Raw genomic sequence first — 54,599 nt, 5'->3', positions numbered from 1 at the left:
GCATTGTATGGATCGCTTCTCCAAGGCTTCACCGAAGGGAAGCCGGGCTAGCTCTGGGATTGAGCTAGGGACGCAGTGAAAAAACCGTGTTGAGGGTAGAGCGCTTCCTGCAGCCATCACCTAACAGAAGGTAAACCGTGCTCCTGGTTTCGAACATGCATGGTTGGCTGTGCGAGATCCCGAAGTTGCTACGCACCCAATGCCCAGGGGCGAATCGATTGCGACTGTCGAGGACTACTTCATGTGCAAAGAGCACCAAAGGCAGTACCGCCTCAGATTTCAATCGTTCCAGCTCTGCCTGTGAGAGTTGCAGATCGGCAACGATCCACTTACGCACCAAGCAATACGGCTTACCTGGGTGATACGCGTCAGCGAGCTCTATCAGCGCGCCATCGTCACCCTCCCATCCCGAGACAACCTTCCCTTGCCCGTAGAAAAACTCACTCACCTCTTCCAGCGTGACAGCCATGGTCAGACCTCGTCGCTGCTGAAAACACGACCTGTATCTGTAACGAACTCATAGATAGGAGACCTCTCGCTGCCGCCGCGGATTCGGATCTCAGACAGCGGCTCCATGTAGCAACCGGTCTTACGCAGGGCTAGTGGCGGAATCACGTACACCCTGTGCACGCTTAGGAGCTCCGGTGATCCGTTTTCCCACAGCGACTTGATCCTTGATACGTCACACACAAGCTGTGATGTAGCGCCAAGGGCGCCTGCATCGAAACCTACCCCTTCGACTAAAAACACGTAGGTGCAGCGGCTTAGGTTGATCGATTTCCAGAATAGGACTTCTGAGTCCTCAATCCTGAACCTCCCTTGGAGCTCATCGCTCTTCGTCAAAAACACATTTCTTCCTAGCATTGCTGGTCACATGAAAGGCACTCCCTACGACGGGATAGCCCACACGCAACGGTCACTGAAGGCCATACTTCCGACCATGATCGTCATTTTTTGCCATTCGTTGGCTGGAGGCCGCTAGCGCTAGCCTTAGACTCCACGCGGGTTGCGAGACCCAAGGTGGCCATCCTATGCACGCCATGAACTATATGTCATGGCGTGCATATGATCAATATGGCCTTATCCTCACTTTTGAGGATTCGACATGGTATCGAGGGAAGCCCTCGCAGCAGTGCTGCGTCTCGCGCGCGCCAGCCGCGGGATGTCTCGTGATCAGCTGTATGCAAAGATCAAGACCAAGATCGAGCCTCGCCACCTACAGCGTCTGGAAAACGCCAAAACTGGCGTTACATTGGAGATGTTAGGCAACATCGCTGAAGCGCTGTGCTTCGATCCGATGGCTTTGTTAATGGTGGCCTCAAGCTATGATGGGCGGTTGTCCATCGGGGAGCGTCGTGCGGATCTGAAAAAGGAAATTCAAAAGCTTGATGCTCTGGGGATCGTTGCAGACATGCCAAAGCACTTCTCAGATGGCAAGCTAGTGAAGGAAAAAGCAGGATGGAGCCTTCCTGATAGCATCATCCAGGAAGCGTTGAAACTTCGGGATAAGGGTTTCAGTCAAAGTGAAACTGCTAGAGAGTTAGGAATTCATCAGACGACTGTTGGTAGAATTTGGCGTAAGGCTCAATGACTGGTAGGCGCTGCAATAAAAACACGACCGCGATGACTATTAATCAAAAAAAACAAAATTTGTTCCATCTATAAATCAAGCCGGAGATTGTTATTGGCGCCGCAATAGTGCAGAGCGCAGAGAATGTTTTTATTTTTACTCAACACAGAGTAATCCCAACGTTGAAGGCGCACTTGCAAAGGTTGCCTGCGGCGGGAAACGCAGTCTGGGATACTCTCTGCGAGCGCAACATCTGGATTCTCCATGAACATGAGTGCATCCCAGTAAATATAATCCCGGTGTCGCCGCGTACTTTCGTATATCTTCGGCGCAATATAGCTAGGGTGATCGCCATCATTCCTATAATTCAAGACCAATGTGCGACAATTGATCTCCTTGAAATGACGTAATACACTCCATATCCGATAGAAATCACCAATCAACTTATACATTCCCACCTGAGCTTCGCATACGAGCGTCTCGCCCCGTCCGTAAAACCTTTCATTAAATGATCTCGAATGGCTATTTTTTTCATGCAGCAAATCCCAGGGCGAAACACCCCACTGCCTAGAAAAGGTAATTAAATAAGCCATTACACAAGGGCAGGCACCTTCAAGATCTAATGTATACCAAGCACTTGTGGTTGCACGAGCGAGTCGCGCGAAGCATTTCTTATGATACTTTATATAGCGACGAAAAATGTAACGCCTTATAGATTTAGCTGTCGCAATCACATCAAGAATATCAGCGTGCGGCTGCATCGCCCGTATGGCGTCCCGGATCATAGTCCGTATTCCGGGAAATCGAAGAAAATCATGAAAGCGCTTTTCCCAGACGAGCTTCGATCGAGGAATTATGAGTATTGTAAATGGCGGGTCTATACGCGGCGAAGAACCACCCAACAGACAACCGCCTGCCAAATAATTAAATACTGCTTCTTCATCTTGCAACTGTGACGGTATTGCGACCACAATTTCATAAGCTCCCTGCCCAATCAATTTCACCGCATGCTTTACCCAGCCTCTAAATCCTTCGCACCATTCCTCCATTTCAACCATATGATTTTTTTGAAGCCTCTCCGGCGATACAATATCAAGGACTATTTTCATGTGCTCGCACGCTTCTGCTGCGCCTGCAAATCCTTTCTTAACCGGCCATCTTCTGTGCAAAAAATCTGAACAATTCTGACAATACTGCAGAGGTAAATGATGCCATGGACAGTGAGAAATGTGCTCAAAGTAGAACACTACAGAATGATATCCGTATTTAATACATTCCGGGCAATGTCTAATCCTAGGTCGCGGCCTCATTTCTAATGTTTCCCGCTCCCACGTCCGTGGCAAGGGGAACCAACCATCAATATACGAGTATTTAAGTTCATCGCTCCCAAGCCCACATGCTTTTTCTACCGCCCAATGAGGAACATGTTCACCATCCCACCAGCGATTCGTGTCGGTGACCAAGCCCCCAGGCAAACCTATTAGATCGCGAACGTCTTCAAACGCAAATATATGATTCCATTTCATCAAGTGAACAAACACAAGCCAGGACGACTGATATTTGAAGGAAGGCCGGAGATATGTTAAGCGCAATGAATTTGTAGGGCTCATAGGACACCAAGATTATTTAGGATATCTACGTAGCTTTTTAGCTTTGACTCCTTCACCGCGGACTCTATGTTTTCCCGTGACAATATGAAGCTTTCAGAATCTCGATCACTAGAACGAATCAAGACTAGCCTACACACTTCGAATATAAATTCAGTAGGCAATAAAGGAAGACGGAGTGTTTTGGAAGACTCCAACATCACTTTGTAAATATCTGGAGCCACGGCAGCCAGACGAAAACCAGAAGCATAGGCTTGAGGTAAAAAAAACTGAGTATAGCTACAATCACTTCCTGGCGGGTAAGTAAAATCATTATCATACCCTTTAAGAGTTTGACATATCCAGCCATGATCAGTGCAACAAGGCAAATCCCATACCTCATTGAGAAACCGAACAATCAACTCCGCACGCTTTTGCAGTTCCAGCAAAGTTATTTTATGATCAATTTGCGTTTGGCTGAAGCCGATAAGCGTTGTGTCGACATTATGCAGCGCAAGCTCATTCTGGAGGTATTGCAGGTGTTCGAAATCTTCAATGCTGAGTGTTTGAAGCTCATCTATAATCAGGATCCAGTGCCTACCCGACTTATTACGCAGCTGACTTTCGATTTCATGTAATACTTTTGTTCTCACTGACGCGATCACCGGCCTGGCAGGCATAGGGAGCCTTAAAAACTTTGCAAGGCTGATGACGATACTTTCCCGGTGCTTCAGTTCCCCATTGGTATCCGCGGAAACCAGGCTAATGGGTCTATCCTTAAAGGCAGGATGACGATCCAGTGCACTAACCACGAATTTGCATATCGTAGTTTTGCCCATTCGAGGAAACGCCTTAAAAACAAGGCTTTTTTTATGAAGCGCGATAGAGTCCATGACCACCTCAAGCACTTGAGGCATACTCGGCGTCAATGCAACATAGTTTTTCGTCACTAATGGATGATTCCAAAAGAGATTTCGTTGCTGCTGAGCGTCAAGTGGATCATAGGTATTCATGATGTCCCCTCAAAGCTTTTTCACCAAATCAAGGAGATCTAGGTCACTGGGCGGCACAAGATATTCGCGCTTAGGTATTGGCGTAGCGACCGCTGAGGGAGAAGACATGGGTAATTCCTGTGTTTCGCGTTCAACCAGAGACTCATTATCAAGCGAGCTCTGAGACTGTTCAAATCGTACTCTGTCGAGTGTAGTTCCCGATTTTTTATCTTGTCTCTTACGCGCTGCAGCATTATCTAGATTTGCTTCAAGATGGCGGGTATACACTGTAACGATACACACGCCCTTAACTCGAAAGATAATCTTTCTAGCAATGAGCGAATTTATCTCTTTTCGAGTTCTTAGGCTGTGCGGCACTTCTGCCCAGTCGCCCTGCACGGTGAGTGGGCCTATAGGTGATCCATTCTCTAGATATGCATTAACGACGCGCAAATCCGAGTCCTGGACTTCAATTATGAGTTTTTTCCCTATGAGCTCAGGACTATCAATCAGTCGATCGGAGGTATATCTGGCTTTATGAATAGTGACATAAGGGCGATGGCCATCTTTTACCCCTCCTTTTACCTCACGAGAAATCGTTACAGTGACCACTCCTAACGTCTTCCTCACATCATTTGGCGGAAGCCTCGGTAAGTAATGATCTTTTTTGACCAGTTGTGAAACGGCTTCCAGTGGAGACAAGAAACGCAAACCTTCGGAGGGCTCCGCATTGAGGTTCGCGAAAAAGGTATATACCAACTGATCCAAGTCATCACTGGCGATCCGGAATTTGCAAGCTGCTAGTTCAGGATCATCCGCTCTACCATTATTAGGGCCGGAGCCAGTAGTGCTTGGAAAACGCTGGATCAAGTCTTCCGCTAGTCGTTTGAACGCATGCTCTATATGTGGACGTCTTTCTGGTCGACCAGGCACGCCGAATTCGAGGATGCATCCAGTTTGCTTCCTCATCTCAGTGCTCACTTTACGACCGAGATGCGCAAGCGCATTATCCATTTTAATAATTAATGGCAAAACTTGCACCATTTCCGGGAACAATTCTGCGGGATACCCTGCGCCCTCGAACAACTTTAGATTCTTGATAGTGAATTCAGGTTTCGGAAGTTGAGCGCTCAGCATTTGCCGCATTAGCGCCAAAACATCTTCAGCACACACATCGTTTCCATGCACAACATAATACCAAAGTACCGCAGTAGTCAAAGACTCGACCGCCACAAGCACATGCAACCTTTTCAATACATGATAGGTTTCCAGGCCATGTTCGTGCTCACGAATCAAAACAAACATGGCATCAAATGTATATGAATCAATTTCTATCATATCCATCAGGCCTGCCGACCTGGTCAGTGAGCGATGGCCAGTTCCTACAGGAACATGCGCAATCGCGCCACTATCTCCAGTAAGGTGCACGACACGCTCATAATGCGCTTCTCGCACCTCGTTGAAAAACTTAGTCAAGGGTTTGATTCCCTTATGCGTTGTATTAAATGGCCACTCTGTTATCGGATGCCCTTTCTCCTTGAGTATTTCTATAAAGTCCAGATGAATATCTATCGCTCTTTTCGAAAACTCATGTACTACCTTGCTCTTGTCGTTTTGCTTTAGCTTTGGCTTTAGTTTTTTTTTCAAAATAAGCGCTGTGAGTCTTGATTCAAGGTCTGGGTACCGCGCAAAAGTAGATCCCAACATTCCGGCGAAGCCTGCACCCGATTGCCACAGCGACGCATCGACAAGCTTTGTCCGCCTGTAAACCTTGATGGCCGTATTGGGCAGCAGCGCACTATATCCGTAGACAAAACCGTTTGGAGCCACAGTCAAACATCGCTTGATCATTTTTTTCAGATAGCTACCGTCTACTGTGGTCTGGTGCATTATGTCTGATATCGTGCACCCCTCCATATACATCTCTAGCGCTTTTTTCCGATGCTTAAAAACTGCCGCAGTTTCTGGAGACAATGATTGCTCAGACACACTTTCCCAAGGCATTGATGCCTGTATAAGGGTCACAATTTCCGAACGCGACCGTCTAATCATGGTTGGTGCCACACTGTGTCATAACCAAATCCATTTTTTTCCGCTTCAACTCCAATACTTCCTGAGATTATTAGTCTACAAATGACCCCTAGTGCGATAGCCTGATCTGAAAAAGACAGCTCAGCAAGGAGAGACCGGATAGTGCCCTCCTTCATTAACTGGACTTGAGTTCCAACAAGTTTTATTTCATGGTCGAGCACATAGCCCCTGACCTGTGATGCCATGGTAATTACTTTAAGCCAGAATCCAAGCTTGTGGGCTTCCAAGGCTAGACGGGCATAAGAAATTGAAACGAGATGTCCGTGCCGAATGACCTGATCTATAAGACAGTATCTAATCGGGATGGTTTTTCGGTCAGGTACTAGCCTCTCACTGGGGTCGATTTGGTGGAGTGCAATCGAGCCATCCTTGTGCTCAACCCATATGCCTCTGACTTTCTTGAAATTCTCTACCCCTTCCGCATCCACGCTTACCTTAACGTCTTCATCGAACCGGTACGTCAGCACGTCGCAAGAAGTCTCAAGCTCCGTAGCCCAATGGATGATCTCTAGATCACCCAGGATGATGAGGTCAGCATCCATTTTGGGGCTGTACGTCATCCATAAGCTTCGGTTGTGAGCACTCGTCTTTCTGCTAGCTGCCAGCTGCTTGCGGCGGTGCCCTTTGAGTGATGGCATTTTGGATAGGTCTCAGTGGATACGAAGGTACGAAATTGCTTCCTGAACTTTAGTATGACGAATGGAGCCGTTTAGGACTGATTTGCTACTTCCGAAGCCGCTTAAAGACCAGTAAGCTATAAAAACTCTCATCCACAAGGCTTTTTTAACAAAAACTATGAGATAGTCATTCCACTCAGTGAATCCTAATGACGAGTGATGCCGTAGGGTCAAATTTACCTCTTAACGGTGCGATGAGGTCGAAGTTACTTCTTAATACTGGAAGTAATTTTTACCAACTGACTCACTGAATAGCGGGATGAAAATTTCCAACTCACTGATTTGTCTGGTTAAATTAGCTACCGGGGATGGGGTTATCGTTTCTTCCGTGTACTTGAACTGCCGTGTTTTTCCTCCGAGTTCAAAATTTACTTCTTACCTGCGGGCCGTTCGTGTGACCGTCGCTCACGTGCTGGCGATTTTCCCTCCTGTTTCATGAGTTAGTTCCTGTTGCCGCTGTGTCCACCATCTGCTGTCCAAGCCGGCACGAAGCTGAACCGCGTCCGCACATGCCAAAATTCACTATCCACGACGACGTTCGTACCACTAGTAATCAAGGTCGCCAGTGCTTTGGTCTTTTGAGGTCACAAGCAGATGCCTAGCGCGTCGGGGATGCTACGGAATGTGGAAGCATGCTTTTGCCTGGATGTGAGGCTTTAAGCATGTCTTCACCGCAGCGGGATCTCATGAGCGTTTGATTTGATGACGGACAGGTGTGTTAGTTGGCGTCAGAGCATGGTGCTCTCCGATGGGCGCGTTTCACAGTGAAATGCCGGTTTGAAGGCCTATCTATGGGGGTTGTAAACCACTTTTTTTACGTGTAAACCACTGTAGTTAACACGTAAAAAAGTGGTTTACAGGGTGTATTTATACGTCGCTGTGGCGACCAGGTACTTGTTCTCGTACGGGTTGTATTTTCAACAGTGCAGTATGGTGTGCTAACGTAGCTCTGGAGATTAGCCCCCACGCCTCGTGGCAGATTCTGTAGGTCTGTACTGCGCACCAGGGGGTTAGTTATCAAGTACTTCGCGAAGATGACCGATCGTTTGAGTGAGCTAACCTCCTCCAGCCTCGTTTTCTCCTTATGTGGTTATAACTCCACTAAATGACTATTTAGTTTAGTTATTTAAAAGTCATCTTGGTAATGCAGTTGTGCCCTGCTTTCTATATTGCCTTATCGCCCATGGGCGGATTGATTGATCCAGATTAAGGATCACCCACCTAACCTCCCCCAGACTATGAGCTCCGCACCCTCACTGGGGGATTAGGCATGACGATTATCGTGACCGGCGCCGCCGGTTTCATTGGCAGCAATCTGGTCAAGGCGCTCAACCGCCGCAATGAAACCCAGATCATCGCCGTCGACGACCTGACCGATGGCGACAAGTTTCGCAACCTGGCCGACTGTGACATCGCTGATTACCTGGACAAGGACGACTTCCTCGACCGCTTGCGCCAGGGCCAGTTCTTCAAGGTTCGCGCGGTGTTGCACCAGGGCGCCTGCTCCAGCACCGTCGAAGGTGACGGGCGTTTCATGATGGAAAACAACTACCGCTACAGTTGCGATCTGCTTGGCACTGCTCAAGCGCAGCAGATTCCGCTGCTGTACGCCTCTTCGGCTGCGGTCTATGGCGCGGGGCATAACTTCCGTGAACAACGCGAACACGAGCAGCCGCTGAACGTCTACGGCTATTCCAAGTTCCTGTTCGATCAATATGTGCGGCGGCAACTGCCGGGTGCACGCAGCCAGATCGTCGGGCTGCGCTACTTCAACGTCTACGGCCCTCGCGAACAGCACAAAGGCGCGATGGCATCGGTAGCCCTGCACTGCTTCAACCAGTACCAGGCCCACGGCAAGGTCAGCCTGTTCGGCCGTTATGGCGAATACCCAAGCGGTGGCCACCTGCGCGACTTCGTGTCGGTGGATGACGTGGTCAAGGTCAACCTGTTCTTCCTCGATCACCCGCACCAGAGCGGCATCTTCAATGTCGGCAGCGGGCGCGCCCAGCCGTTCAACGATGTGGCCCTGGCCGTCATCAATCGTTTGCGGGGCCAGCAAGGTCGCACGCCGTTGTCGCTGCAGGCGGCGTTGCGTGACGGTGTGCTGGAATACAGCGAGTTTCCCGAGCACCTGCGTGGCAAGTACCAGTGCTACACCTGCGCCGACCTGCAGCATCTGCGCAACGCGGGCTTCAAGGACGCCACAGCGACCGTTGAACAAGGCGTTGCGCGGTACTGCGACTGGTTGCTAGGCAAGCAACAGCCCCTGCAGATGCCATTCACTCAAGTGGGCGCTGCTTGACAGCGTCCTCAGACCAAGCCGCCGAAACGCTTGTAGAAGCTCTCGTTGACATCCGGCAAGGGGCCGTCCGCCGTTTCCAGCGCAGCATTGAGCAGCTCCTCGCTCTTGGCGAAGATCAGCCGATACAGGTTACGGCACAGCTGCCGCGCGGCCCTGCCCTCCCAGTCACCTGGCAGTAGTTCGTCCGGCAACTGGGGATCGCGCAGCAGCAACCTGCGATATTCGTGAATGAGCAAGGTGCGCGCCAGGAAGCAATCCTGGGCATTGAGCTCGGCCTGCTCTTTCAGGCTCTGCCACAGGGGGCGGAACAGCTGGATGAACTCGCTGTACTGCTGCCCCAGCTCGTCGATACGCCAGCTTTCCCGTACCTGCGCGCGCATGGCCTTGGACGCCAGCACCTCCTGGGTGTGGGTTTCGAAGACGATGCTGTCGTCGCTCGCCTCCAGCTCGCGCAGGGTGGCCGCCAGGTCGCCGCGATCGGCCCGTGGGCAACCCAGCACGTTCGGCGCCATCACGCCAAAGCCCTGCCACTCCAGCTCTTCACGCACGGCCTTGCGCTTGCTTGCGTCGAGCTGGGACAGCAGCACCAGGGTCCAGGCGCCATCCCAGGCCGGCTGGCTGGGGCTGTAGACCCGCTTGAAGGCCTTTTCAAAGCGGCGCCGGCCGGTGCCGGTCAGGCTGTAGTAGCTGCGTCGGCCGACTTTTTCGGCGGTCAGCCAGCCTTCCTTGGTCAGGCGAAAGATCGAGGTGCGGATCAGCCGTTCATTGATGCCGATCGGCTCCAGCAGGTTGATCAGGCTGCCAAGCCAGACCGTGCCGCCATGGGGTTCGATGGCATCGCCGTACAGGGTGATGATCAGCGAACTGGCGCGGATCGGCGTCTGCTCCTGGAAGCGGGTGATCAGGGTGTTCAGCGGGGCGAGGTTGCTCATGGAGGAACTGTGCGCGGAGAAAGCACCGACTATACCTGTGCGGCGGGCTGCCTGGCCATGGCGCTGCGCAGGAAGGTTCATGCACCCGCCTCGCCTTTGGGCCGCAAGCCATTGTCACCCATGCGCGGGCGCTGCGCCTCGGCCTCGGTCAGCGGTGGGCATTCGACCATGCTGGCCATGCAGCGTTGGCTCAGCCGCTGGTACTCGGCGGTGCCCCGCTGTTTCCAGGCCAGTTCCTGTTCGGTCAGCGGGCGCTTGACTTGCGCCGGCGCGCCCATCACCAGGCTCTGTTCGGGGCAGGCGAAGCCGGCCTTGACGAATGCCGTGGCCGCAACGATGCAGCGCGGCGCTACGTGGGCGCCATCCATGACCACGGCATTCATGCCGATCAACGCGTCCTCGCCCACCCGGCAGCCGTGCAACACCGCGCCATGGCCAACGTGGCCGTTGCGCTCGATGACCGTGTCGCCGCCTGGGAAGCCATGCATGACGCAGGTGTCCTGCAGGTTGGCACCCTCCTCCAGGACGATACGGCCGAAATCACCGCGCAGGGATGCCAATGGCCCTACGTAGCAACGCGGGCCCACGATCACGTCACCGATCAGCACGGCACTGGGGTGGACATAGGCAGTCGGGTCGATCACTGGGGTCAAGCCATCGAGGCGGTAGCAAGGCATGTCGTTTATCCTGAAATGATTCGCAACGTTTGCAGATCTTGTATCGTAAATTGGTTTTTCGTCAAACCCTATTCACCCGGCTTGATTCGCAGGATTCAAAGAATCCACTGAAGACTGGCGAGCACACATAAGATACACAAACGACAGCATGCTATTGCATTCATGTATCGCATAGTGCTTATACTGGTTCCACCTGGGCACGGTCAGCCGTCGCCCCTGCAGACAATTCCAAGAAACGCCGGCCATTCGATGCGCCGTGCGAGCAGCCTGAGGAACCCCACATGCCGCGTTATCTCCATGTGCAAGCGCCTGAACACGGCGTGCGCCTGGTCACCCTGCAACGGCCAGAGGCACTCAATGCCTTGTGCACCGAACTGCTGGCCGAGCTCGCCAGCGAACTGGACAGCGCCGAACGCGACGAGCAGACCCGCGCCGTGGTCATCACCGGCAGCCGCAAGGCCTTCGCCGCCGGTGCCGACATTGGCGAAATGGCCGAACGCGACCTGGTCGGCATCCTCAACGACCCGCGCGTTGGCCACTGGCAACGCATCGCCGCGTTTTCCAAACCACTGATCGCCGCCGTCAACGGCTACGCCCTGGGCGGCGGCTGCGAACTGGTGATGTGCGCCGACATCGTCATCGCAGGCGAAGATGCCCGTTTCGGCCAGCCGGAAATCAACCTTGGCATCATGCCCGGCGCAGGCGGCACCCAGCGCCTGCTGCGCGCAGTCGGCAAACCCCTGGCGATGCAAATGGTGCTGACCGGCGAAGCCATTACGGCCCGGCACGCCCTGCAGGCCGGCCTGGTCAGCGAGATCACCCAGCCTGAACTGGCCGTCGAACGTGCCCTGCAGGTGGCCCGCAGCATCGCCGCCAAGGCGCCGCTGGCGGTACGCCTGGCCAAGGAAGCGCTGCTCAAGGCGGGCGACACTGACCTTGCCAGCGGCCTGCGTTTCGAACGCCACGCCTTCACCCTGCTGGCCGGCACCGCCGACCGCGACGAGGGCATCCGCGCCTTCCAGGAAAAACGCCCGGCCCAGTTCAAAGGCCGATGACCTGCCCTTTTCACCGCCTGACGGAGCGAGTCTGAGATGACTTTCGAGCACATCCTGTTTTCCATCGAGGACGGCGTCGCCCTCCTCTCGCTGAACCGGCCCGAGCAGCTGAACAGCTTCAATACGCAAATGCACCTGGAGGTGCGCGAGGCCCTCAAGCAGGTACGCCAGAGCGACCAGGCCCGGGTGCTGCTGCTGACCGGCGAAGGCCGCGGCTTCTGCGCAGGCCAGGACCTGTCCGACCGCAATGTCGCGCCGGGCGCGGCGATGCCCGACCTGGGCGAGTCCATCGAGCGCTTCTACAACCCGATGGTGCGCACCCTGCGCGATCTGCCGCTGCCGGTGATCTGCGCCGTCAACGGTGTGGCCGCAGGCGCCGGGGCGAACATCCCGCTGGCCTGCGACCTGGTGCTGGCAGCACGTTCGGCCAGCTTTATCCAGGCCTTCTGCAAGATCGGCCTGGTGCCGGACTCCGGCGGCACCTGGTTGCTGCCGCGACTGGTCGGCATGGCTCGGGCCAAAGCGCTGGCCATGCTGGGTGAGCGCCTGAGCGCCGAACAGGCCGAGCGCTGGGGATTGATTCACCGCGTGGTCGACGATGCCGATCTGCGCGACGAAGCCCTGGCCCTGGCGCGCCATCTGGCCAGCCAGCCAACCTACGGCCTGGCGTTGATCAAGCGCAGCCTCAATGCCAGCTTCGACAACAGCTTCGACCAGCAGCTGGAAATGGAACGCGACCTGCAGCGCCTGGCCGGGCGCAGCGAGGACTACCGCGAAGGCGTCAGCGCCTTCATGAACAAGCGCACACCTGCATTCAAGGGCCGCTGAACATGAACGCATTGGACACTAGCGCCCTGGTGGCAGTGATCGGTGCCGGCGCCATGGGTGCAGGCATCGCCCAGGTCGCAGCCCAGGCCGGGCACCCGGTAAAACTCTACGACAACCGCCCCGGTGCGGCGGCCCAGGCCGTGGCTGGCATCGACCAGCAGCTCGGGCGCCTGGTGGAAAAAGGCAAGCTGCAGGCCGATGCCCGACAGGCCATCATCGACCGCCTGCAGCCGGTGGAGGCCATCGAAACCCTGGCCGATGCCCGGCTGGTGATCGAGGCCATCGTCGAGAACCTGCAGGTCAAGCAAGGCCTGCTGCGTCAGCTCGAAGCGCTGTGCGCGGACGATTGCATCCTTGCCAGCAATACCTCGTCGCTGTCCATTACCAGTCTGGCCGCAGGCCTTAAGCGGCCACAGCAAGTCATTGGCATGCACTTCTTCAACCCGGCGCCATTGATGGCCCTGGTTGAAATCGTCTCTGGCCTTGCCACCGAGCCCACCCTGGCTGCCTGCCTTTATGAAACGGCCAAGGCCTGGGGCAAACAACCGGTACATGCCCGCTCCACCCCGGGCTTCATCGTCAACCGCGTCGCCCGTCCCTTCTATGCCGAAAGCCTGCGCCTGCTCCAGGAAGGCTCGGCGGATTGCGCCACCCTGGATGCCCTGCTGCGTGACGCCGGCGGTTTCCGCATGGGCGCCTTCGAGCTCACCGACCTGATCGGCCACGACGTCAACTACGCCGTCACCTGCTCGGTGTTCGATGCCTTTTATGGCGACTTCCGCTTCCAGCCCTCGCTAGTGCAGAAGGAGCTGGTCGATGCCGGGCGCCTGGGGCGCAAGAGCGGCCATGGCTTCTACAGCTACGCCGAAGGCGCGCAACGCCCGCAAGCCGCTGCCCTGCACAGCCCGCTGACAGTCGAGCACTGCGTGGTCGAGGGTGACCTGGGCGTGATGCAACCGCTGGTCGAACGCTTGCGTGACAACGGGCTGGACATCGCCCAGCGCGATGGTCGCGGCCTGATCCAGGTCGGCGATGCGACCCTGGCGTTGTCCGATGGCCGCCTGGCCAGTCAGCGGGCCCGCGAAGAAGGCCTGCGCAACCTGGTGCTGGTCGACCTGGCGCTGGATTACCGCAGCGCCTCGCGCATCGCCATCAGTTGGTCGGCCGATACCACCACCGAAGCCCGCGATCAGGCCGTGGCGCTGCTGCAGCGTGCCGGCCTGCAAGTCGCGGCCGTGGCCGACCTGCCTGGCCTGGTGGTGCTGCGTACCGTGGCCATGCTCGCCAACGAAGCGGCGGACGCCGTGTTGCAGGGCGTCGGCAGTGCGGCCGACATCGACCTGGCCATGCGCGCGGGGGTCAATTACCCACGCGGCCCGCTGGCCTGGGCCGAGCAGATCGGCATCGGCTACACCCTGCGCGTGCTCGACAACCTGCAGCGCAGCTACGGCGAAAGCCGCTACCGCCCTTCCCTGTTGCTGCGCCGCAAAGCGGCCCAAGGAGCTCCCCTGCATGACTGACCTGCGCACCCCTGACGAACTGGCCCAGGCCTGCGCCGATGCCATGTTTTCCCGCGACCAGGCTACCCAGGCGCTAGGCATCAACCTGCTGGACGCCGGTGCTGGCCGCGCGCGCCTGAGCATGCCGGTACGTGCCGACATGATCCAGGGCCACGGCACCTGCCACGGCGGCTTCCTGTTCGCCCTGGCCGACTCGGCGTTCGCCTTCGCCTGCAACAGCTATGACGAAGCCACCGTCGCCCTGGGCTGCAGCATCGACTATGTCGCCCCGGCGCTGTGCGGCGACCTGCTCACTGCCACCGCCAGCGAACAGAGCCGCAAGGGCCGCACCGGCCTGTACGACGTGCGCATCGAAAACCAGCGTGGCGAGCTGATCGCCCTGTTCCATGGCAAATCCTACAAAGTGCGCGGCACCGTGCTCGCGCAGGAGAAGCAAGATGACTGAACACACCCTTTCCGAGGCGCTGATCATCGATGCCGTGCGCACGCCAATCGGCCGCTACGGCGGCGCCCTGAGCAGTGTGCGGGCCGACGACCTGGCTGCAGTGCCGATCAAGGCGCTGGTCGCACGTCACCCGGAACTGGACTGGCAGGCCATCGACGACGTGATCCTTGGCTGCGCCAACCAGGCCGGTGAAGACAACCGCAACGTCGCGCACATGGCCACGCTGCTGGCCGGGCTGCCGATCGACGTGCCGGGCACCACGATCAACCGCCTGTGCGGCTCGGGCATGGATGCCATCGGCAATGCCGCCCGCGCCCTGCGCTGCGGTGAAGCTGGCCTGATGCTGGCCGGCGGGGTCGAGTCGATGTCGCGGGCGCCGTTCGTCATGGGCAAGTCCGAGCAGGCCTTTGGCCGCAGCGCCGAACTGTACGACACCACCATCGGCTGGCGTTTCGTCAACAAGCTGATGCAGGCCGAATACGGCATCGACTCGATGCCGGAAACCGCGGAAAACGTCGCCGAACAATTTGCCATTTCCCGCGCCGACCAGGATGCCTTCGCCCTGCGCAGCCAGCACAAGGCCGCTGCCGCCCAGGCGCGCGGTCGCCTGGCGCGGGAGATCGTGCCGGTGGAGATCGCCCAGCGCAAAGGCCCGGCCCTGCGTGTCGAGCACGACGAACACCCACGCGCAGACACCACCCTCGAACAGCTTGCCAAGCTCGGCACGCCGTTCCGCCAGGGCGGCAGCGTTACCGCCGGCAACGCCTCGGGTGTCAACGACGGTGCCTGCGCACTGCTGCTGGCCAGCAGCGAAGCGGCCCATCGCCATGGCCTGAAGGCACGCGGGCGCATCGTCGGCATGGCGGTGGCCGGGGTCGAGCCGCGCCTCATGGGCATCGGCCCGGTGCCGGCGACCCGCAAGGTGCTGGCCCTGACCGGCCTGTCCCTGGACGACATGGATGTGATCGAACTCAACGAGGCCTTCGCCGCCCAGGGCCTGGCCGTATTGCGTGAGCTGGGCCTGCAGGACGACGACCCACGGGTCAACCCCAACGGCGGCGCCATCGCCCTTGGCCACCCGCTGGGCATGAGCGGCGCACGCCTGGTCACCACCGCCCTGCACCAACTGGAAGAAACCGCCGGACGCTACGCCCTGTGCACCATGTGCATCGGCGTCGGCCAAGGCATCGCCATGGTCATTGAACGCCTCTGACCAATGGCGTGTTACTGAACGCGACGCCGCCGGTTATGCTGCGTCCATGACACTCACGGCCCTGCTGTTCGCTCGGCAGGACCGGTCTACAAGAACAATTCGAGTGATGCCATGAATATGTACCATAAAGCCGATCGTGCCCTGCTGGACCCGATGGAAACCGCCAGTGTCGATGAGCTGCGTCAACACCAGCTGGAACGGTTGCGCTGGAGCCTCAAGCACGCCTACGACAACGTGCCGCTGTACCGCAAGCGCTTCGACGAATGCGGCGCCCACCCTGATGACCTGAATTCACTCGACGACCTGGCGAAGTTCCCCTTCACCGGCAAGAACGACCTGCGCGACAACTACCCCTACGGCATGTTCGCCGTGCCCCAGCAGGAAGTGGTGCGCCTGCACGCTTCCAGCGGCACCACCGGCAAGCCGACCGTGGTGGGCTACACCCAGAACGACATCGACACCTGGGCCAACGTGGTCGCCCGTTCCATTCGCGCCGCCGGTGGCCGCAAAGGCGACAAGGTGCATGTGTCCTACGGCTATGGCCTGTTCACCGGCGGCCTGGGTGCCCACTACGGCGCCGAGCGCCTGGGTTGCACGGTGATCCCCATGTCCGGCGGCCAGACCGAGAAGCAGGTGCAGCTGATTCGTGACTTCCAGCCCGACATCATCATGGTCACGCCGTCCTACATGCTCAACCTGGCCGACGAGATCGAGCGCCAGGGCATCGACCCCAACGACCTCAAGCTGCGCCTGGGCATCTTCGGTGCCGAGCCGTGGACCGACGAGTTGCGCCGCTCCATCGAACAGCGCCTGGGCATCGATGCCCTGGACATCTACGGCCTGTCGGAAATCATGGGCCCGGGCGTGGCCATGGAGTGCATCGAGACCAAGGACGGCCCGACCATCTGGGAAGACCACTTCTACCCCGAGATCATCGACCCGGTTACCGGCGCGGTGCTGCCCGACGGCCAGCTCGGCGAGCTGGTGTTCACCTCGCTGAGCAAGGAGGCGTTGCCGATGGTGCGCTACCGCACCCGTGACCTGACCCGCCTGTTGCCGGGCACGGCGCGGCCGATGCGGCGTATCGGCAAGATCACCGGGCGCAGCGATGACATGCTGATCATTCGTGGGGTCAACGTGTTCCCGACACAGATCGAGGAGCAGGTGCTTAAAATAAAACAGCTTTCTGAGCTTTATGAGATCCATCTGTATCGCAATGGCAACCTGGACAGTGTCGAGGTGCATGTGGAACTGCGTGCGGAATGCCAGAATCTGGACGAAGGCCAGCGCAAGCTGATCGCATCTGAATTGACCAAGCAGATCAAGACCTACATCGGCATCAGCAGCCTGGTGCGGCTGCAGCCCTGCGGGACGCTGAAGCGCTCCGAAGGCAAGGCGTGCCATGTGTTCGACAAACGGTTGGCCAGCTGATTCATCAGCTGCCTTTTGCGCCCCGGCTCAGTCCGGGGCTTTTTTTTGCCTGGGAGAAAGCTGGGGGCGCGTTGCGCCCCTTTCGCGACGCAAGGCCGCTCCTACAAGGCCTGCGCGCCCCCCCCCTGTAGGAGCGGCCTTGTGTCGCGAAAGGGCTGCGCAGCAGCCCCAAGTCCAGCAAAGCGATACACAAATCATATTTGATACACATAAAACTGTTTGACGTTATGTTTTGTATCGCTTACAAATGACTCATGCCTTAGCAGGAGTCGGAACATGTACGCACAGCTAGTGGAAACCGGAGTCAAACGCGTCAAGTCGCTGGAGGAGATGTCGCCCGAAGAGCGCAACTTCCAGGAAAAGATCGACGCCGAAATCAAGATCGAAGCCAAGAACTGGATGCCCGAGGCCTACCGCCAGACCCTGATCCGGCAGATCTCCCAGCACGCCCATTCGGAAATCGTCGGCATGCTGCCCGAAGGCAACTGGGTCACCCGTGCCCCGAGCCTCAAGCGCAAGCTGCAGCTGATGGCCAAGATCCAGGACGAAGCCGGCCACGGCCTGTACCTGTACAGCGCGATGGAAACCCTCGGCGCCGACCGCGACGAAGAGATCGCCAAGCTGCACAGCGGCAAGGCCAAGTATTCGAGCATCTTCAACTACCCGACCCTGAGCTGGGCCGACATGGGCGCCGTGGGCTGGCTGGTCGACGGCGCCGCCATCGTCAACCAGGTGGTGCTGCAGCGCACCTCGTACGGCCCCTACTCCCGCGCCATGATCCGCATCTGCAAGGAAGAGAGCTTCCACCAGCGCCAGGGCTACGAGCTGCTGCTGACCATGATGCGCGAGGGCACCCAGGCGCAGAAGGACATGGTCCAGGACGCCATCAACCGCCTGTGGTGGCCGGCCCTGATGATGTTCGGCCCAAGCGACGAACATTCGCCCAACAGCGCCCAGTCCATGGCCTGGAAGATCAAGCGCCAGACCAACGATGAACTGCGCCAGCGCTTCATCGACCAGACCGTGCCGCAGCTCGAACTGCTCGGCTGCACCGCCCCCGATCCAGACCTCAAATGGAACGAAGCCCGCGGCCACTACGACTTCGGCGAAATCCAGTGGGACGAGTTCTACGAAGTCATCAAGGGCAACGGCCCCTGCAACCTGGAGCGCGTCGCCACCCGGCGCAAGGCCATCGAGGATGGTGCCTGGGTCCGTGAAGCGGCCGTGGCCTACGCACGCAAACAACAGAACAAGAATGCCGCCTGACGGCGATTGATGCGGAGATTGAAAATGTCTGTCTGGACCCTCTACGAAGTGTTCGTGCGCAGCAAGCACGGCCTGAACCACAAGCATGTCGGCAGCGTGCATGCCGCCGACGCCGCCATGGCCATCGAGAATGCCCGCGAGCTGTACACCCGCCGCAGCGAAGGCGTGAGCCTGTGGGTCGTGCCTTCGGCGCTGATCACCGCCTCTTCGCCTGACGAAAAAGACCCGCTGTTCGTGCCCTCGGACGACAAGGTCTACCGCCACGCCAGCTTCTACGAACTGCCCGACGAAGTCGGACACATGTGAGGTTGGCCATGCACAAGCAAGCACTTATCCCCTACTTGTTGCTGCTCGGCGACAGCGCCCTGATCCAGGGCCAGCGCCTGTGCCAATGGTGCGGTCACGCACCGGCACTGGAAGAAGAACTGGCCCTGATGAACGTCGGCCTGGACCTGGTTGGCCAGGCCCGCAACTGGCTGGAATACGCCGCCGAACTGCTCGATGACGGCCGCGACGCCGACGCCCTGGCGTTTCGCCGCGACGAGCGGGCGTACCGCAACCTGCTGCTGGTCGAACAGCCCAACGGCGATTTCGCCGTGACCATGGCCAAGCAGTTCTTCTATGACGCCTGGCACCATGCCGTGCTGCAGCGCCTGGCCGACTCCAGCGACGAACGTATCGCGGGCATCGCCGCCAAGGCGCTCAAGGAAGTCACCTACCACCTGCGCCGCTCCGCCGAGTGGGTGCAGCGCCTGGGTGGCGGCACCGACGAAAGCCGCCGCCGCATGCTCGAAGCGATTCCTGCCCTGTGGCGTTTCACCGTGGAGCTTGCGGCGGGCAGCGACAGCGAAGTGGCCCTGGCCGAAGCCGGTATCGCTGCCGACCCTGCCCAGGTCGGCGCGGCCTGGCTGCAGCAGATAAGCACCCTGTTCGCCACGGTCGACCTGCCCCTGCCCAAGGCGGCCAGCCACTTCTACCTCAGTGGTCGACAAGGCCTGCACACCGAGCACCTGGGCCTGTTGCTGGCCGAAATGCAGTTCCTGCCAAGGGCCTACCCCGATGCAACCTGGTGAGCTGATCGTCGGTGACCGTGGCGCTCGCGCGCCACGCGGCGACGACCTGGCCCGCGCCTGGGAGGTGCTGGGCCAGGTCATGGACCCGGAAGTGCCGGTGGTCAGCGTGGTGGACCTTGGGATTGTCCGCGACCTCGACTGGCGCGCCGGGCACCTGCACCTGGTGGTCACGCCGACCTACTCCGGCTGCCCCGCCACCGAGGTGATCGAGGGCGATATCCGCCAGGCGCTGGAACAGGCCGGGTTTGCCGCACCAGACCTCGAGCGCCGGCTGACCCCGGCCTGGAGCACCGACTGGATCAGCGACCTTGGCCGCGAACGCCTGCGGGTCTATGGCATCGCCCCGCCGCAAGGCAGCGCCAGCAAGCGCAGCCTGCTCGGCGAAACGCCCCAGGTGTGCTGCCCGCAGTGCGCCAGCGACAACACCGAGCTGCTCAGCCAGTTCGGCTCCACGGCCTGCAAGGCGCTGTATCGCTGCCGCGAGTGCCTGGAGCCGTTCGACTATTTCAAATGCATTTGAGCCGTGGAGAACACCATGAGCCAGTTTCACAGCCTGACCATCAAGCAAGTGCGTCCCGAGACCCGCGACGCGGTATCGATTGCCTTCGACGTGCCGGCGCACCTGCAGGACGCCTTCCGTTTCACCCAGGGCCAGTACCTGGTCATGCGCACCCAATTGGACGACGAAGAAGTCCGCCGCTCCTACTCCATCTGCAGCGCCGTGCAGGATGGCGAGTTGCGCGTGGCGGTAAAGCGCGTGCCGGGCGGACGTTTTTCGGCCTTTGCCAACGAAGTGCTCAAGGCCGGCCAACAACTGGAAGTGATGCCGCCGTCCGGCAGTTTCTTCGTGCCGCTGGACCCGGCGCGCCAGGGTAACTACCTGGGCGTGGCGGCCGGCAGTGGCATCACGCCGATCCTGTCGATCATCGCCACCACCCTGGCCAGTGAGCCGCACAGCCGCTTTACCCTGTTGTACGGCAACCGTTCGAGCTCCGGCGCATTGTTCCGCGACAAGCTCGAAGACCTGAAAAACCGCTACCTCGACCGCCTGAACCTGATCTTCGTGTTCAGCCGCGAGCAGCAGGACGTCGACCTGTACAACGGCCGCATCGACGCCGACAAGTGCGGCCAGCTGTTCTCCCGCTGGATGGACGTGGCCAGCCTCGACGCAGCGTTCATCTGCGGCCCGCAGGCCATGACCGAAACCGTGCGTGACAGCCTGCAGGCCAACGGCCTGGCCAAGGAGCGCATCCACTTCGAACTGTTCGCCGCCGCCGGCAGCGAAGCCCGCCGTGAAGCCCGCGAGGCCGCGCGCCAGGTGGATTCCGCGCTGAGCCACATCACCGTGATCAGCGACGGCCGTGCGCTGAGCTTCGACCTGCCGCGCAATACCCAGAACGTACTGGATGCCGGCAATGCCATCGGCGCCGAGTTGCCCTATTCGTGCAAGGCCGGCGTGTGCTCGACCTGCAAGTGCCGGGTGATCGAAGGCGAGGTGGAGATGGACAGCAACCATGCGCTGGAGGACTACGAAGTGGCGGCCGGGTATGTGCTGTCGTGCCAGACCTACCCGGTGAGCGACAAGGTGGTGCTCGACTTCGATCAGCTCTGACTGTAGGAGCGGCCTTGTGTCGCGAAAGGGTCGCGCAGCGGCCCCAGGATTTGTGCAGCGATGAAGATTTTGGGGCTGCTGCGCAGCCCTTTCGCGACACAAGGCCGCTCCTACAACGATCCCAGCAACACCTGCGTGACCTCAAAAACAATTACAAAACCCAGAGATCGCTTGCCATGACCCCCGAACACATCGAAAGCATCAGCAATCACCCCGACTTCCAGCACCTGGTCCGGCGCAAGCGCCGTCTCAACGGCACCCTGACCCTGGCCATGCTGGTGATCTACTACGGCTTCGTCCTGCTGGTGGCGTTCTCCCCCAGCACCCTCGGCCAATCCCTGAACGGCGGCGTGACCACCGTCGGCATGCTGGTCGGTGTGCTCATGGTGCTGCTGTCGTTCGCCCTCACCGGCATCTACGTGCACCGCGCCAACAACGTGCTCGACCCGCTCAACGACAAGGTCAAGCAGGAGTGCGCGCAATGAACTGGACCGCCATCTCGATGTTCATGGTGTTTGTCTGCTTCACCCTGCTGGTGACCCGCTGGGCCGCCCTGCGTACCCGCTCGGCCAGCGACTTCTACACCGCAGGCGGCGGCCTGACCGGCATGCAGAACGGCCTGGCGATCGCCGGTGACATGATCAGCGCCGCGTCCTTCCTGGGCATTTCCGCGATGATGTTCATGAACGGCTACGACGGCCTGCTGTATGCCCTGGGCGTGCTGGCCGGCTGGCCGATCATCCTGTTCCTGATCGCCGAGCGCCTGCGCAACCTGGGCAAGTACACCTTCGCCGACGTGGTCTCGTACCGCCTGGCGCAAACCCCGGTACGCCTGAGCTCGGCGTTCGGCACCCTGGCCGTGGCGCTGATGTACCTGGTGGCGCAGATGGTCGGCGCCGGCAAGCTGATCGAACTGCTGTTCGGCATCGACTACCTGTACGCAGTGATGCTGGTCGGTGTGCTGATGGTCGCCTACGTCACCTTCGGTGGCATGCTGGCCACCACCTGGGTGCAGATCATCAAGGCGGTCATGCTGCTGTCGGGCACCACCTTCATGGCCTTCATGGTGCTCAAGCACTTCGGCTTCAGCACCGAGGCGATGTTCGCCAGTGCCGTGGCCGTGCATGCCAAGGGCCAGGCGATCATGGCGCCGGGCGGTTTGCTGTCGAACCCGGTGGATGCGATTTCGCTGGGGCTGGGCATGATGTTCGGCACGGCGGGCCTGCCGCATATCCTGATGCGCTTCTTCACCGTCAGCGATGCCAAGGAAGCGCGCAAGAGCGTGTTCTACGCCACCGGCTTCATCGGCTACTTCTACCTGCTGCTGATCGTCATCGGCTTCGGCGCCATCGTCATGGTCGGCACCGAGCCTGCCTACCGCGATGCCGCCGGCGCGATCATCGGCGGCGGCAACATGGTCGCTGTGCACCTGGCACAAGCCGTGGGCGGCAACCTGTTCCTCGGTTTCATTTCCGCCGTGGCGTTCGCCACCATTCTTGCCGTGGTCGCGGGCCTTGCGCTTTCCGGCGCTTCGGCGGTGTCCCACGACCTGTATGCCTGCGTGGTGCGCAAAGGCCAGGCCACGGAACAGCAAGAAATGCGCGTGTCGCGTATCGCCACCCTGGTGATCGGCATGCTGGCGGTGGTGCTGGGCCTGGTGTTCGAGTCGCAGAACATCGCCTTCCTCTCTGGCCTGGTGCTGGCTGTGGCGGCGTCGGTCAACTTCCCGGTGTTGCTGCTCTCGATGTTCTGGAAAGGCCTGACCACCCGTGGCGCGGTCATCGGCAGCATGGCCGGCCTGGTATCGGCAATCGTGCTGGTGGTGCTGGGCCCGGCAGTGTGGGTCAACGTGCTGCACAACCCGCAGGCGCTGTTCCCCTACAGCAACCCTGCACTGTTCTCGATGAGCCTGGCGTTCCTCAGTGCCTGGGCGTTCTCGGTGACGGACAGCTCCGAACGTGCCCGTGAAGAGCGTGGGCGCTACCTGGGCCAGTTCATCCGTTCCATGACCGGAATCGGCGCCGCCGGCGCCAGCAAGCACTGATCGTTGACTATGTCGGGTATAACAACAATGAACCGCATGCACCTGAAATCCGCCGCCTGGCTGGCCACCCTCGCCCTGCCCCTGCCGGCCCTGGCCGACTTCATCGGCGACAGCCACGCGCGGCTGGACCTGCGCAACCACTACATCAACCGCGACTTTCGCCAGGACAATGCGCCCCAGGCCAAGGCAGAAGAATGGGGCCAAGGCTTCACCGCGCGCTTCGAGTCCGGTTTCACCGACGGCCCGGTTGGCGTCGGCCTGGATGCCATGGGCCAGTTGGGCGTGAAGCTCGACTCCAGCCCTGACCGGCGCAACACCGGGCTGCTACCGTTCGGCCCGAACAGCCATGAGCCGGTAGACAACTACAGCGAACTGGGCCTGACCGGCAAGGTACGCGTGTCCAAGAGCACCCTGCGCATGGGCACCCTGCAGCCGATGCTGCCGGTGGTGATGTACAACGACACGCGCCTCTTGTCCTCGACCTTCCAGGGCGGTCAGCTGACCAGCCAGGACATCGGCAACCTGACGCTCAACGCCGGGCGCCTGGACAAGGTCAACCTGCGCGATTCGTCCGGGCGCGATGACATGGGCCTGGGCGCTGCCACCAGCGACCACCTGGATTTTGCCGGCGGCAGCTACGCGATCACCCCGCAGACCAGCGTCAGCTACTACTACGCCAAGCTCGAAGACATCTACCGCCAGCAGTTCGTCGGCCTGGTCGACACCCGCCCGCTGGGTGAAGGCTTGAGCCTGCGCAGCGACCTGCGCTACTTCGACAGCCGCAACGACGGCGCCGAGCGCGCTGGCAACATCGACAACCGCAACTTCAACGCCATGTTCACCCTGGGCGTGAGGGCCCACAAGTTCACCGCCGCTTGGCAACAGATGTCCGGTGACAGCGCCTTCCCGTTCGTCAATGGCGGCGACCCGTTCACCGTCAACCTGGTGACCTTCAACACCTTCACCCGCGCCGGGCTCGACTCCTGGCAGCTGCGCTACGACTACGACTTCGTCGCGCTGGGCATCCCCGGCCTGAGCTTCATGACCCGCTACACCGACGGCCGCCACGCCGAAACCGCCACGGTCAGCAATGGCCGTGAGCGCGAGCGTGACACCGACCTGACCTACGTCATCCAGAGCGGCCCGTTCAAGGACGTGAGCCTGCGCTGGCGCAACGTCACCTTCCGTTCCGGCAATGGCCTGACCAACGCCGTGGACGAAAACCGCCTGATCATCGGCTACACCCTGGCGCTGTGGTAACAGCGCCCCCCCTATTCGAGAATGGAGAACAGCATGTCTGACGCCCCAACCCTGCAGAGCTTCATCGCCGGTCGCTGGATCGGCCAACACGGCGCCCAGGCCCTGCGCAGCGCCCTCGACGGCCACGTCCTGGCCTACAGCCACGAAGAGCGCCCGGATTTTGCCGAAGCCGTGGACTTCGCCCGCGTTCGCGGCCTGGCCGCGCTCATGGCCATGGACTTCCAGCAGCGCGCCGCGCGCCTCAAAGCGCTGGCCCTGTACCTGGCCGAGCGCAAGGAGCAGCTCTACGCGCTGTCCCACCACAGCGGCGCCACCCGTGCCGACAGCTGGATCGACATCGAAGGCGGCAACTCCACCTTGTTCGCCTACGCGGGCATCGGCAGCCGCGAGCTGCCCTCGGGCAACCTGGTGCACGAAGGCCCGGCGATCCCGCTGGGCAAGCAAGGTCATTTCGCCGGTAGCCACATCCTGGTGCCGCGTGCGGGCGTTGCCGTGCACATCAATGCCTTCAACTTCCCGATCTGGGGCATGTTGGAAAAGTTCGCCCCGACCTTCCTGGCCGGCATGCCTTGCATCGTCAAGCCCGCGACCTCCACCAGCTACCTCACCGAAGCCGTGGTGCGCCTGATGAATGCCTCGGGCCTGCTGCCCGAGGGCAGCCTGCAACTGGTGATCGGCAGCACGGGCGACCTGCTCGACCGCCTGCAGGGCCAGGACGTGGTGACCTTCACCGGTTCCGCCGATACCGCCGCCAAGCTGCGCGTCACGCCGAACCTGATCCGCCACTCGGTGCCGTTCACCGCCGAGGCCGATTCGCTCAACTGCGCCATCCTCGGCCCCGATGTCACCCCGGACAGCGAAGAGTTCGAGCTGTACATCAAGGAAGTGGTTCGCGAAATGACCACCAAGGCCGGGCAGAAATGCACCGCCATTCGCCGCGCCATCGTGCCGGCCAAGCACCTGGATGCCGTCGCCACGCGCCTGCGTGAGCGCCTGAGCAAGGTGGTGGTCGGCGATCCGTCGGTGGAAGGCGTGCGTATGGGCGCGCTGGCTTCCCATGATCAGCAGCGTGACGTTGGTGAACGCGTGCAGAGCCTGCTGCAGAGCTGCGATCAGCTGTTCGGCGCCAGCGACGGCTTCAACCCACGTGGCGAAGGGGTTGCCGAAGGTGCGTTCTTCGCCCCCACCTTGCTGCAGGCCCGCGATCCGCATGCCGAGGGCGGTGCCCATGATATCGAGGCGTTCGGCCCGGTCAGTACGCTGATGGCCTATGACGACCTGGACGAAGCCTTGGCCCTGGCCGCGCGCGGCAAAGGCAGCCTGGTCGCCTCGCTGGTAACCGCCGACCGCGCCGTGGCCGCCAAGGCCATCCCGGTCGCCGCCGCCTGGCACGGTCGCCTGCTGGTGCTGGACAGCGAAGCTGCGAAGGAATCCACCGGCCACGGCTCGCCGCTGCCACAGCTCAAGCACGGCGGCCCCGGCCGCGCCGGTGGTGGCGAAGAGCTGGGCGGCCTGCGCGCGGTCAAGCATTACCTGCAGCGTGCCGCCGTACAGGGCTCGCCAAGCATGCTCAGCGCCGTGACCGGTGAGTATGTGCGCGGTGCCGAGGTGATCGAGACCGAAGTGCATCCGTTCCGTCGCTACTTCGACGAGCTGCGCATCGGCGAGTCGCTGCTGACCCACCGCCGTACCGTGACCGAAGCGGACCTGGTCAACTTCGGTTGCCTGTCGGGCGATCACTTCTACATGCACTTCGACGAGATCGCGGCCAAGGAATCGCAATTCGGCAAACGCATCGCCCATGGTTACTTCGTGCTGTCGGCGGCGGCCGGGCTGTTCGTGTCGCCGGGTGCAGGGCCGGTGCTGGCCAACTACGGGCTGGATACCCTGCGGTTCATCAACCCGGTCGGTATCGGCGACACCATCCAGGCGCGCCTGACCTGCAAACGCAAGATCGACCAGGGCAAGACCAGCCCGCTGGGGCAGCCGCAGGGTGTGGTGGCGTGGGATGTGGAGGTGACCAACCAGCTGGGTGAGCTGGTGGCCAGCTATGACATTCTGACCTTGGTGTTGAAGCGGGAGGGTTGAGAGGCAATTCGGTAGAAGTTTACCGCCCTTGAAATCGAGCGCCGCCTTCGCGGCGCTTCCTACCATTGGTCGGGGTCAGTCCCACATAAAGCGATCATCCTCTGCAAGTTATTACTCCAACGTGCATCAACCACCGCGGAGACTGTCATGAACGATCTACTGCAAATGGGCGGCGGCAACGCCCAGGATGACTGGCCCGAACTGGACCCGGAACGCAACGACCGGGCCGACGACCCGGATGCCGACCCCAACGTCGCCGACGATGATCAGGATCAGCCCGGCGTACCGGCCAGCGACCCCGAATCGGGCGCTTGATGGGGCGACTGGGGTTTGTCCCCCGACACCCGCCAACGCACTTCGGTAATTCCGTACCGTTCCGCCATGGGCCTGCTGACCTTCTTGATCTTCTCCCGTCCGAACTTGGGAATGATGCCGATCCCCGCATCGCAGCTCGCCCAATGCCAGGCCTCGGCGTTGTCCAGCCGGTCCAGGCGAATGATGAAGCTGCGCGGCTCAGCGTGCAGTTGGTAGTCGATGATGTACAGCTGGGGATTAGGCATCACGCGGCCCTCCTGTTCTCCATGGATGACACTTCATGGAGTGATGCCGCTTGGTAAAGATTCAAAAAAATTGTCGAACAATCTGAAGCGAGGCCCGCAGGCCCCGCTTATCCGCTGTTCAATGGGGCTGACGCCCGCCGCCGTGGCTGTTCTGCCCACCCTTGCGGCCTGCCTCCGCCGCCCGCTCACGGTCGTTGGCAAAATTGCCGCCAGAAGCCTGGCCGCCCTTGTGGCCTGCGCGAGACGCCCGTTGGCGATCATTGGCGAAGTTGCCGGGGTTGGTTTCCTTGGTGCCACCACGTTGTCCGGTCCGCTCTTGGTCACGAGCCATGTCGTATCTCCTTGCACTGCAATTGGAATGGACGCATGAATCTTTGCCATGCTTCTTTTCCGAGCGATTGAGGTACGCGTCTGCTCAATCGGATTGCCCGCGGCTGACCGGTGGCACGAAACACCGTCAAGGCAAATGCTTGTGTCCCGGCCATCAAGCCTTTACGCATGCACGCTCCACTGGGCAACCTCGGCCTCCATGGGCATTTCATCGATGGCCTGGATCATTCCGCTGTCCAGCGCCTCCTGAGGCCCCAGGATGCGCGGATAGGCCATCAGGTAGCGCGTTGTGTCCAGCACCTCGCTGGCGCCCTCGGTACGTTCGGCGACGATCTGCGCATAGAGCCGCAAGTCATAATCCAGGCTCATCGCATACTCGGCCATGCGCGCATGGTCCACCGACCCGTGCAGCGTCCAGTGGAACGGGTGGAACAGGAACTTGCTGCAGGCACAGGCGGTGCGGTGGTCGCCGGCAAGGAACAGGATATTGCCCATCGACTCGACGGTGCCCAGGTTATGGGTATGCAAGGGCACCGGCAGGCCGCGCAGGAAGTTGTACAGGGTGAAGCCGTAGCTGCACTCCCCGCCCATGGTGGCGATATTCAACTGCACCACGTCAGCGCCCTGTTGAAGGGCCTTGCCACAGGTGTTGATCAGGTTGCCGCAAGTCGATGAATTGATCGGTCCGGTGAAGTGGATGATGTGTCTGGCCATGCTTGCCTCCAAAGGTTGGCGGGTCATTCCAGTGAAACGGACAGACCTTCAGTCGCGTGCGTCTTCGTCGGTCGTTTGCCCATCGTCACTGCGCTCGCCCATCCGTTGATACTGCTTGCGCAGGGCATGCAACTGGGCGGGGTCCATGTCCTCCAGGTCCAGAAGCGCCTTGTGCGCACGGCGGGTGTTGCGCAGCAGTTCGTCGATCTTGATGTGCAGTTCGTCGTTGTCGCGGTTCTGGGTGTTCTGGATCAGGAACACCATCAGGAAGGTGATGATGGTGGTCGAGGTGTTGATCACCAGTTGCCAGGTGTCGTTGAAGTCGAACAGCGGCCCGCTGACGCCCCACACCAGGATCAGCATCAAGGCGACCCCGAAGGACCACGGGCGTCCGGTCCAATTGGCCAGCCATTGCGCGAAACGGTCGAATTTCATTCCAACGCTCCCAAGCAGGCTTTGTCCTTTGGTGGAAACGTCCACCACGGCAAAGTTCCCGCGCCTCGGACTGCCGGCCTTTGATCAGACCACGCTGAACCGTTGCCCCTTCTGGTGGGTCGCAATTCCAGACGCCCTGATACGGAAGTGCCTTGCAATGGAGACAGCCATGAGCGATAGCTGCGCCAGACTGCCCGAGGTGGCCCCGTGAACGAGATCCTGCCGACGCCCGGCAGCAGCATCGACCGGGCCGCTACGGTTCACCGGCTGAATGTGCTGACGATCAATGTGCACAAGGGTTTTACCCCGCTGAACCGCCGTTTCATCCTGCCCGAACTGCGCGAAGCGGTGCGCGCCAGCGGTGCCGACCTGGTGTTCCTCCAGGAAGTACATGGCAGCCATGAGCAGCATGCCCAGCGCCATCCGGCATGGCCGCAGACGCCCCAGTACGAATTTCTGGCCGACAGCATGTGGCCGCAGTTCGCCTATGGGCGCAACGCGGTCTACCCGCACGGCGACCATGGCAATGCCCTCTTGTCGAAATTCCCCATCGTCGAGCACCGCAACCTCGATGTTTCGATCCACGGCAACGAGGAGCGCGGGCTGTTGCACTGTCGCCTGGACGTGCCCGGCCATGACCAGGTGCATGCGGTCTGCGTGCACCTGGGCTTGCGTGAAGCCCACCGGCAAAGCCAGGTAAGGCTGTTGCTCGACCTGCTGGACAGCTTGCCGGCCAGCGCGCCGGTAATCATCGCGGGCGATTTCAACGATTGGCGCCTGAAAGCCGATGCTGTGCTCTCGCAGCGCCTGGTAGAAGCCTTCGGCGAACGTTTCGGCAGCCCGGCGCGCAGCTTCCCGGCGCGTCTGCCACTGCTGCGCCTGGACCGCATCTACCTGCGCAATGCCATGCCGTGCAAGGCCCAGGTGCTGTCCAAATACCCATGGTCGCACCTGTCCGACCATGCCCCGTTGGCTGCGGAGATCAACCTGTGAACAGACCTTGGGTGGAGGGCAACAGCGTCGAGCTGTTGGTCAATGGCGAGGGGTATTACCCCCGCGTGTTCGAGGCCATGGCCCAGGCGCAGGAAGAAATCCTGCTGGAAACCTTCATCATCTACGACGACAAGGTCGGCCAGCAGTTGCAACAGGTATTGATCGAAGCTGCGCAGCGCGGTGTTCGGGTGGAGCTGGCGGCAGATGGCTACGGCACGGCAGACCTGCCGGACGCCTTCCTTGCAGCGATGACCGAAGCGGGCGTGAGCTTTCACGCGTTCGATCCGCAACCGCGCCTGGCCGGCATGCGCACCAACCTGTTCCGCCGCCTGCACCGCAAGATCGTGGTGGTCGACGGCAAGCGCGCATTCATAGGCGGGATCAACTACAGCGCCGATCACCTGGAAGACTTTGGGCCGATGGCCAAGCAGGACTATGCCGTGGAGGTGTGTGGGCCGGTGGTGGCGCAGGTGCATGCATCGAGTCGGCGGCTGATGGCGCCGGTGCTCGACCCACCCAGCGAGGTCCGCCCTGCCCTCGCCAGCGCCGGGCCGGCCAGCGCCGTGCTGGTCGAGCGCGACAATGCGCGGCGCAGTACCGAGATCGAAGCCTGCTACCTGGAGGCCTTTCGCTGCGCACGTCAGCGCATCGTGGTGGCCAATGCGTACTTCTTCCCCGGCTACCGCTTGCTGCGCGAAATGCGCAATGCCGCGCGACGCGGCGTAGAGGTGACGCTGATCCTGCAAGGCCAGCCGGACATGCGCTGGGTTCGCGCCCTGTCGCGGCTGCTGTACAACTACCTGCTGCGCGATGGGGTGCAGATCCACGAGTATTGCCAGCGGCCGCTGCACGGCAAGGTGGCGCTGGTCGACGATCAGTGGTCGACCGTGGGGTCGAGCAACCTCGACCCGCTGAGCCTGTCGTTCAACCTTGAAGCGAACCTGTTGATTCGGGACCGAGCCTTCAACCAGCACCTCTACCAGCACCTTACCGGTTTGGCCAGCGAACAGTGCAAGCGGGTGACCCTGGAACGCATGGTGCGCGGTTACTGGTGGCGAGCGCCGTTGATCTTCATGTGCTTCCACGTTATCCGCCACTTCCCGCGCATTGCCGGCTGGTTCCCCGCGCATCGGCAGCACCTGCGTTCGGTACAGCCCGAAGTGCAGGCCCAGGGCGACCTACACGAGGGCAAGACCTGATGACCGACAAACCCTGGCAGACCTGGGGCAAGCGCGTGCTGACCGTGCTGTTCATCGTGCTGATCCCGGTGCTGCTGTATACCCTGGCGCGCAACCTGGACTGGAACGAAGTGCGCCAGTCGCTTCTTGCGTACAAACCGAGCACCTTGGTCGTCGGGCTGGGTCTGGCGTTGTGCAGCTACCTGACCTTTGCCAGTTACGACCTGCTGGCACGGGCCTATACCGGGCATCAGCTGCCGGCGCGTCAGGTATTGCCAGTGGCCTTCGTCTGCTATGCGTTCAACCTGAACTTCACCACCTGGGTCGGTGGCGTGGCATTGCGCTACCGGCTGTACGGCCGGCTGGGACTGGACACGGCGACCATCACCCGGATCCTTACCCTGGGCCTGTTGACCAACTGGATGGGCTACATGCTGCTGGCTGGCACGGTGTTCGCCCTGCGCCTGGTCAAGTTGCCGGAAAGCTGGGCGCTTGGCGTGACCGGGTTGCAGGTGGTCGGCTTCGTTCTGTTGGCGGTAGCCATGGGTTACCTGCTGGCCTGTGCATTCGCCACACGGCGTACCTGGCACATCCGCGAGCACGAGATCACCCTGCCCTCGCTGCGCCTGGCGCTGAGCCAGGTGGCGCTGGGGGCCAGCAACTGGGCGCTGATGGCAGCCCTGATCTACTGGTTGTTGCCGGGTGATCTGTTCTATCCGTCGATTCTCGGCATCCTGCTGATCAGTTGCGTGGCTGGCGTGGTGGCGCACATTCCCGCCGGCCTTGGAGTGCTGGAGGCCGTATTTCTGGCCCTGCTGCATGGTCAGCTGGGCCAAGGCAGCCTGGTGGCGGCGCTGTTGGGGTATCGCACCCTGTACTACCTGATCCCGTTGCTGCTGGCGGTGATTACCTACTTGGTTCTGGAGAAACGCGCCCGGACCATGCGCCAACGCGGTAAAGCGACGTTACGCAAGACCTGAACACGGGCCACGCGCCCGGGAGGTGGCACATGCGTTTATCCCTGTTGATGGTGATGCTGGGCAGCCTGGCCAGCGGCGAGGTGCTGGCCGAGGCGTGTGATGTGGTCACCCGCTCCTCCAGCGAGGCGGTCAAGCCTGTCGAGGGGCATACCTGCTATAGCTTCGGCAATATGCCGGCAGAGGCGATCAACTGGTCCTGCAGCAACGAGAGCAAGGAAATGCTCAGCACCGAGAAGCACAAGGTGGCCCGCTGCGCCGATGGCAGTGTCGGCAGCTGCATCGCGCCGCTGACACAGGAAGCCTTGGCCAATCCGAAGGCGGCTGGCGGCGATGGGCCCTCGACCCGGCCCGCATTGCCCAAGGATGCGCGGGTGATCACCTACTACTACGACACACCCAGCCTGGGCCAGGCCCGCAGCGATTGCGAGCGCAACAATGGCATTTGGCAGACGCACTGACCGTCTTTTCCACGCGGTCCCTGTGGGAGCATTTAGATATGGAGCAAGACAGTTGCTCCCACAGGTTTCAAGGTGAGATCGGGTCGCTGGCCGGAAAGGTCTCATCCAGTGCATTGTCCACCGTGCTCTCTCGGGGCCGCGTCGCCTGGGCGCACTTGCAGTCACCCATCCTGCACGGTTCACCGTTGCGGTGCCCGGACGCACACGCCTCGCAGCAGTACGCCTTGCCGTTCTGCATCAGGGCGTTGCCGTCTACCGTGCAGGAACAATGAGGACACGCACAGCGTTGCTCGTTCATGGTCATTTCCTCGGTTTTTCATCAACGACATCGTCCGTCCATGGCTCGCCGTCCAAGGGGTCTGAACGGGCCAGCTCGGCTTCGTCCAGGCCAATGCCACCGCCAATCTCGTGCTCGTCGACACTGCGCAGCATCTGGTCGGCCGGGCCTTCGTCGGTACCGGGTTCATCGTCGTCGCGCGCCCCGCTTTCGTCCAGCAGGGTGTCCGGGCTCATGTCGTCCCAGGTGACGTTATCTTCGTGCAGGCTGTCGCTCAGCGTCTCGCCACCGGTCATGCCACTTTCGGCCACCCGCCGCGGGGGGAATTCCTGGTCCACTTCGCGTGCCGGGCGTTCATCTCCCACGCGGCCCTGGTGCTCGTCGTCGCGCTCGTTGAAATCCAGTTCGTGGACATTGCCCATGCGGTCTTCGGTGTCATCGATTTCGCGAGGGGTATAGGGCTTGGGGTTATCGGGTCGGGACATGTCAGCTCTCCGTCATCCAGGTATTTCAGCTCGTTACAAGCGTTTGACTACCCCTGGAGGGCAATGATTCAGAGTTTTTCCGGTGGTGAATTTTTGAACTCGCCGGCGCCCTGCTCCCTCCCATTTCTAGAGACCTGCATATCGTCCCGGAGCCCGTCATGGCCAAGCCCCTGCAGGAGTACCAGCGCAAGCGCGATTTCAACGCCACACCCGAGCCCAGCGGCAAGCGCGGGCGTGCCAAGGCCCATGCCCTGCAGTTCTGTATCCAGAAACACGACGCCAGTCACCTGCACTACGACTTTCGCCTGGAGCTCGATGGCACGCTGAAAAGCTGGGCCATCCCCAAAGGCCCGTCCCTGGACCCTAAAGTGCGGCGCCTGGCCGTGCATGTGGAGGACCACCCGCTCGACTACGCCAGTTTCGAGGGCAATATCCCCGAGGGCCACTACGGCGCCGGCGACGTGATCGTCTGGGACCGTGGCATCTGGGAGCCCGAAGGCAACGCCCGGCAAGCCTATGCCAAGGGCAAACTGCGGTTTCGCCTGCAGGGCGAGAAGCTCAACGGCGTATGGAACCTGTTTCGCACCCACCTGGCGGGCAAGAAAGAGCAATGGATGCTGGTCAAGTCCAACGACGGCGAGGCCCGCAGCGAGTCGGACTACAGCATCGTCGATGCCCAACCCGACAGCGTGCTGAGCGACCGTACGTTGGTGCCTCGCCGTCCTGCCAAGGCCGCTCAGGCGCCTGCCAGGCGCAAACGGTCGGCCACGGGCAAGAAAGCGGCCTTGCCCGCCCAGTTGCAACCGCAGCTGGCTACCCTGGTCGACTCACCGCCCAGCGGCGACTGGCGTTACGAGGTCAAGTTCGACGGCTACCGGGTGCTGGCCCGTATCGAAGGCGACGATGTTCGCCTGTTCACCCGCAACGGCCATGACTGGAGCAGCAAGATGCCCAGGCAGGTCGAAGCGCTGCGCGCGCTGGGCATCGATTCGGCCTGGCTCGATGGTGAGATGGTGGTCAAGGGCGAGCATGGCGTGTCTGATTTTCAGGCCCTGCAGAACGCCTTCGACACCGACAATGACGAGCAGATCGTCTACTACCTGTTCGACCTGCCCTACCTCGGTGGCCATGACCTGCGCCAGCTGCCTCTGGAGGACCGTCGCTCGGCCCTGGCCAAGCTGCTGGAGGACGAGCAGTCCGAGGTGCTGGAATACTCCGCCGATTTCGACCAGCCGGTCGAATCCCTGCTCGACAGCGCCTGCCGCCTGCAGCTCGAAGGCTTGATCGGCAAGCGCCTGGGCAGCCCGTACCTGGGCAAGCGCAGTGCCGACTGGATCAAGCTCAAGTGCAAGCAGCGCCAGGAGTTCGTGATCGTCGGCTACACCGATCCCAAGGGCAGCCGCACGGCCTTCGGTGCACTGCTGCTGGCCCTACACGACAACGACAGCGGCGAGCTGCGCTACGCCGGCAAGGTCGGCAGCGGTTTCAGCGCCGCCACCTTGGGCACGATCCATGCCCGGCTCAAGCCCCTGGAAGTTGCCAAGCCCGCCCTGGCCAACCCGCCGACCGGCGTCGAAGCCCGCGGCGTGCACTGGCTCAAGCCGCAACTGCTGGCAGAAGTCGCCTACGCCCAGATGACCCGCGACGGCTCGGTACGCCACGCGGTGTTCCACGGCCTGCGCAATGACAAGCCTGCCACCGCCATCGACCTGGAGCGCGCGATGCCCGGCAAGAAGATCCCCCGCCATCAGCCCCACGATGAGCCGCTGGGCGCCTTGCGCCTGACCCACCCTGACCGGGTGATCGATGCCACCTCCGGCGCCACCAAGCGCGACGTGGCCGAGTACTACGCCCAGGTCATGCCTTGGCTCCTTCCCCAGCTCAAGGACCGCCCGGTGGCCTTGGTGCGCGCCCCGGAGGGCCTGACGGGCGAGCTGTTCTTCCAGAAAAATGCCGGCCAGCTGCATCTGCCCAACGTGCTCAGCTACGACAAAGCCGAAGCTGGCCAGGCGGCGATGGTCATCAATCGCCCCGACACCCTGCTTGGCGCGGTCCAGATGAACATGCTCGAACTGCACACCTGGAATGCCACCAACAAGGCCTTCGACAAACCCGACCGCTTCGTGCTCGACCTCGACCCGGACCCGGCACTGCCATGGAAAGCCATGCTCGACGCCACCCAGCTGACCTTGACGCTGCTCGACGAGCTGGGCCTGAAGGTGTTTCTCAAGACCAGTGGCGGCAAGGGCATGCACCTCGTAGTACCGCTGACCCGGCGGGCCGGCTGGGATGAGGTCAAGGACTTCAGCCACGCCATCGTCGACTACCTGGCCAAGCTGTTCCCCGACCGCCTCAGCGCCGTGTCGGGACCGAAGAACCGGGTCGGGCGGATCTTCATCGACTACCTGCGCAACGGCCAGGGCGCCACCACCGCCTGTGCCTATTCCCTGCGCGCCCGCGAAGGACTGCCGGTGTCGGTGCCGATCTGGCGCGCGGAGCTGGCTCAACTCAAGGGCGCCAACCAATGGCATATCGGCAATCTGCATGAGCGCCTGGCTGACCTCGACGACCCCTGGGCCGACCTGGCCAAGACCCGCCAATCGATCACCGCGCGCATGCGCAAACAGATGGGGATGGCATGAGCATCATCCAGGATTTCGACTTGAACACCCTCGACAGCCTGTTGCGCACGTTCAGCGAACGTCCGCAGGCACTCAACCTCGACACCAAGCTGGCCGAGCTGATGCAGGCGCTGCTGGCTGACCACCTCGACCTGCTGCCACTGCCCGGCCAGGGCCATACCCTGCAGCGCTGGCAGAGCCTGGCGCGGGTAGCCGGCTGTGACCTGGCACTGGCGAAACTGTACGAGGGGCATACCGACGCCCTGGCGATCCTGGCCGAATGTGGCGCTGCGCACCGGGTGGGTGATGCCGTATGGGGGGTGTGGGCCGCCGAACCACCCGATGCCCGCGCACGAATCGTCGCCCGGGACGGCGACCAGGTGCGCCTGGCCGGGCGCAAGGCCTGGTGCTCCGGCGCCCTGCAGATCGACCGCGCGCTGATCACCGCCTGGGCCGAGGACGACCAGCCACAGCTGGTGGCCATCGAACTGGCCCATACCCGCCAGCGCCTGCAGGTCGAACACTGGCAGGCGGTCGGGATGGCCACCACCACCAGCGTCGAGGTCGAGTTCGACGACGCGCCCGGCATCGCGGTCGGCCAGCCAGGCCAGTACTTGACGCGCCCGGGCTTCTGGCATGGCGGTGCGGGCATTGCCGCCTGCTGGTACGGCGCCGCCGAGGCCCTGGCCGATTACTTGCGCGAGCATTGCCGCAAACCCCACCCTGACCCCCATGCCCAGGCGCATCTGGGCGCTGTCGACGCTGCCCTTTGTGGCGCCCGGGCAGCGTTGCGTGCGTGCGCCGGCTGGATCGACCGCCAACCGGGCGCCGACGCCAGCTTCGAGGTACGCCGCGTGCGTGCCCAGGTCGAACAGTCGGTCGAACAGGTCATCCACCATGTGGGCCGCGCGCTGGGCGCAACGCCATTCTGCCGCAGCAGCCACTTCGCCCGGCTCAGCGCCGACTTGCCGGTGTTCCTGCGCCAGAGCCACGCCGAACGCGACCTGGCCACCCTTGGACAGCAGCTGGCCCAGGTGCCGGCAGGAGCCTGGCAGCTATGAGCGAGAATCTTATTCAGGCCAGCAACGGCACGCCCTGGGCCGCCTGGCAACAGTCGGCGCACCTGGCCCGTGCCGGTTGGCTCACCCCAGATCAGCTGTGCCCGCCGGGCCGGCGCCTGGTATTGCTGGCCCCACACCCGGATGACGAGATCCTCATGGCCGGCGGTCTGCTGGCGGGCATGCACGGTCGCGAGCAGGACCTGCTGCTGGTTTCCGCCACCGACGGCGAAGGCAGCCACCCGGACTCGTCGACCTGGACCGAGCACCGCTTGCGCCGCCAGCGGCCGTTGGAAAGCCGGCATGCCTTGCAACAGCTGGACCTGGACCTCAACCTGCTGGATTGGCGGCGCTTGCACCTCAAGGATGGCGCCTTGCCCCGCGACGAAGCATTCCTGGTCAATCACCTGAACCAGTTGCTCAGGCCCGAAGACCTGCTGATGACCACCTGGCGTGGCGACGGCCACTGCGACCACGAGACGCTCGGCCGCGCGGCGGCACAAGCCGCCCAGGCGCGCAAAGTGCAACTGGTCGAAGTGCCGGTGTGGGCCTGGCACTGGGCGCAGCCCGACGATCCACGGCTGCCCTGGTCACGGGCGCACCGCATCGCCCTCGACGAATCCCGCCTGGCCCGCAAGCGGCAGGCCCTGGCCGCGCACCATAGCCAGCTGGAGCCGGATCAGGAGCGACCTGCGGTGCTGCCGCCCGACCTGCAGGAGTGCCTGCTGCAACCGTTTGAACTGGTCTTTCTCTAGGGAATTGGTCATGAGCCTCGATGCGCACTATTTCGCCGACCTGTACGCCCACGACGAGGACCCCTGGGCGTTCCGCACGCGCTGGTACGAGCGGCGCAAGCGCGATCTCCTCGTGGCCAGCCTTCCACGCCAGTACTACCAGCGCGTTTTCGAACCGGCGTGCGCCAACGGCGAGCTGAGCGCCGCGCTGGCCGAGCGTTGTGCCGAACTGCTGTGCCAGGACCTTGACCCGACCGCCGTGCGGCTGGCGCGAGAGCGCCTGGCCGCCATGCCCAACGCCACGGTCGTCAAGGGCCGGCTGCCCGTCGACTGGCCGGGTGGGCGTTTTGACCTGATCGTGCTCAGCGAACTCGGCTATTACCTGGACCCGACCGACTGGTTGCAGGTCATCGAGCAGACGGTGGGCAGCCTGACCTGCAACGGCGGTGTATTGGCCTGCCACTGGCTGCATCCGATCGCGGGCTGCCCGCAGGATGGCCGTCAAGTACACCATCTGCTGGCCAGGCACCTGCCGTTGTATCCGGTTTGCCGACACGAGGAAGCGGACTTCGTGCTGGAGTACTGGTCGTGTCAGCCCAGCGTGGTCGACCTGCAAGAGACCTGCCCATGATCGCCGTGGTGATTCCGGCGCATAACGAAGCCCGGCGTCTGGGGCGTTGCCTCAAAGCCATGGCTGCGGCAGTGGCGGTGGCCGAGCAGGCAGGCCAGCGGGTCGAAGTGCTGGTGGTCCTGGACCGTTGCGTCGATGGCAGTGCCGCCGTGGCACGGCAGCATGGTGTGCATACCCTGGCGGTGGAAGCTGGCTGCGTCGGCATGGCGCGGCGACTCGGGGCGGCGCTGATGCTCGAGCGCGGTGCCTGCTGGCTGGCCTGTACCGATGCCGATAGTCAGGTCCCGCCACACTGGCTGTTGTCACAGCTGGGCTGCACCGCCGAAGTGGTCTGCGGCACGGTGCATATCGCGCATTGGCAACCCTGGCAACGCGCCGCACTGCGCAAGCGCTACCTCAGTGGCTATCAGGCCTGCGAGGGACACCGGCATATCCACGGGGCCAATCTGGGCGTCTGTGCGCGGGCTTATGAACGCGTCGGGGGGTTCCGCCCGCTGGCAGCCCATGAGGACGTGCAACTGGTGCATGACCTGGAGGCCAGCGGCGCGCAGATCGTGTGGACGGCCAAGCATAGCGTGGCCACCAGCAGCCGCCGCGATAGCCGGGCGCGGGACGGGTTTGGCGATTATCTGGCGCGTCTGGACTCGACGTTGCAGTAGCACTGCCCGAGTCAGGAGGCCTTGCGCGGGCGCTTGGCCGGTTTCTTCTCTGCCGGTGCCTTCTCTGCCAATGCCTTCTTGCCACCCTTGCCGCCGAGGCTGCGCTTGAGCAGTTCGGTCAGGTCGATGATATCGGCGCCCTTCTCTGCCACCGCTTCGCCCTTGTCCACCACGCTGATCTTGCCCTTGCTGGCCTTTTCCTCGACCAGGTCCATGATGGTATGGCGGAAGGCGTCATGATATTCGTCCGGCGCCCACGTCCCGCTCATGTCCTCGACCAGGCGCTTGGCCATGTCCAGCTCACGCTTGTCGACCTTGGTTTCGGTCACGCTCTTGTCCAGCTCCAGCGACTCCACCCCACGTACCTCACCGGGCCAGCGCAGGGTGATCATCACCAGCGCATCCTCCAGCGGGCGCAGCAGCGCCAGGTGCTGACGGGTGTGCAGCACCACCGTGGCCAGGGCCACCTTGCCGGTGCTTTCCAGGGTTTCGCGCAACAGCGCATAGACCTTGCCGCCGCGACGGTCGGGGCTGAGGTAGTAAGGCGTATCGAAGTGCTGCAACGGGATCTCGCTGGCCGCGACGAAGGAGAAAATGTCGATGGTTTGCGTCGCTTCGGGCCGAGCGCTGCGGATTTCTTCCTCGCTGATCACCACGTAGCGGCCCTTCTCGAACTCGACGCCCTTGACGATGTTGTCCTTGTCGATGTCCTTGCCGGTGACCTTGTTGATCCGCTTGTAGCCCACTGGCTCCATGCTGCGCTTGTCGAGCCAGTCGAAGTCGACCCGTTCGGTGCGCACGGCGGTGTTGAGCGAGACCGGGATATGCACCAGGCCGAAACTGATCGCCCCTTTCCAGATTGCCCTGGCCATGGTGAGCCTCCTAAGGTTGCAGCGGTTGGCTGGAGCGCATCGCGCCGCAGCGCTCGCACTGTTGGCAGACCAGGCCATTGGCCTCAGCGCTCACCAGGGTACGCCAGTGGCAGCCACGCAGCAGGCAGACAAGGGTCATCAGCCACCTCCTTGGCCCGAAAAGGTCGGGCGCTTACTTGAAGTGACTGCGCGGCGCCGTGAAGGTTTACTCCAATTGCGCCGTGGCCCCTCAGCCTTCGCTGCTGAACAACACGCGCTTGAAGGCCTGCGCCGCCAGGTGGACTTGCACCGACCAGTCGTCCGCTGCGTCACTGCCGGCGTCATCGGAGATGTATTTCAGGCACACGAAGGGGATACCTTCCGTGCGGGCGATCAGGGCCAGCACATAGGCTTCCATGTCGACGATGTCGTAAGGCGACTCGCCGTGGTTGACCTCGAAGCTGTCGCCGCTGCCGCAGGTCCCCAGTGGCAGGCCGGGAACCGCCTCGCCATGCTCCAGCAGCACCGGGATGTCCGACAGCGGCGTCTCGTAGCGGGCGAAGCCCAGTGGGGTCACGTCCATGTCGCGCTGCACGAAGCGCGTGCAGCACACGACTTCGCCTTTGCCGTAGCGCTGGCTGCCGGCCGAGCCGAGGTTGACGATGAGCTTGGGGCGGTGCTGCTGCACCGCTTTGGTCAGGGCGATGGCGGCATTGACCTTGCCGATGCCCGTGAACACCGTGTTGACGTCGGCGAACACGCTACCGGCTTCGGCCTCAAGGGCGAAGACGAACAGAGTGTCGGCGAGGGAAATGTGGGGGAATTGCTTGATGAGCAGCATGGCGCGGGCGGTTCCGAATGGCTTGCGAGGGCGCAGCCATTGTCGGCAAACCTTGCCCGAATGCAAGTGTTCGGCAAACCCTTGCGCCCTGCAGTGCCAGGTCGCCCCGGCACTGCGCAGGCTTCAATTACGAGCGGCCGCCCTTGTGGCCCGACTCGCGGTCCTTGTTCATATCGGCATCCTTACGGCCCGATTCGCGGTCCTGGCTCATGCCGCCGCCGGAGGACTGCCCGCCCTTACGTCCGGCGTCGGAAGCTTTTTGCCGGTCATTGGCGAAGTTGCCTGGGTTCTTGGTGCCACCCTGGCCGCCCTGGCTGCCGGTACGGCTGTTCTCTTTGTTAGCCATGGTCTGAAACCTCATGTGACTTCGGAAATGCACGGCAGAACGCCGTACATAGGTTCGGAGTTCGGCGATAGCGAGGGATTCGTTTTATCGCCAAGCGTTCGGACCGGTGGCGTTAAATAAACGGGTGTTACTTATTTGGTGTGCAGGGTTGTCAGTCGCTGCTGTCCAGTTGCCGCTGGCGCCTGCCCAGCCAGCCCCCGGTCAGGCCCCAGCCCACGGCGATCAGTGCGCCGATCAGCATGGCCATCTGCGGGTGCTCGGCGAACACGTCCAGCGCCCGCTTGACCCAGCCACTCAAGGCGTCACCGCCCCGATAGACCACGGTATCGATGAAGTTCTTGGCCTTGTACTTGTCCTCGGCCGGCAACACCGTAAAGAGCATTTCTCGCCCCGGCCTTACCAGCGCGTACTCGCCTGCCCGGCGAACCACCATGACCACCACGAAAACCGCAAATACCGGGGCCAGCGCCAACCACAGGAAACCTGCCGCCATCACCAGCGGCACGGCCACCAGCAGCACGCCGACGCCCATGCGCCTGGCCAGGCGCCCGGTAATGAACACCTGGGTGAGGATCGCCAGTGCCTGGACCACACTGTCGATCAGGCCGAATACCTGGGTCTGGCGGGTGCGGTCGGTGAACGTCTCGCTGACGATGCGGGCCTGCTCGAAATACAGGAACGTACTGACGCTGGCCAGCAGCACGACGAACAAGGCGATGCCCAACAGATACGGCGAGCGCAGCACGGCTGTTGCACCGGCAAAGGGATTGCCGCCCAAAGGCCGCGAAGCGGGCTGTTCACTCGCCGCAGGCAAGGGGTGGCGGTCGCGCCAGCGCTGCAGGTACTCGGCCGCGACCATGCTGCCGAGCAGAAACAGGCCCGCCAGCATGACCAGGCCCGCATGGCCCAACGGCGCGACCAGCAGCGCGCCAAGCACCGGCCCGCTCAGCCCGCCCAAGCTCGCCCCCGCCGCCAGCAGGCCGAACAGGCGCTTGCCCTGCTCGCTGGCGAACAGGTCGGTCAGCACGCTCCAGGCCAGCGAAATGGTCAGCAGGTTGAACACCGACAGCCAGATATAGAAGGCCCGCGCCTGCGCTACGTCGTCCGGCTGACGGGCGAACATCACGGCGAACAGCAGCAAATTGCTGGCGAAGAACCCGTAGGTCCAGTGCAGGATATGCCGACGCCGCACCTTCGAGGCCAGCCAGCCGAACAGCGGCAGGCACGCCAGGGTGGCGATGAAGGTGCCGGTGAACAGCCACTGCAGGTTGTCGACACCCCCGGCCACACCCATGGTCTCGCGCACCGGGCGCAGCATGAAGTAGCCGGTGAACAGCAGGTAGAACAGCGCAAGCCCCGCGACAACGGCCGGCCCCTCGCCAGGCCGGATGTTCAGCCCCTGCTCCAGCTGTTTGCGCCAGCGGGCCATGGCCTTAGCCGAACTGCTGGATCAGCGCCTGTTGCTGCGCCTGGCTGAGCAAGGGTTCATGCCCAGCCTTGAGCTGATCGAGCTGGCGCTCAGGGCGGCCGGTCGCGGGGATTACCGTAGTCACCGCCGGGTGGCTGATGGCGAACTTGAGAAACAACTGCGCCCAACTGCCGATGCCGGCTTGCGCCGCCCAGGCGGGCAGCGGCTGATCCTTCACCCGGCCGAACAGGCGGCCATCGTCGAACGCCCGGTTGATCAAGACCGCAACGCCCTTGTCCTGACACAAGGGCAGCAGTTCGCGCGCGGCTTGCGGGGCGTTGACCGAGTAGTTGATCTGGATGAAGTCCAGCGGCTCACGGCGCACGATGCTGGCGACCTCATCGTGACCACTGTTCAGGTAATGGGTGATGCCGACGTAGCGGGTCTTGCCCTGCTGCTTGAGTTCACGGGCATAGGGCAGTTGCGTCTGCCAGTCCCGCAGGTTGTGGATCTGCAGCAGGTCGACCTTGTCGGTGCGCAGGCTTTTCAAGCTGCCCGCCCATTGCGCCTCGGCGTCGGCTCGGCTGTCGGCGGCGATCTTGGTGGCGATGAAGCATTGCCGGTGCCAGCCGCCCTCCTCCAGCAACTGGCCGAGCACACTGTCGGCGCCGCCATAGTTCGGCGAAGTGTCGATGACTTTGCCGCCGCCGTCGAAAAACGCCTTGAGCACTGCCTTGAGCTGTTGGAACTGAGCCGAATCGGGCGCTACCTCGAAACTGCCGGAGGTGCCGGCGCCAATCACCGGCAAGGCCTCGCCAGTGGACGGGACCTTGCGGGTCAGCAACCCGGGGGAGGTAGCGGCGTGCAACCAGGGGCTGGCGGCCAGCAAGCCCAAAGCCGCACTGGCACGTAGGACATCGCGACGACCATACATGGCAAAGCTCCCGTCATATGTCGGAAACTTTCAAGGCTAGCCGCTCCCGCCTGCATTGGCCGGTGATTCTGTGTCGGGATGTTTAGGGCTCAAGCCTGCAGCAGCAGGCTCAGGTCCAGGCCGGCTTCGGCCATGGGCGGGCACCAGTAGTAACCACCGGTCAGCGGCCGGCTGAAGCGGTACAGGCCGTCGATGATGCCGTCTTCCAGGCCGCTCATGCGCCGCAGCTGCACTTCGAAGGCCTCCAGGCTGTGGCCCAGGGCAACGAACGCAAGGCCGGCGCCGCGGCTGTCGGCCCAGGCCACCGAACGGCGGACCATGAACGCCTCGGGCGCGAAGCTTTCCTGGGCAGTGCGCTTGACGTGGGCCGAGTCCGGGGCGTCATCGAGCTCTTCGTTGTCGGCCAGGCGTCGACCGATGATGTTGTCCTGGTCGGCCTGGGGCAGTGACTTGAAGTATTCCAGGTCGTGCTTCCACAGCTGGAAAGCGGCGAAGCTGGAGCCCGCCAGACCTGGCTGATCGCCGGCAACGATGGCGGCCGCCACGGCCTCCTCGTCGACCGGGTTTTCGGTACCGTCCTCGTAACCGGTCAGGTCATGGCCACCACGGTGCAGGAAACCGTCAACGCTGTCGGCCAGCCGCAGGGCCGGGGCCAGTGCAGCTTCCAGGGCTTGGGCCTGCAACAGCAAGTCGCCGCGTTCGTCGCCACGCAGCCACAGCCACAGGGCGTGTTGGGTGCTCGGGTTCTCCACCACCGCATCCAGCTGCGGAAACGCACGCAGGCCGGGCACTTCACGGCCGAGCGCCTTCACCAGCGGCGCGCCGATACCGACAATCAGACGCTGGCCATCCACCTGTGGCAGCAGCGCATCCAGCACCGCAGGCAGGGCTTCGGGCGACTGCAACGTGAAGAACAGATGGCGGGCCTGGGCCGGCACCGGGGTGGCAAGCAGACCTTGCTGGAACGGCATGACGGGCTAATCCTTTCGCTAAAAGCGGGAATGCTACTGCGCCAGCATCGCTACCGCAACGCAGCCAATGCCGCAGGGGCGGCGGCGTGGCTTGCGGCAAGCAGGGCTTGCGGATAGGATGGTTAGCATTGAAAGCGGTAATCATGATTGCCGCGAGGAGGAGCAATGGCCCAAGCAGCAGACATCTTCAGTATTGGCCACCCCGCGGTGGGCAATGTCCGGGAGTTACTGACACGCCTGGAGAAAGCCAAGGGGCGAACCCAGTCGAAGACCGGCATCGTCATCGAAGTGAACGCCGACAGCGCCAAGCAGCTGGATGTCTACGTCAGTGCGCTGGAAATGCTCGGGCAGTACTTCTCCGCACGCGTGGCGGGGGCACCCGAAGAGGCCGTCAAACTGATCGTGCAGGCCTTGGTTCCAGCCAAACCTGTGACCTCGACGCAGCTCAAGCAAGCGCAAATGCTGGCGAAAGCCAAGACCGCCGTGCTGCAGAGCGGTGATTGGGTCAGCGCGGGAGAAATCGCCAGTCTGGCTAACTTCAGCGCCGCCAACCCCAGCTCGCAACCAAGCAAATGGAAGCGTGACAAGCGCCTCTTCGCCCTCCGCCACGAAGGCGTCGACTACTTCCCGCTCTATGGGCTCGATGAAACCGCCAGCTATCGTCCGCTGCCGGTGCTCAAGGAACTGATCACGGTGCTCGAACCGATGAAAGATGGCTGGGAAATGGCCTACTGGTTCATGTCCGTGAACAGCTGGCTTGGCGCCAAGCGCCCGCAGGACCTGCTGCGCAGTGCACCAGAGCGCGTCGTAGCGGCTGCCAAGCAAGAGGTTGCCGGTATTACCCATGGCTAAACCACCGAGGTTGCCGGCTCCAGGTGAGGCATTGAACCTCTCGTTCATTACCCTGGCGGCTGGCACCCTCCTCCATCGCATCCACAATAATCGCTTCGGCGCTGTGCAATACAACCCGACCGGCGTGGGCGATGCCCGCTTCAGCCCGATCAAGGATGCGGACGGTCAAGTCATCCCTACCCTGTATGCCGGTACCACGCTCCACTGCGCGGCCATGGAAACGGTGTTCCACGACATACCCTATGCCCCGGGTTTCAAAGCCGTGCAGCAGCGCCGCTACGCCGGCAACCTTCATTCCCAGGTGGTGCTGGGCGCAGACCTGCAACTGGTCGACCTGTCCAGCAAGGCCCTGCGCCTGCTGGGAGTGCCGCGTTCACAACTGATCGACACCGAGGCAGAACGCTATCCCTACACTCGGCAATGGGCCGAAGCCATCCACGCCTTTGCCCCGCAAGCGCAGGGACTTCGCTGGGTGTCGCGGCAGGACGACGAGGCCGTTGCGCTCGTCCTGTTCGGCGACCGGGTGGCCGGCACTGTTCTACAGGCCCACGCGGCCAGCCGAGACTTGTTGAGCGACCCAGCCACTTTCGCCGACCTGCTTGATTTGGCTGAGCGCATCGGGGTTCTGCTGCTGCCTGATGCGGACTGAAGCGCCGTGCGCCGCTCAGTAACAAAAAGTTACCTAGCGATGGCGCTATGCAATTAGCGATCGCCAGATGCCGACCTAGACTCTCCGGATCGTTCATCCGAGTGCTTGCCCATGACCGCCTCGCCCCTGCTCACCGCCTTCCTGCCCCTGGCCTTGGGCATCATCATGCTCGGCCTGGGCTTGTCGCTGACCCTGGCCGACTTCGCTCGGGTGGTGAAATACCCCAAACCTGTGGTGGTCGGGCTGGTATGTCAGATTCTGCTGCTGCCTTTTCTCTGTTTCCTGATCGCCAACGGCTTTGGCCTGGAGTCGGCGCTGGCGGTTGGCCTGATGCTGCTGGCAGCGTCACCGGGCGGCACCACCGCCAACCTGTTCAGTCACCTCGCCCACGGTGACGTGGCGCTGAACATCACCCTGACAGCGGTCAACTCGCTGATCGCGATCCTGACCATGCCCTTGCTGGTGAACCTGTCGCTGAGCTGGTTCATGGCCTCCGACCAAGCCATACCGCTACAGTTCGCCAAGGTCATGCAGGTGTTCGCCATCGTCCTGCTGCCGGTGGTGCTGGGGATGCTGATTCGTCGCTGGACGCCAGCGTTTGCCGCGCGCATGGAAAAACCGATGAAGTTGGTGGCCGCGTTGTTCCTGGCCTTCACCATTGTCCTGGCGATGGCCAAGGACTGGCAGACGGTGGTCGAGTACGCCCCGGTGGTCGGTCTGGCGGCCTTGGTGTTCAACCTGATCAGCCTGACGGTAGGTTACTGGGTGCCGCGTTTGCTCAGCATTCCCAAGCGTCAGGCCATCGCCATCGGCATGGAGATCGGCATCCACAATGGCACCCTGGCGATCGCCCTGGCCTTGAGCCCGTCACTGCTGAACAACGCCACCATGGCGGTGCCGGCGGCGCTGTACAGCCTGATCATGTTCTTTACCGCTGCTGCGTTCGGCTGGTGGGTGAGCCGTGGGCCTGCTGGCGTGGAGGTCCCCGCCAAGGGGGAAGCGGCCAACTGACGCTCAGGCGCGGTCGCGTCGAGCCTGCAACTGGCGCTTGAGGACCTTCAGGGGCGGCGCATAGAAAAAGCCGAACGACACACTGCCGGTACGGCCCTTGATCGCGTGATGCAGCCGGTGGGCGCGATGCAGGCGCTTGAGGTAGCGGTTCACCGGTCGTGGCTGGCGCGGCCAGTGACGATGGAAGAAACCGTCATGCGCCAGCACGTACAGCACCCCGTAGCCTGCCACGCCCGCGCCGACCCACTGCAGCGGTGCGTGGCCGGCCTTGCCCAGCGCCACCAGCGCGGTAGCGATCAGGCCCAGGGCCACCAGGTACAGGTCGTTGGTTTCGAGCATGCCCAGCTGCGGTTCATGGTGCGAACGGTGCAGCCACCAGCCCCAGCCATGCATGATGTACTTGTGCGCCAGCGTGCCGACACCTTCCATGGCCACCAGGGTGCCGAGCAGCACGAGGAAATTGAACAGCATGTGACGGTCCGGGTGAAGGTGAAAAGTGCCGCAAGGGTACCGATTGCCCGCCTTTTTTTCCATGCGGCAGTGACCGGTTGTAGGGCATTTCTCGATTAAGCCATTGTCATCTTTCTGCCCTTGACCCCGCTTGCTGCGGTGCGTAAGGTCCGCGTCGCAATTTCGCACCCCTGCACAGGAGTCCTGCATTGGACAGTAGCCCCAGTCGCTTGCGACAGGCCCACTCGGCGAGCTAGTCCGGCAGCGTCCTGCCACTGTCTCGCCCCTGGCCAGACGGTGGAATTTCTCCCAGCCCCTTGCGGCTGCATTCCCCTCTCCCCTTTGTGGTCCTGCGCATTTCTGGTTTTTCATAACCACGCCATCGACATGGCGTTCGAGCGGGCATTAGCCCCGCGCTAGAGGTTTGCTATGGATTGGAAAGTCTTTCTGCTGCGTGTCAGCATTGCCCTGCTGCTCGGTGCCCTGATCGGTGCCGAGCGCCAACTGCGCCAGCGCCTCACCGGCCTGCGCACCAACGCGCTGGTCAGCACCGGCGCCTGCCTTTTCGTATTGATGACCCAGGCTGTGCCGGGCATGGCCCCCACCGACGCTTCACGCGTTGCCGCCTACGTGGTTTCGGGCATCGGCTTCCTGGGGGGCGGCGTGATCATGCGCGACGGTTTCAATGTGCGCGGCCTGAACACCGCCGCCACCCTCTGGTGCACCGCGGCGGTCGGCGTCCTGTGCAGCCTTGGCCTGCTGCTGGAGGCAACCCTGGGTAGCCTGGTGGTGCTGTGCGCCAACATCCTGCTGCGCGACATCGCCCAGCGCCTGGATCGCCAGGAAGTGTTGCCGGCCAGTGAAGTCGAACAACGGTTCGAGGTGCGTGTCGTCTGCCGCGCCGAGGACGAAATCCAGGTGCGCAGCCTGATGCTGCACAGCCTGGGCGACCCCGAGCTGCGCCTGCAGTCACTGCATAGCGAAGACCTGCCCAACCCAGCCCGCCTGGAAGTGCGCGCCGAGCTGCTGGGCAACCCGCAGGCGCCGGCGCAACTGGAGCGCCTGGTCAGCCGAGTGAGCTTGGAAAAAGGCGTAAGCTCGGTGCGCTGGCAACTGCAGCCACAGGCGATGACGACGGATTGAGGAACGCATGATGCTTGTACGCCCTGCCCGCCACGAAGATGTACCACACCTCATGACCATTGAGCGCTCCGCCGCGCAAGCGTTCGCCCAACGCCCTGAACTGGCGTGGCTGGCCCAAGGTGAAGTGCTGGATGGGGCTACGCACCAGGCATTCATCGATTCACGTTGCAGCTGGGTGGCAGAAAAAGCTCAGGGCCAGTTACTGGGCTTTATCTGTGCCAGCCTCCAGGACCAGGCGTTGCATATCGAAGAACTGTCCGTGCGCCTGGAGGCCCAGGGCCAAGGCATCGGGAGACGCCTGCTGGATGAGGTAGTTGCTGTTGCCCGCCGCAGTGGCCTGCAGCAACTGACCCTGACCACCTTCACCGATGTGCCCTGGAATGCGCCTTTCTATGCACGCTACGGCTTCGAAGTGAGTGCCCACGACCAACTGAGTGCGAGGTTGAGCGCTGTGATGGCCGGCGAGCGCGCGCAGGGGCTGGAGGCCCGATGCGCCATGCAACTGACTTTGCGTTGATGCCCGCTTTCGCGGCTTCCAGTGAGCGTTGCAGCGGCGCATCGTTCAACACCCACGCAGCGCTCACTGCCCTTTATCGGCTGCCTGGCCTTGGGCCAACTGTGCACGGCAGGCCTTGAGCGACTCATCACGCTTGAGCAATTCGTCTTTCAGGTATTGCAACTGCCGCCCCTGCTCCGCACAGATACTGCGTTTGTCTTCCAGGCTCTGCTCCTGCGCCTGCAATTGCCGGCGCATTTCTTCGCTGGCGCCCTGGGCCTGGGCCAGGATCGTGCGCAAGCCCTGGATCTGCGCATCGCGTTGTTCCAGCAGTTGGTCCTGTACCTGACGCTCGCTGCTGGCCTGGCGGTGTTCGCCGAGCAGGCGCTCGTTGTCGCGGTGCAGGCGGGTCAACTCGTCCTGCTTGACGATCATGCCCTGCTGCAACTGACGCAGTTCGACCTGCAGCTGCTGCACCTGGGCTTCGTGACGCCGTTGTTCTTGCTCGCGCTGCTCGCGGCTGGCCGTGCGGTAGTGCTCCAGGGCATCGCGGGCGTGCCGGTGCTTTTCTTCCAGCGAGCGCACCTGCTCGTCCTTGTCGGTCAGGCGCACCTGCAGCTCGCCAAGCGCCTGGTTGAGGCTGGCGCTGCGCAGCTGTTCGGCCTGCAGCGTGCTGTGGGTGGAGGCCAGCCGTTCCGACTCGGCTGCCAAGGCGGCGTCCTGAATCTGCCGTTGCTGGTGAGCGGCCGCCAACGCCTCCTGGGCCAGTTGCAGTTGCGCTTCGAGCTGTTCGCGCGCTTGCTGGAATGCCGCTTCGGCTTGCTCGACGCAGGTGTCTGCCTCTTCCTGTAGCTGCGTTGCCAGTTGTGCCACCAGCTTCGACAAGGGTTCGCTGAGCGCCGCTGTGCCCTGGAGTGCGGCCGGCTTCAGTTCTTCGAGCTCCTTGAGGTAGCGATGGATGGTGGTCTTGGAACCCGTATTACCCAATTGGATACGTACCGCATCGATGCTCGGGTGTTCGCCCCGGGCGATCAGCACCTGCCTTGCTTGTTGCACTACCGCCTTGTTGATGCCGCCCCGGGCCATGATCGCTCCTACGATTTCGTACCGTGTTACGTATTATGTAATTACAGGTGTATTTTGTCTTTTATCAACGAAATACTCAATCCATTTCTATCAATGAATAATCACGGCTTATCGTATGTGAATGTTCGGATTGACAAAATTTCGCCGCTGATCTGCATGCATAAAAAAACCCGGCCCTGAAACCACGGGGCCGGGTATGTCGGCAAAACGCCGACCAGCGTCGATGTTCAGTCGCGCGCAAGCGTGTCTGGGCGTAGCAGCCAGGCTGCAAGCGCGGGGAGCAGCAGAACGGCGCCCAACAGGTTGACCAGGAACATGAACGCCAGCAGCACGCCCATGTCGGCCTGGAACTTCAAAGTCGAGAAAGCCCACGTCGCGATCGACAGCGTCATGGTGACCGCCGTGAACACCGAGGCAGTACCGCGCTGCTTCAGCGCTTCGACAAAGGCATCGCGCAGGCTCATCCGCCCTTCCTGCATTTCGTGCTTGATCCGTTCGAACAGGTAGATGCCGTAGTCCACGCCCACGCCGACCCCAAGCGCGACCACCGGCAAGGTGTTGACCTTCACACCGATGCCCAGCAACGCCATCAGCGCGTTGCACAGCACCGTGACCAATGCCAGAGGTACGATCACGCAGAGCGTGATGCGCCAGCTGCGGAACATCCACAGGCACAGCAGCGTGACCGAAGCGAACAGCGCACCGTTCACCAGCCGGTCGCCGGCATGCACCACTTCGTTGGTGGCGGCCATGACCCCAAGGTTGCCCGAGGCCAGCTGGAAACTGACCTGATCGTTGTCGTGGGCGGCCTTGAAGGCCTTGATCTTGTCCATCAGCGTGCTGATGGTGTCGGCCTGATGGTCGCGGGTGTAGATCGACACCGGAATCGCGTTGCAGGCACTGTTCATGTACTCGGTACCCACCCGCGTGGCAAAGCCGACGCCCTGGGCGATCTGGGCGGTGGACTCGGGCAGCACCCGCCATTTCAAGTCGGTCTCGGCGTAGGCCTGGGTAATGCTGGCGACGAAACCGGCCAGGCTGCGCACCGACGACACGCCGTCATCCTGGCGCAGGTACAGCTCCAGCTCAGCGACAGGGTCGAGCACCTCGCGCTTCACGCAAGGGGTTTCTTCATCCCCGCTGGCCCGGGCGATCACCTGCAGCAGGTCGACGCCGATGGCGAAGTCACGGGTAATCACCGCCACGTCCTGGTTGTAACGCGAGTCGGCGCGCAGTTCCGGCACGCCTGCGCCGATGTCGCCCACGTGCAGGTTGCGCGCCTCGAACAGGCCGACAGCCAGCAGCAACGCCGCGCACCCCAGTGCCCACGCTGCGCCGCGGCGGGTAGCGAGCACGCCAAGGCGCTCCCACAGCCCGGCGCCGAGCGTTTCCTTGCCGCGCAACTTGCTCGCATCGGCGGCGGACAGGCGCATGAACGACAGCAGGATGGGCAGCAGCATCTTGTTGGTGACGATCATCACCGAGACACCCAGCGTCGCAGTGATCGCCAGCTCGCGCACCATCTCGATGTCCACCAGGGCAATCACCATGAAGCCCAGGGCATTGGCCAGCAGTGCCACGGCACCCGGGATGAACAGCTTCTGGAAGCAGTTGCGCGACGCGGTCACGCCATCGGCACCGTGCAGGGTTTCCAGTTTCCAGGCGTTGGTCATCTGCACGGCATGGGAGACGCCGATGGAGAAAATCAGGAACGGTACCAGGATCGACATCGGGTCGAGGGTCAGCTCCAGTAGCGGCAGCAGGCCCAGCAGCCAGATCACCGGTACTGTCGCGCAGATCAGCGCCCAGCCGGTGAGCATCAGCGACCCGCAGTACCAGTACAGCAGAACGGCGGTAATCACGAAGGCGATGACGAAGAACACCAGCACCCCGGAGGCGCCGTCGGCGATGTCGCCGATGGACTTGGCAAAGCCGATGACGTGGATGCTGATATCGGCCGTCTGGTTCTCCTGGCGGATCTGCTCCAGGCGCTTGGCCACTTGCTGCAGGTCGAGGCGCTGTCCAGTGGCCGGGGCGGTTTCCTGCAGGTTTGCCACCACCATGGCCGAGGACAGGTCGTTGGAGACGATGCGCCCCACCCAGTCGGACTTGAGGGTGCGTTCACGGGCCTGGGCGATCTGCTGCTCGGTGCCAGCGTAGCTGGAGTCGACCAGGTTGCCGCCGGTGAAACCGTCTTCGACGACTTCGGTGTAGCGTACGTTCGAGGTGAACAACGACGTCACCGAACTGCGCTCGACACCGTCGATGAAAAAGACCTCGTCGGATACCTTGCGCAACACCGCCATAGCTTGCGGGGTGAATACCTCGCCCCGGTTGTTCTTCACCGCCACCAGCACTTTGTTGGCGCCGCCAAAGTCCTTCTGGTAGTCGAGGAAGGTCTTCATGTAGGGGTGGTGCAGCGGGATCATCTTGAAGAACCCCGCCTCCACCTTGAGGTGGCTGGCACTGTAGCCAAGCCCCAGGGTGATCAGGACGAACAGCGCGAGCAACGGCTTGCGCTGGTGAAAAATCCAGTAGGACACCCGCCCGACCAGCCCGCGGGAGAAAGCCTGGCGCGCCAGTTGGCCATCAAGGTTCTGCTGCATGCTCATCGATCATTCCTGCCCTTTGCGTGCATTCACGGTAAGCGGCATGACGCCGCGATCGCCCACGGCCAGCAGCGTGCCGTCGTCCTGTTCGAGGGCGCGGGCCAGGCTTGCCTGGGTGGAAGGCTGGGCAGCAAAGCTGCGGCCCTGGTCGTCGCTGGCCAGCAGCAAGCCGCTGTTGCCCATCAGCAGCACGCGGCCCGAGCGCAACTGCACGGCGCCGTTGAGGGCGAAGGTGGTGCCGGTCTGGCGCGGCTGCCAGGTCTGCCCGCCATCGGCGGAGTACCAGAGGTTGCCGCGCATGCCATAGATCAGCAGGCCGCCGTCCTTGAGTTGCAGGGCACCGAACAGGCTGCCCTGGTAAGGACTCTGCAGTGCCTGCCAGTGCTCGCCCTGGTCCGTGGAGCGGGCCAGGGTGCCGCTCTCGCCGACCATCAGCCAGTCGCCATTGGCCAGGGCGATGACTTGCGAGATGTGCCGGTCGAAGTCCTCGCCCAGCACGCTCAGGCGTTGCCAGGTTTGCCCCTGGTCGGTCGACAGCAGGTACAGGCCGAAGGCGCCCCAAGCCACCAACCGCCCTTCCCCCAGCGCGGCGACACCCAGCAAGGCATCCTCACCGCTGTCGGTTTCAACCGCCTGCCAGTGCAGGCCACCGTCGTCGGTACGCAGCAGTGTGCCGCCGTGGCCCACGGCAACACCTCGCTGGGGGTTGACGAAGGCCACCCCGGCCAGGGTACGGGTGGTCGAGGTGCGCACGCTTTGCCAGTCATGGGCATCGTGCGGCGAGCGCAGCACCACGCCGCGTTCGCCTACCGCGATCAGGTTTTCACCGGTGTCGGTAAGGTTGAGAAGCAGTACCCGGTCAGGACGCACGGCATCATCGGCCGCGGGCGCCTGGGCACAAACCAGTGAAACAGGCAGGCACAGGCCCGCCAACAGCAGCAGATATCGTGAAGACATGAGCGCGATTCCAGTGACCGGACGGGCCACCGTGGGTGGCCCGAGCCTGGTTCAACGAACGGAGTGGGGGTTATTTGCCCATGCGCCGAAGGGCGTCAGGCTGGAAGTCGGCGAAGCGGCCCTTGATGCCGAAGGTCCAGGGCTGGGTTTCTTCGTTGGCAAGGCCAGCCAGGTAGTAGCTGCCGTTGCTCAGGTCATGCCAGATGTTCGCCCGGTACCACGGTACCTGGGCGTCGTAGAACTGCACCAGCGGGTGCACGCCGACACGCCACAAAGTGCCACGGGTGTCATAGGCGTCACTGGCCAGCACGGTCCAGGAGTCCTCGTCGAGGTACATCACACGCTTGCCGTACACGTGCTTGGCGTCCGGGCGCAGCGTCCCCTCCACCACCCACACCCGGTGCAGTTCATAGCGCATGTAGTCGGGGTTGGGTGTATTGGCCGTCAGCACATCCTTGTACTTCACCTCCTTGGCGCCGAGCTTGTAGTCGTTGTAGGGCACGTACATTTCACGCTTGCCGACCAGTTTCCAATCGAAGCGGTCGGGCGCGCCGTTGTAGCCATCGAAGTCGTCGGTTACCCGCAGCCCTTCGGTGCCATCGTTGACATTGTCGTAGGCCAGGTCCGGCGCGCGCCGCACACGGCGCTGGCCGACGTTGTAGATCCACGCCGAGCGCACTTCCTGGACCTGATCGATCGGCTCGTGCACCAGTTGCACGGTACCGGCCAGCGTGGCCGGCGAGATGAAGCGTGCCGAATAGTTGAGCAGGCGGTTGTCCGACGCTTTGTCCATGTTGGCATCGAACACGCGGTTTTCCTGGATGCGCAGGGTGTAGTAGTCACCGCTGCCGCGTACCGGGAACGAGGCATAGGTGCGTTGCAGGCCGCCACCCAGGTAACGCAGGTTGTGGTTCCAGATGGCTTCCAGGCCGTTCTGCGGAATCGGGAATGGCGTGGTGGTGCCATTGAGCTGGCTGACGCCGAAGCCGTTGAGCTGGGCGTGCACCGCCTCCTGGCGGACCTTGGCGGCGATGTCCGGCGGGACTGCAGCGGTGCGGTGGCTGGGGTACACCGGCATCCGGAACGCCGGGTACTTCGCCAGCAACGCCTGCATCCCGGGCGTGACCTTGTCCTTGTACTGCGCCAGGTTGGCGGCGGTGATGGTGAACAGCGGCTTTTCGTTGGCAAACGGGTCGACGTAACCCTGGACAGGGCTCCAG

At 62.1% G+C, this 54,599-nt stretch carries 57 protein-coding genes (1 of these 57 running past the window's edge); 32 read left to right on the top strand and 25 right to left on the bottom strand.

Annotated features, from left to right (window positions below):
• Positions 1-64: 64 nt before the first annotated feature.
• Complete coding sequence (locus ACIPZG_RS05510) at positions 65-469, bottom strand: DUF6957 family protein (protein ID WP_400639545.1); 405 nt, start codon at positions 467-469, stop codon at positions 65-67.
• Positions 470-1,105: 636 nt separating this feature from the next.
• On the opposite strand from ACIPZG_RS05510, the gene ACIPZG_RS05505 reads away from it, so the two are divergent.
• On the top strand, positions 1,106-1,591 hold the full coding sequence (locus ACIPZG_RS05505; RefSeq protein WP_400639547.1) for a helix-turn-helix domain-containing protein: 486 nt from the start codon (positions 1,106-1,108) through the stop codon (positions 1,589-1,591).
• Between the two features lie 68 nt (positions 1,592-1,659).
• Here the strand turns inward: ACIPZG_RS05505 and ACIPZG_RS05500 are convergent, their stop codons facing one another.
• The 4 genes from ACIPZG_RS05500 to ACIPZG_RS05485 all read right to left on the bottom strand — a co-directional run bounded on the left by ACIPZG_RS05500 (position 1,660) and on the right by ACIPZG_RS05485 (position 6,799).
• Positions 1,660-3,096 (bottom strand): hypothetical protein, encoded by a 1,437-nt coding sequence (locus ACIPZG_RS05500; protein WP_400711152.1) that lies wholly within the window; start codon positions 3,094-3,096, stop codon positions 1,660-1,662.
• A gap of 80 nt (positions 3,097-3,176) precedes the next feature.
• Positions 3,177-4,169 (bottom strand): ATP-binding protein, encoded by a 993-nt coding sequence (locus ACIPZG_RS05495; RefSeq protein WP_400639550.1) that lies wholly within the window; start codon positions 4,167-4,169, stop codon positions 3,177-3,179.
• A 9-nt stretch (positions 4,170-4,178) separates the two neighbouring features.
• Positions 4,179-6,152 (bottom strand): hypothetical protein, encoded by a 1,974-nt coding sequence (locus ACIPZG_RS05490; protein ID WP_400639551.1) that lies wholly within the window; start codon positions 6,150-6,152, stop codon positions 4,179-4,181.
• A 44-nt stretch (positions 6,153-6,196) separates the two neighbouring features.
• The gene (locus ACIPZG_RS05485) at positions 6,197-6,799 is read right to left on the bottom strand and encodes a hypothetical protein (protein ID WP_400639552.1); all 603 of its coding nucleotides are present in this window, start codon (positions 6,797-6,799) and stop codon (positions 6,197-6,199) included.
• 1,387 nt (positions 6,800-8,186) lie between these two features.
• Here ACIPZG_RS05485 and rfaD point away from each other — a divergent pair.
• A complete protein-coding gene (gene rfaD / locus ACIPZG_RS05480; RefSeq protein WP_400711149.1) occupies positions 8,187-9,218 on the top strand; it encodes an ADP-glyceromanno-heptose 6-epimerase in 1,032 nt (343 codons plus the stop codon).
• 8 nt (positions 9,219-9,226) lie between these two features.
• Here rfaD and paaX read toward each other — a convergent pair whose 3' ends face one another.
• Both paaX and paaY read right to left on the bottom strand, forming a co-directional pair.
• The gene (paaX, locus tag ACIPZG_RS05475) at positions 9,227-10,150 is read right to left on the bottom strand and encodes a phenylacetic acid degradation operon negative regulatory protein PaaX (RefSeq protein ID WP_400712194.1); all 924 of its coding nucleotides are present in this window, start codon (positions 10,148-10,150) and stop codon (positions 9,227-9,229) included.
• A gap of 77 nt (positions 10,151-10,227) precedes the next feature.
• Positions 10,228-10,827, bottom strand: coding sequence for a phenylacetic acid degradation protein PaaY (paaY, locus tag ACIPZG_RS05470; protein ID WP_400711147.1), 600 nt, complete (start codon positions 10,825-10,827; stop codon positions 10,228-10,230).
• A 281-nt stretch (positions 10,828-11,108) separates the two neighbouring features.
• Here paaY and paaF point away from each other — a divergent pair, with 281 nt between their 5' ends.
• From paaF to ACIPZG_RS05390, 16 genes are all read left to right on the top strand, one after another.
• Positions 11,109-11,882, top strand: coding sequence for a 2,3-dehydroadipyl-CoA hydratase PaaF (gene paaF, locus ACIPZG_RS05465; protein WP_400711144.1), 774 nt, complete (start codon positions 11,109-11,111; stop codon positions 11,880-11,882).
• A gap of 36 nt (positions 11,883-11,918) precedes the next feature.
• Entirely contained in the window at positions 11,919-12,710 is a 792-nt protein-coding gene (paaG, locus tag ACIPZG_RS05460) for a 2-(1,2-epoxy-1,2-dihydrophenyl)acetyl-CoA isomerase PaaG (protein ID WP_400711141.1), read from the top strand.
• Between the two features lie 2 nt (positions 12,711-12,712).
• Positions 12,713-14,230, top strand: a complete 1,518-nt coding sequence (paaH, locus tag ACIPZG_RS05455) for a 3-hydroxyacyl-CoA dehydrogenase PaaH (protein ID WP_400711138.1) — start codon at positions 12,713-12,715, stop codon at positions 14,228-14,230.
• Positions 14,223-14,675, top strand: coding sequence for a hydroxyphenylacetyl-CoA thioesterase PaaI (gene paaI, locus ACIPZG_RS05450; protein ID WP_400711135.1), 453 nt, complete (start codon positions 14,223-14,225; stop codon positions 14,673-14,675). The genes paaH and paaI overlap by 8 nt, the downstream gene beginning before the upstream one ends.
• Entirely contained in the window at positions 14,668-15,888 is a 1,221-nt protein-coding gene (gene pcaF / locus ACIPZG_RS05445) for a 3-oxoadipyl-CoA thiolase (RefSeq protein ID WP_400711132.1), read from the top strand. Before paaI ends, pcaF begins: the two co-directional genes overlap by 8 nt.
• 111 nt (positions 15,889-15,999) lie before the next feature.
• Entirely contained in the window at positions 16,000-17,319 is a 1,320-nt protein-coding gene (paaK, locus tag ACIPZG_RS05440) for a phenylacetate--CoA ligase PaaK (protein WP_400711129.1), read from the top strand.
• Positions 17,320-17,595: 276 nt separating this feature from the next.
• Entirely contained in the window at positions 17,596-18,585 is a 990-nt protein-coding gene (gene paaA, locus ACIPZG_RS05435) for a 1,2-phenylacetyl-CoA epoxidase subunit PaaA (RefSeq protein ID WP_008096373.1), read from the top strand.
• 24 nt (positions 18,586-18,609) lie between these two features.
• Positions 18,610-18,891: a 1,2-phenylacetyl-CoA epoxidase subunit PaaB gene (gene paaB / locus ACIPZG_RS05430; RefSeq protein WP_008096376.1), complete on the top strand. Its 282-nt coding sequence runs from the start codon at positions 18,610-18,612 to the stop codon at positions 18,889-18,891.
• An 8-nt stretch (positions 18,892-18,899) separates the two neighbouring features.
• The gene (gene paaC, locus ACIPZG_RS05425; protein ID WP_400711126.1) at positions 18,900-19,658 is read left to right on the top strand and encodes a 1,2-phenylacetyl-CoA epoxidase subunit PaaC; all 759 of its coding nucleotides are present in this window, start codon (positions 18,900-18,902) and stop codon (positions 19,656-19,658) included.
• A complete protein-coding gene (paaD, locus tag ACIPZG_RS05420; RefSeq protein WP_400711123.1) occupies positions 19,645-20,178 on the top strand; it encodes a 1,2-phenylacetyl-CoA epoxidase subunit PaaD in 534 nt (177 codons plus the stop codon). The genes paaC and paaD overlap by 14 nt, the downstream gene beginning before the upstream one ends.
• Positions 20,179-20,193: 15 nt before the next feature.
• Positions 20,194-21,270 carry a 1,2-phenylacetyl-CoA epoxidase subunit PaaE gene (paaE, locus tag ACIPZG_RS05415; RefSeq protein ID WP_400711120.1) on the top strand — a complete coding sequence of 359 codons (1,077 nt, stop codon included), beginning with the start codon at positions 20,194-20,196 and terminating at the stop codon, positions 21,268-21,270.
• Between the two features lie 176 nt (positions 21,271-21,446).
• Entirely contained in the window at positions 21,447-21,755 is a 309-nt protein-coding gene (locus ACIPZG_RS05410) for a DUF485 domain-containing protein (protein WP_400639567.1), read from the top strand.
• Positions 21,752-23,314, top strand: a complete 1,563-nt coding sequence (locus ACIPZG_RS05405) for a cation acetate symporter (protein ID WP_400711117.1) — start codon at positions 21,752-21,754, stop codon at positions 23,312-23,314. The genes ACIPZG_RS05410 and ACIPZG_RS05405 overlap by 4 nt, the downstream gene beginning before the upstream one ends.
• Positions 23,315-23,341: 27 nt before the next feature.
• On the top strand, positions 23,342-24,574 hold the full coding sequence (locus ACIPZG_RS05400) for an OprD family porin (RefSeq protein ID WP_400711114.1): 1,233 nt from the start codon (positions 23,342-23,344) through the stop codon (positions 24,572-24,574).
• A gap of 33 nt (positions 24,575-24,607) precedes the next feature.
• The gene (gene paaZ, locus ACIPZG_RS05395) at positions 24,608-26,662 is read left to right on the top strand and encodes a phenylacetic acid degradation bifunctional protein PaaZ (protein ID WP_400711111.1); all 2,055 of its coding nucleotides are present in this window, start codon (positions 24,608-24,610) and stop codon (positions 26,660-26,662) included.
• A 147-nt stretch (positions 26,663-26,809) separates the two neighbouring features.
• Positions 26,810-26,977, top strand: coding sequence for a hypothetical protein (locus tag ACIPZG_RS05390; protein WP_400711108.1), 168 nt, complete (start codon positions 26,810-26,812; stop codon positions 26,975-26,977).
• Here the strand turns inward: ACIPZG_RS05390 and ACIPZG_RS05385 are convergent.
• The 4 genes from ACIPZG_RS05385 to ACIPZG_RS05370 form a co-directional block, all read right to left on the bottom strand.
• On the bottom strand, positions 26,935-27,222 hold the full coding sequence (locus ACIPZG_RS05385) for a DUF6555 family protein (protein ID WP_400711105.1): 288 nt from the start codon (positions 27,220-27,222) through the stop codon (positions 26,935-26,937). The genes ACIPZG_RS05390 and ACIPZG_RS05385 overlap by 43 nt on opposite strands.
• 118 nt (positions 27,223-27,340) lie before the next feature.
• Positions 27,341-27,553, bottom strand: a complete 213-nt coding sequence (locus tag ACIPZG_RS05380) for a general stress protein (RefSeq protein ID WP_400711102.1) — start codon at positions 27,551-27,553, stop codon at positions 27,341-27,343.
• Between the two features lie 161 nt (positions 27,554-27,714).
• Positions 27,715-28,266: an ATP-dependent Clp protease proteolytic subunit gene (locus tag ACIPZG_RS05375; protein ID WP_400711099.1), complete on the bottom strand. Its 552-nt coding sequence runs from the start codon at positions 28,264-28,266 to the stop codon at positions 27,715-27,717.
• 48 nt (positions 28,267-28,314) lie between these two features.
• Positions 28,315-28,701, bottom strand: coding sequence for a low affinity iron permease family protein (locus tag ACIPZG_RS05370; protein ID WP_400711096.1), 387 nt, complete (start codon positions 28,699-28,701; stop codon positions 28,315-28,317).
• Positions 28,702-28,908: 207 nt separating this feature from the next.
• On the opposite strand from ACIPZG_RS05370, the gene ACIPZG_RS05365 reads away from it, so the two are divergent.
• Genes ACIPZG_RS05365 through ACIPZG_RS05350 form a run of 4 tightly spaced genes read left to right on the top strand, consistent with a single transcriptional unit; the run spans position 28,909 to position 32,310 of the window.
• Positions 28,909-29,694 (top strand): endonuclease/exonuclease/phosphatase family protein, encoded by a 786-nt coding sequence (locus tag ACIPZG_RS05365; RefSeq protein WP_400711093.1) that lies wholly within the window; start codon positions 28,909-28,911, stop codon positions 29,692-29,694.
• Positions 29,691-30,893: a cardiolipin synthase ClsB gene (gene clsB, locus ACIPZG_RS05360; protein WP_400711090.1), complete on the top strand. Its 1,203-nt coding sequence runs from the start codon at positions 29,691-29,693 to the stop codon at positions 30,891-30,893. The genes ACIPZG_RS05365 and clsB overlap by 4 nt, the downstream gene beginning before the upstream one ends.
• The gene (locus ACIPZG_RS05355; protein ID WP_400711087.1) at positions 30,893-31,852 is read left to right on the top strand and encodes a lysylphosphatidylglycerol synthase domain-containing protein; all 960 of its coding nucleotides are present in this window, start codon (positions 30,893-30,895) and stop codon (positions 31,850-31,852) included. The genes clsB and ACIPZG_RS05355 overlap by 1 nt, the downstream gene beginning before the upstream one ends.
• A gap of 29 nt (positions 31,853-31,881) precedes the next feature.
• Complete coding sequence (locus ACIPZG_RS05350; protein ID WP_400711084.1) at positions 31,882-32,310, top strand: hypothetical protein; 429 nt, start codon at positions 31,882-31,884, stop codon at positions 32,308-32,310.
• Between the two features lie 67 nt (positions 32,311-32,377).
• Here ACIPZG_RS05350 and ACIPZG_RS05345 read toward each other — a convergent pair whose 3' ends face one another.
• Positions 32,378-32,608, bottom strand: a complete 231-nt coding sequence (locus ACIPZG_RS05345) for a metallothionein (protein ID WP_400711081.1) — start codon at positions 32,606-32,608, stop codon at positions 32,378-32,380.
• Between the two features lie 2 nt (positions 32,609-32,610).
• On the bottom strand, positions 32,611-33,072 hold the full coding sequence (locus tag ACIPZG_RS05340) for a phosphotransferase system, HPr-related protein (RefSeq protein ID WP_400711078.1): 462 nt from the start codon (positions 33,070-33,072) through the stop codon (positions 32,611-32,613).
• A 158-nt stretch (positions 33,073-33,230) separates the two neighbouring features.
• On the opposite strand from ACIPZG_RS05340, the gene ligD reads away from it, so the two are divergent.
• Genes ligD through ACIPZG_RS05315 form a run of 5 tightly spaced genes read left to right on the top strand, consistent with a single transcriptional unit; the run spans position 33,231 to position 38,775 of the window.
• On the top strand, positions 33,231-35,714 hold the full coding sequence (ligD, locus tag ACIPZG_RS05335) for a DNA ligase D (protein ID WP_400711075.1): 2,484 nt from the start codon (positions 33,231-33,233) through the stop codon (positions 35,712-35,714).
• On the top strand, positions 35,711-36,754 hold the full coding sequence (locus tag ACIPZG_RS05330) for an acyl-CoA dehydrogenase (protein ID WP_400711072.1): 1,044 nt from the start codon (positions 35,711-35,713) through the stop codon (positions 36,752-36,754). Before ligD ends, ACIPZG_RS05330 begins: the two co-directional genes overlap by 4 nt.
• Positions 36,751-37,506 (top strand): PIG-L deacetylase family protein, encoded by a 756-nt coding sequence (locus ACIPZG_RS05325; protein ID WP_400711069.1) that lies wholly within the window; start codon positions 36,751-36,753, stop codon positions 37,504-37,506. The genes ACIPZG_RS05330 and ACIPZG_RS05325 overlap by 4 nt, the downstream gene beginning before the upstream one ends.
• A gap of 10 nt (positions 37,507-37,516) precedes the next feature.
• A complete protein-coding gene (locus ACIPZG_RS05320; protein WP_400711066.1) occupies positions 37,517-38,116 on the top strand; it encodes a class I SAM-dependent methyltransferase in 600 nt (199 codons plus the stop codon).
• Positions 38,113-38,775 (top strand): glycosyltransferase, encoded by a 663-nt coding sequence (locus ACIPZG_RS05315; RefSeq protein WP_400711063.1) that lies wholly within the window; start codon positions 38,113-38,115, stop codon positions 38,773-38,775. The genes ACIPZG_RS05320 and ACIPZG_RS05315 overlap by 4 nt, the downstream gene beginning before the upstream one ends.
• Before the next feature lie 11 nt (positions 38,776-38,786).
• Here the strand turns inward: ACIPZG_RS05315 and ACIPZG_RS05310 are convergent, their stop codons facing one another.
• From ACIPZG_RS05310 to ACIPZG_RS05280, 7 genes are all read right to left on the bottom strand, one after another.
• Positions 38,787-39,647, bottom strand: coding sequence for a Ku protein (locus ACIPZG_RS05310; RefSeq protein ID WP_400711060.1), 861 nt, complete (start codon positions 39,645-39,647; stop codon positions 38,787-38,789).
• A 10-nt stretch (positions 39,648-39,657) separates the two neighbouring features.
• Complete coding sequence (locus ACIPZG_RS05305; RefSeq protein ID WP_008090012.1) at positions 39,658-39,786, bottom strand: PSPA7_2676 family Cys-rich small protein; 129 nt, start codon at positions 39,784-39,786, stop codon at positions 39,658-39,660.
• A gap of 90 nt (positions 39,787-39,876) precedes the next feature.
• Positions 39,877-40,467 carry a nucleosidase gene (locus ACIPZG_RS05300; protein WP_400711057.1) on the bottom strand — a complete coding sequence of 197 codons (591 nt, stop codon included), beginning with the start codon at positions 40,465-40,467 and terminating at the stop codon, positions 39,877-39,879.
• Between the two features lie 127 nt (positions 40,468-40,594).
• The gene (locus tag ACIPZG_RS05295) at positions 40,595-40,813 is read right to left on the bottom strand and encodes a KGG domain-containing protein (RefSeq protein ID WP_008090016.1); all 219 of its coding nucleotides are present in this window, start codon (positions 40,811-40,813) and stop codon (positions 40,595-40,597) included.
• A gap of 151 nt (positions 40,814-40,964) precedes the next feature.
• On the bottom strand, positions 40,965-42,242 hold the full coding sequence (locus ACIPZG_RS05290) for an NTP/NDP exchange transporter (RefSeq protein WP_400711054.1): 1,278 nt from the start codon (positions 42,240-42,242) through the stop codon (positions 40,965-40,967).
• Positions 42,243-42,246: 4 nt separating this feature from the next.
• Positions 42,247-43,155 carry an aldo/keto reductase gene (locus ACIPZG_RS05285; protein WP_400639591.1) on the bottom strand — a complete coding sequence of 303 codons (909 nt, stop codon included), beginning with the start codon at positions 43,153-43,155 and terminating at the stop codon, positions 42,247-42,249.
• Between the two features lie 89 nt (positions 43,156-43,244).
• Positions 43,245-44,126 carry a Dyp-type peroxidase gene (locus ACIPZG_RS05280; RefSeq protein WP_400711051.1) on the bottom strand — a complete coding sequence of 294 codons (882 nt, stop codon included), beginning with the start codon at positions 44,124-44,126 and terminating at the stop codon, positions 43,245-43,247.
• 165 nt (positions 44,127-44,291) lie between these two features.
• On the opposite strand from ACIPZG_RS05280, the gene ACIPZG_RS05275 reads away from it, so the two are divergent.
• The 3 genes from ACIPZG_RS05275 (at position 44,292) to ACIPZG_RS05265 (ending at position 46,638) form a co-directional block, all read left to right on the top strand.
• Entirely contained in the window at positions 44,292-44,978 is a 687-nt protein-coding gene (locus ACIPZG_RS05275; RefSeq protein WP_400711048.1) for a hypothetical protein, read from the top strand.
• Positions 44,971-45,627, top strand: a complete 657-nt coding sequence (locus ACIPZG_RS05270) for an RES family NAD+ phosphorylase (protein ID WP_400711045.1) — start codon at positions 44,971-44,973, stop codon at positions 45,625-45,627. The genes ACIPZG_RS05275 and ACIPZG_RS05270 overlap by 8 nt, the downstream gene beginning before the upstream one ends.
• 111 nt (positions 45,628-45,738) lie before the next feature.
• Positions 45,739-46,638 (top strand): bile acid:sodium symporter family protein, encoded by a 900-nt coding sequence (locus ACIPZG_RS05265; protein WP_400711042.1) that lies wholly within the window; start codon positions 45,739-45,741, stop codon positions 46,636-46,638.
• Between the two features lie 3 nt (positions 46,639-46,641).
• Here the strand turns inward: ACIPZG_RS05265 and ACIPZG_RS05260 are convergent, their stop codons facing one another.
• Complete coding sequence (locus ACIPZG_RS05260; protein ID WP_400711039.1) at positions 46,642-47,109, bottom strand: sterol desaturase family protein; 468 nt, start codon at positions 47,107-47,109, stop codon at positions 46,642-46,644.
• 408 nt (positions 47,110-47,517) lie between these two features.
• Between ACIPZG_RS05260 and ACIPZG_RS05255 the strand changes: the two genes are divergently transcribed.
• Together ACIPZG_RS05255 and ACIPZG_RS05250 are read left to right on the top strand one after the other, a co-directional pair.
• Positions 47,518-48,231 (top strand): MgtC/SapB family protein, encoded by a 714-nt coding sequence (locus tag ACIPZG_RS05255; RefSeq protein ID WP_008089476.1) that lies wholly within the window; start codon positions 47,518-47,520, stop codon positions 48,229-48,231.
• A 10-nt stretch (positions 48,232-48,241) separates the two neighbouring features.
• Complete coding sequence (locus tag ACIPZG_RS05250) at positions 48,242-48,748, top strand: GNAT family N-acetyltransferase (protein WP_400711036.1); 507 nt, start codon at positions 48,242-48,244, stop codon at positions 48,746-48,748.
• A gap of 63 nt (positions 48,749-48,811) precedes the next feature.
• Here the strand turns inward: ACIPZG_RS05250 and ACIPZG_RS05245 are convergent, their stop codons facing one another.
• The 4 genes from ACIPZG_RS05245 to ACIPZG_RS05230 all read right to left on the bottom strand — a co-directional run.
• Complete coding sequence (locus ACIPZG_RS05245; protein WP_400711033.1) at positions 48,812-49,813, bottom strand: DNA-binding protein; 1,002 nt, start codon at positions 49,811-49,813, stop codon at positions 48,812-48,814.
• A 227-nt stretch (positions 49,814-50,040) separates the two neighbouring features.
• Positions 50,041-52,425, bottom strand: coding sequence for an RND family transporter (locus ACIPZG_RS05240; RefSeq protein ID WP_400711030.1), 2,385 nt, complete (start codon positions 52,423-52,425; stop codon positions 50,041-50,043).
• A gap of 3 nt (positions 52,426-52,428) precedes the next feature.
• Entirely contained in the window at positions 52,429-53,379 is a 951-nt protein-coding gene (locus ACIPZG_RS05235; protein WP_400711027.1) for a WD40/YVTN/BNR-like repeat-containing protein, read from the bottom strand.
• 70 nt (positions 53,380-53,449) lie between these two features.
• A protein-coding gene (locus ACIPZG_RS05230) for a DUF1329 domain-containing protein (RefSeq protein WP_400711024.1) crosses the window boundary here: on the bottom strand, positions 53,450-54,599 show its 3' portion. 206 nt of this gene lie beyond the right edge of the window; 1,150 of the gene's 1,356 nt are visible here — the last part of the coding sequence; the start codon falls outside the window, past its right edge; its stop codon occupies positions 53,450-53,452.

The organism is Pseudomonas sp. NPDC089395 (genome assembly GCF_044749525.1).
Lineage (GTDB): Bacteria > Pseudomonadota > Gammaproteobacteria > Pseudomonadales > Pseudomonadaceae > Aquipseudomonas.
This window is presented reverse-complemented; position numbering and strand designations above follow the sequence as displayed.

Excerpts from the sequence above, each read along its gene's own strand:
- ACIPZG_RS05510 (WP_400639545.1), bottom strand. The coding sequence starts at position 469 with ATGGCTGTCACGCTGGAAGAGGTGAGTGAGTTTTTCTACGGGCAAGGG.
- ACIPZG_RS05505 (WP_400639547.1), top strand. The coding sequence starts at position 1,106 with ATGGTATCGAGGGAAGCCCTCGCAGCAGTGCTGCGTCTCGCGCGCGCC.
- ACIPZG_RS05500 (WP_400711152.1), bottom strand. The coding sequence starts at position 3,096 with ATGAAATGGAATCATATATTTGCGTTTGAAGACGTTCGCGATCTAATA.
- ACIPZG_RS05495 (WP_400639550.1), bottom strand. The coding sequence starts at position 4,169 with ATGAATACCTATGATCCACTTGACGCTCAGCAGCAACGAAATCTCTTT.
- ACIPZG_RS05490 (WP_400639551.1), bottom strand. The coding sequence starts at position 6,152 with ATGCCTTGGGAAAGTGTGTCTGAGCAATCATTGTCTCCAGAAACTGCG.
- ACIPZG_RS05485 (WP_400639552.1), bottom strand. The coding sequence starts at position 6,799 with ATGACGTACAGCCCCAAAATGGATGCTGACCTCATCATCCTGGGTGAT.
- rfaD (WP_400711149.1), top strand. The coding sequence starts at position 8,187 with ATGACGATTATCGTGACCGGCGCCGCCGGTTTCATTGGCAGCAATCTG.
- paaX (WP_400712194.1), bottom strand. The coding sequence starts at position 10,150 with ATGAGCAACCTCGCCCCGCTGAACACCCTGATCACCCGCTTCCAGGAG.
- paaY (WP_400711147.1), bottom strand. The coding sequence starts at position 10,827 with ATGCCTTGCTACCGCCTCGATGGCTTGACCCCAGTGATCGACCCGACT.
- paaF (WP_400711144.1), top strand. The coding sequence starts at position 11,109 with ATGCCGCGTTATCTCCATGTGCAAGCGCCTGAACACGGCGTGCGCCTG.
- paaG (WP_400711141.1), top strand. The coding sequence starts at position 11,919 with ATGACTTTCGAGCACATCCTGTTTTCCATCGAGGACGGCGTCGCCCTC.
- paaH (WP_400711138.1), top strand. The coding sequence starts at position 12,713 with ATGAACGCATTGGACACTAGCGCCCTGGTGGCAGTGATCGGTGCCGGC.
- paaI (WP_400711135.1), top strand. The coding sequence starts at position 14,223 with ATGACTGACCTGCGCACCCCTGACGAACTGGCCCAGGCCTGCGCCGAT.
- pcaF (WP_400711132.1), top strand. The coding sequence starts at position 14,668 with ATGACTGAACACACCCTTTCCGAGGCGCTGATCATCGATGCCGTGCGC.
- paaK (WP_400711129.1), top strand. The coding sequence starts at position 16,000 with ATGAATATGTACCATAAAGCCGATCGTGCCCTGCTGGACCCGATGGAA.
- paaA (WP_008096373.1), top strand. The coding sequence starts at position 17,596 with ATGTACGCACAGCTAGTGGAAACCGGAGTCAAACGCGTCAAGTCGCTG.
- paaB (WP_008096376.1), top strand. The coding sequence starts at position 18,610 with ATGTCTGTCTGGACCCTCTACGAAGTGTTCGTGCGCAGCAAGCACGGC.
- paaC (WP_400711126.1), top strand. The coding sequence starts at position 18,900 with ATGCACAAGCAAGCACTTATCCCCTACTTGTTGCTGCTCGGCGACAGC.
- paaD (WP_400711123.1), top strand. The coding sequence starts at position 19,645 with ATGCAACCTGGTGAGCTGATCGTCGGTGACCGTGGCGCTCGCGCGCCA.
- paaE (WP_400711120.1), top strand. The coding sequence starts at position 20,194 with ATGAGCCAGTTTCACAGCCTGACCATCAAGCAAGTGCGTCCCGAGACC.
- ACIPZG_RS05410 (WP_400639567.1), top strand. The coding sequence starts at position 21,447 with ATGACCCCCGAACACATCGAAAGCATCAGCAATCACCCCGACTTCCAG.
- ACIPZG_RS05405 (WP_400711117.1), top strand. The coding sequence starts at position 21,752 with ATGAACTGGACCGCCATCTCGATGTTCATGGTGTTTGTCTGCTTCACC.
- ACIPZG_RS05400 (WP_400711114.1), top strand. The coding sequence starts at position 23,342 with ATGAACCGCATGCACCTGAAATCCGCCGCCTGGCTGGCCACCCTCGCC.
- paaZ (WP_400711111.1), top strand. The coding sequence starts at position 24,608 with ATGTCTGACGCCCCAACCCTGCAGAGCTTCATCGCCGGTCGCTGGATC.
- ACIPZG_RS05390 (WP_400711108.1), top strand. The coding sequence starts at position 26,810 with ATGAACGATCTACTGCAAATGGGCGGCGGCAACGCCCAGGATGACTGG.
- ACIPZG_RS05385 (WP_400711105.1), bottom strand. The coding sequence starts at position 27,222 with ATGCCTAATCCCCAGCTGTACATCATCGACTACCAACTGCACGCTGAG.
- ACIPZG_RS05380 (WP_400711102.1), bottom strand. The coding sequence starts at position 27,553 with ATGGCTCGTGACCAAGAGCGGACCGGACAACGTGGTGGCACCAAGGAA.
- ACIPZG_RS05375 (WP_400711099.1), bottom strand. The coding sequence starts at position 28,266 with ATGGCCAGACACATCATCCACTTCACCGGACCGATCAATTCATCGACT.
- ACIPZG_RS05370 (WP_400711096.1), bottom strand. The coding sequence starts at position 28,701 with ATGAAATTCGACCGTTTCGCGCAATGGCTGGCCAATTGGACCGGACGC.
- ACIPZG_RS05355 (WP_400711087.1), top strand. The coding sequence starts at position 30,893 with ATGACCGACAAACCCTGGCAGACCTGGGGCAAGCGCGTGCTGACCGTG.
- ACIPZG_RS05350 (WP_400711084.1), top strand. The coding sequence starts at position 31,882 with ATGCGTTTATCCCTGTTGATGGTGATGCTGGGCAGCCTGGCCAGCGGC.
- ACIPZG_RS05345 (WP_400711081.1), bottom strand. The coding sequence starts at position 32,608 with ATGAACGAGCAACGCTGTGCGTGTCCTCATTGTTCCTGCACGGTAGAC.
- ACIPZG_RS05340 (WP_400711078.1), bottom strand. The coding sequence starts at position 33,072 with ATGTCCCGACCCGATAACCCCAAGCCCTATACCCCTCGCGAAATCGAT.
- ligD (WP_400711075.1), top strand. The coding sequence starts at position 33,231 with ATGGCCAAGCCCCTGCAGGAGTACCAGCGCAAGCGCGATTTCAACGCC.
- ACIPZG_RS05330 (WP_400711072.1), top strand. The coding sequence starts at position 35,711 with ATGAGCATCATCCAGGATTTCGACTTGAACACCCTCGACAGCCTGTTG.
- ACIPZG_RS05325 (WP_400711069.1), top strand. The coding sequence starts at position 36,751 with ATGAGCGAGAATCTTATTCAGGCCAGCAACGGCACGCCCTGGGCCGCC.
- ACIPZG_RS05320 (WP_400711066.1), top strand. The coding sequence starts at position 37,517 with ATGAGCCTCGATGCGCACTATTTCGCCGACCTGTACGCCCACGACGAG.
- ACIPZG_RS05315 (WP_400711063.1), top strand. The coding sequence starts at position 38,113 with ATGATCGCCGTGGTGATTCCGGCGCATAACGAAGCCCGGCGTCTGGGG.
- ACIPZG_RS05310 (WP_400711060.1), bottom strand. The coding sequence starts at position 39,647 with ATGGCCAGGGCAATCTGGAAAGGGGCGATCAGTTTCGGCCTGGTGCAT.
- ACIPZG_RS05305 (WP_008090012.1), bottom strand. The coding sequence starts at position 39,786 with ATGACCCTTGTCTGCCTGCTGCGTGGCTGCCACTGGCGTACCCTGGTG.
- ACIPZG_RS05300 (WP_400711057.1), bottom strand. The coding sequence starts at position 40,467 with ATGCTGCTCATCAAGCAATTCCCCCACATTTCCCTCGCCGACACTCTG.
- ACIPZG_RS05295 (WP_008090016.1), bottom strand. The coding sequence starts at position 40,813 with ATGGCTAACAAAGAGAACAGCCGTACCGGCAGCCAGGGCGGCCAGGGT.
- ACIPZG_RS05290 (WP_400711054.1), bottom strand. The coding sequence starts at position 42,242 with ATGGCCCGCTGGCGCAAACAGCTGGAGCAGGGGCTGAACATCCGGCCT.
- ACIPZG_RS05285 (WP_400639591.1), bottom strand. The coding sequence starts at position 43,155 with ATGTATGGTCGTCGCGATGTCCTACGTGCCAGTGCGGCTTTGGGCTTG.
- ACIPZG_RS05280 (WP_400711051.1), bottom strand. The coding sequence starts at position 44,126 with ATGCCGTTCCAGCAAGGTCTGCTTGCCACCCCGGTGCCGGCCCAGGCC.
- ACIPZG_RS05275 (WP_400711048.1), top strand. The coding sequence starts at position 44,292 with ATGGCCCAAGCAGCAGACATCTTCAGTATTGGCCACCCCGCGGTGGGC.
- ACIPZG_RS05270 (WP_400711045.1), top strand. The coding sequence starts at position 44,971 with ATGGCTAAACCACCGAGGTTGCCGGCTCCAGGTGAGGCATTGAACCTC.
- ACIPZG_RS05265 (WP_400711042.1), top strand. The coding sequence starts at position 45,739 with ATGACCGCCTCGCCCCTGCTCACCGCCTTCCTGCCCCTGGCCTTGGGC.
- ACIPZG_RS05260 (WP_400711039.1), bottom strand. The coding sequence starts at position 47,109 with ATGCTGTTCAATTTCCTCGTGCTGCTCGGCACCCTGGTGGCCATGGAA.
- ACIPZG_RS05255 (WP_008089476.1), top strand. The coding sequence starts at position 47,518 with ATGGATTGGAAAGTCTTTCTGCTGCGTGTCAGCATTGCCCTGCTGCTC.
- ACIPZG_RS05250 (WP_400711036.1), top strand. The coding sequence starts at position 48,242 with ATGCTTGTACGCCCTGCCCGCCACGAAGATGTACCACACCTCATGACC.
- ACIPZG_RS05245 (WP_400711033.1), bottom strand. The coding sequence starts at position 49,813 with ATGGCCCGGGGCGGCATCAACAAGGCGGTAGTGCAACAAGCAAGGCAG.
- ACIPZG_RS05240 (WP_400711030.1), bottom strand. The coding sequence starts at position 52,425 with ATGAGCATGCAGCAGAACCTTGATGGCCAACTGGCGCGCCAGGCTTTC.
- ACIPZG_RS05235 (WP_400711027.1), bottom strand. The coding sequence starts at position 53,379 with ATGTCTTCACGATATCTGCTGCTGTTGGCGGGCCTGTGCCTGCCTGTT.